This window comes from Paenibacillus sp. T2-29, assembly GCF_052921365.1.
Genome location: NZ_JBREVE010000015.1, coordinates 1 through 57,671 on the forward strand (window position 1 = coordinate 1; position 57,671 = coordinate 57,671).

29 protein-coding genes (1 of these 29 running past the window's edge) are annotated in these 57,671 nt (G+C 48.4%); 6 read left to right on the top strand and 23 right to left on the bottom strand.

Features of this window, described 5'->3' with window-relative positions:
• From ACU1JV_RS25855 to ACU1JV_RS25905, 11 genes are all read right to left on the bottom strand, one after another.
• Positions 1–24,639: non-ribosomal peptide synthase/polyketide synthase (locus ACU1JV_RS25855; protein ID WP_446724701.1), on the bottom strand; the 24,639-nt coding region annotated here is incomplete at its 3' end.
• Positions 24,640–24,690: 51 nt separating this feature from the next.
• Positions 24,691–26,556, bottom strand: a complete 1,866-nt coding sequence (locus tag ACU1JV_RS25860) for an ABC transporter ATP-binding protein (RefSeq protein ID WP_413986084.1) — start codon at positions 26,554–26,556, stop codon at positions 24,691–24,693.
• Positions 26,531–28,360 carry an ABC transporter ATP-binding protein gene (locus tag ACU1JV_RS25865; protein WP_058831521.1) on the bottom strand — a complete coding sequence of 610 codons (1,830 nt, stop codon included), beginning with the start codon at positions 28,358–28,360 and terminating at the stop codon, positions 26,531–26,533. Before ACU1JV_RS25865 ends, ACU1JV_RS25860 begins: the two co-directional genes overlap by 26 nt.
• A gap of 215 nt (positions 28,361–28,575) precedes the next feature.
• Positions 28,576–29,400, bottom strand: coding sequence for a thioesterase II family protein (locus tag ACU1JV_RS25870; RefSeq protein ID WP_413986082.1), 825 nt, complete (start codon positions 29,398–29,400; stop codon positions 28,576–28,578).
• A gap of 805 nt (positions 29,401–30,205) precedes the next feature.
• On the bottom strand, positions 30,206–31,183 hold the full coding sequence (gene glpX / locus ACU1JV_RS25875; RefSeq protein WP_014599716.1) for a class II fructose-bisphosphatase: 978 nt from the start codon (positions 31,181–31,183) through the stop codon (positions 30,206–30,208).
• A 145-nt stretch (positions 31,184–31,328) separates the two neighbouring features.
• Positions 31,329–32,132 (bottom strand): pyruvate, water dikinase regulatory protein, encoded by an 804-nt coding sequence (locus ACU1JV_RS25880; RefSeq protein ID WP_013370995.1) that lies wholly within the window; start codon positions 32,130–32,132, stop codon positions 31,329–31,331.
• Between the two features lie 13 nt (positions 32,133–32,145).
• Positions 32,146–32,841, bottom strand: a complete 696-nt coding sequence (locus tag ACU1JV_RS25885) for a helix-turn-helix transcriptional regulator (RefSeq protein WP_052452861.1) — start codon at positions 32,839–32,841, stop codon at positions 32,146–32,148.
• Positions 32,842–32,998: 157 nt separating this feature from the next.
• Positions 32,999–34,210 (bottom strand): ABC transporter permease, encoded by a 1,212-nt coding sequence (locus tag ACU1JV_RS25890; protein ID WP_040101424.1) that lies wholly within the window; start codon positions 34,208–34,210, stop codon positions 32,999–33,001.
• Positions 34,207–34,926: an ABC transporter ATP-binding protein gene (locus tag ACU1JV_RS25895; RefSeq protein WP_013370992.1), complete on the bottom strand. Its 720-nt coding sequence runs from the start codon at positions 34,924–34,926 to the stop codon at positions 34,207–34,209. The genes ACU1JV_RS25890 and ACU1JV_RS25895 overlap by 4 nt, the downstream gene beginning before the upstream one ends.
• A 6-nt stretch (positions 34,927–34,932) precedes the next feature.
• Entirely contained in the window at positions 34,933–36,393 is a 1,461-nt protein-coding gene (locus ACU1JV_RS25900; RefSeq protein WP_129549205.1) for an efflux RND transporter periplasmic adaptor subunit, read from the bottom strand.
• 13 nt (positions 36,394–36,406) lie between these two features.
• Positions 36,407–37,570, bottom strand: coding sequence for a TolC family protein (locus ACU1JV_RS25905; RefSeq protein WP_413986081.1), 1,164 nt, complete (start codon positions 37,568–37,570; stop codon positions 36,407–36,409).
• A 319-nt stretch (positions 37,571–37,889) separates the two neighbouring features.
• On the opposite strand from ACU1JV_RS25905, the gene ACU1JV_RS25910 reads away from it, so the two are divergent.
• Positions 37,890–38,078, top strand: a complete 189-nt coding sequence (locus ACU1JV_RS25910; protein WP_013370989.1) for a hypothetical protein — start codon at positions 37,890–37,892, stop codon at positions 38,076–38,078.
• Between the two features lie 143 nt (positions 38,079–38,221).
• On the opposite strand, the gene ACU1JV_RS25915 is transcribed toward ACU1JV_RS25910, so the two are convergent.
• Positions 38,222–38,545, bottom strand: coding sequence for an MGMT family protein (locus ACU1JV_RS25915; RefSeq protein WP_013370988.1), 324 nt, complete (start codon positions 38,543–38,545; stop codon positions 38,222–38,224).
• 116 nt (positions 38,546–38,661) lie between these two features.
• Positions 38,662–39,822 carry a rhamnogalacturonan acetylesterase gene (locus ACU1JV_RS25920; RefSeq protein WP_413986080.1) on the bottom strand — a complete coding sequence of 387 codons (1,161 nt, stop codon included), beginning with the start codon at positions 39,820–39,822 and terminating at the stop codon, positions 38,662–38,664.
• Between the two features lie 333 nt (positions 39,823–40,155).
• On the opposite strand from ACU1JV_RS25920, the gene ACU1JV_RS25925 reads away from it, so the two are divergent.
• From ACU1JV_RS25925 to ACU1JV_RS25940, 4 genes are all read left to right on the top strand, one after another.
• Complete coding sequence (locus ACU1JV_RS25925; protein WP_016818467.1) at positions 40,156–40,581, top strand: CHRD domain-containing protein; 426 nt, start codon at positions 40,156–40,158, stop codon at positions 40,579–40,581.
• Between the two features lie 198 nt (positions 40,582–40,779).
• Positions 40,780–41,970, top strand: coding sequence for an acyltransferase (locus ACU1JV_RS25930; protein ID WP_346835656.1), 1,191 nt, complete (start codon positions 40,780–40,782; stop codon positions 41,968–41,970).
• Between the two features lie 111 nt (positions 41,971–42,081).
• Positions 42,082–42,783, top strand: a complete 702-nt coding sequence (locus ACU1JV_RS25935; protein ID WP_413986079.1) for a response regulator transcription factor — start codon at positions 42,082–42,084, stop codon at positions 42,781–42,783.
• 15 nt (positions 42,784–42,798) lie between these two features.
• Positions 42,799–43,905: a sensor histidine kinase gene (locus ACU1JV_RS25940; RefSeq protein ID WP_137078528.1), complete on the top strand. Its 1,107-nt coding sequence runs from the start codon at positions 42,799–42,801 to the stop codon at positions 43,903–43,905.
• Between the two features lie 15 nt (positions 43,906–43,920).
• On the opposite strand, the gene ACU1JV_RS25945 is transcribed toward ACU1JV_RS25940, so the two are convergent.
• The 10 genes from ACU1JV_RS25945 to ACU1JV_RS25990 form a co-directional block, all read right to left on the bottom strand.
• A complete protein-coding gene (locus ACU1JV_RS25945; protein WP_413986078.1) occupies positions 43,921–44,676 on the bottom strand; it encodes a LutC/YkgG family protein in 756 nt (251 codons plus the stop codon).
• Positions 44,669–46,189, bottom strand: a complete 1,521-nt coding sequence (locus tag ACU1JV_RS25950; RefSeq protein ID WP_413986077.1) for a LutB/LldF family L-lactate oxidation iron-sulfur protein — start codon at positions 46,187–46,189, stop codon at positions 44,669–44,671. Before ACU1JV_RS25950 ends, ACU1JV_RS25945 begins: the two co-directional genes overlap by 8 nt.
• Positions 46,186–46,914, bottom strand: a complete 729-nt coding sequence (locus ACU1JV_RS25955) for a (Fe-S)-binding protein (protein ID WP_413986076.1) — start codon at positions 46,912–46,914, stop codon at positions 46,186–46,188. The genes ACU1JV_RS25950 and ACU1JV_RS25955 overlap by 4 nt, the downstream gene beginning before the upstream one ends.
• Positions 46,915–47,084: 170 nt before the next feature.
• The gene (locus ACU1JV_RS25960; protein ID WP_013370978.1) at positions 47,085–47,843 is read right to left on the bottom strand and encodes a DeoR/GlpR family DNA-binding transcription regulator; all 759 of its coding nucleotides are present in this window, start codon (positions 47,841–47,843) and stop codon (positions 47,085–47,087) included.
• A 20-nt stretch (positions 47,844–47,863) separates the two neighbouring features.
• Positions 47,864–49,339 carry a rhamnulokinase gene (gene rhaB / locus ACU1JV_RS25965; protein ID WP_413986075.1) on the bottom strand — a complete coding sequence of 492 codons (1,476 nt, stop codon included), beginning with the start codon at positions 49,337–49,339 and terminating at the stop codon, positions 47,864–47,866.
• Positions 49,336–50,556 carry an L-rhamnose isomerase gene (rhaI, locus tag ACU1JV_RS25970; RefSeq protein ID WP_413986074.1) on the bottom strand — a complete coding sequence of 407 codons (1,221 nt, stop codon included), beginning with the start codon at positions 50,554–50,556 and terminating at the stop codon, positions 49,336–49,338. The genes rhaB and rhaI overlap by 4 nt, the downstream gene beginning before the upstream one ends.
• A 395-nt stretch (positions 50,557–50,951) precedes the next feature.
• A complete protein-coding gene (locus tag ACU1JV_RS25975; RefSeq protein ID WP_413986073.1) occupies positions 50,952–53,021 on the bottom strand; it encodes a bifunctional aldolase/short-chain dehydrogenase in 2,070 nt (689 codons plus the stop codon).
• Between the two features lie 306 nt (positions 53,022–53,327).
• Positions 53,328–53,969 carry an acetyltransferase gene (locus ACU1JV_RS25980; protein ID WP_346835648.1) on the bottom strand — a complete coding sequence of 214 codons (642 nt, stop codon included), beginning with the start codon at positions 53,967–53,969 and terminating at the stop codon, positions 53,328–53,330.
• Positions 53,966–55,105, bottom strand: a complete 1,140-nt coding sequence (locus tag ACU1JV_RS25985; protein WP_413986072.1) for a DegT/DnrJ/EryC1/StrS family aminotransferase — start codon at positions 55,103–55,105, stop codon at positions 53,966–53,968. Before ACU1JV_RS25985 ends, ACU1JV_RS25980 begins: the two co-directional genes overlap by 4 nt.
• Positions 55,106–55,138: 33 nt before the next feature.
• Positions 55,139–56,005, bottom strand: coding sequence for a glycosyltransferase family 2 protein (locus ACU1JV_RS25990; RefSeq protein ID WP_013370971.1), 867 nt, complete (start codon positions 56,003–56,005; stop codon positions 55,139–55,141).
• Between the two features lie 243 nt (positions 56,006–56,248).
• Here ACU1JV_RS25990 and ACU1JV_RS25995 point away from each other — a divergent pair, with 243 nt between their 5' ends.
• Positions 56,249–57,671, top strand: the 5' portion of a protein-coding gene (locus ACU1JV_RS25995) for a glycosyltransferase (RefSeq protein WP_413986071.1). Its footprint extends 107 nt past the window's final position; only the first 1,423 of its 1,530 coding nucleotides appear in the window; the start codon lies at positions 56,249–56,251; its stop codon lies off the right edge, out of view.

The following is a 57,671-nucleotide window of genomic DNA, read 5'->3' on the forward strand; positions in this document are numbered from 1 at the left end:
TTCCGGTGTCACCAATTCCAGCTCATTCACACGGATATGCGGATTGTTCACGATTTGCTCGATGACATGCAGTACATGTCCCTGCATCCGCTCGATCGTAGACCGATCGTACACATTCGCGTTGTATCTGAATATGATGCGGAAGGTTTCATCCGGCATCACAATCAAGTCCAGATCATAGTTCGTCTGCTCAACAACCTCTACATTCGTAATGTCAAATGCAGACGGACGAACTTCGCCTAGCTGCTCGACCTGCTCCTCTACCGGGTAATTCTCAAATACCATAATGTGATTAATCAGATGCTGCTTCTGCTCGGTCAGCGCCTGAATTTCATATAGCGGGAAGCTGTCATATACTCCCGAAGCCAGCGCTTGCTCCTGCGTGTTCCGCATGATGTCCACAAACGTGGCATTCCGTTCACTTTGAATCCGAACCGGAATCGTATTAATGAACAAACCGATCATATTTTCTACACCCGCAATATCCGTCGGACGTCCAGATACGACACTGCCGAATACAACATCTTCATTGTTATTATATTTCTGCAAAATAACGCCCCACACGCTCTGCATCAGCGTATTAATCGTGACCTGCTGCTGCTTTGCAATCCGGTACATGGCTTCGCTCCATGTTGGATCCAGCTCCACCGTTATTTTTTCGCAAACATATTCGCTGGTTGTACTTGCTGTAGTGGATACAGTGTTATCTCTGCTGTCTGCCACTTGATCTTTCGATGCAGTATCCGATCCAGGCAGCAACGTCTGCTGTTCAAAGCCTGCCAAATAGTTGCTCCAATACTCTTTTGCCGCACGTTCATCCTGACGCTCCAGCCATTCGATATATTGGCCATACGGTGTGATTGGAGCAAGCTCCGGCTGTTTCTGCTCCAGCAGCGCAAAGTACGTACCAAACACTTCCCCGGTAACGAGCGATAAGCACCAGCCGTCCATGATAATGTGATGGAAGCTCCAGACCCAGTGATACGTTTCTTCATCGGTCTGCAATACCTGTACGCGCATCAGTGCATCCGTACCAAGATCAAAGCCCCGATCCTGGTCCTCCTGCTTCAACGCCTGGATATATGCCTGTTGGTCTGCTTGCTGCATTCCGCGTACATCCTTGAAGGACAGATCGCTATCTTTGTGACGGAACACCAGTTGCAATGGCTCCTGACCGTGTCCGGTCTCAAACCGATGGAAATTCGTCCGCAGCGCTTCATGGCGCTGTGTCAGCAGATCCAGGCTCTTGCGGAAAATAGCAACATCAAAGCTGCCTTTTTGATCAAACGAGGCTTGCTGGAAGTATGCACCTGAGTCTGGCTCCATCAAGCTATGGAACAGCATCCCTTTCTGCATGGGAGAAAGAGCATACACATTTTCCAGTTCGCCCACAGAAGCCGTTTGCTCCGTCAATTGCTCCAGTTGTTCCAACGACAAGCCTTTGAACAAAACATCGCTTGGCGTTAGTTTGCTCCGCTCTTGGGAGGCACAATGCTTGATTACTTCCTGCAAGCTTTCCCGTAGCAGCCGGGCAAACTTCTCTACATTTTGCTGATGATATACTTGGCTGTCATAGCGAATTTCCAAGGTCAGCACGCCTGCTGTAATCATGCCGTTCACATTCAGCGGCTGCTCCAGCACGGTATAACCACTCATCGGCTCTCCGTCCGTATGCGAAGACAGCACGATGTCACTCTGTTCCAAATCCTGATCAAATTGTCCCAAATAGTTAAAGCTGATCTCAGGCTGCAGATTCAAGGAAGGATCGGCATTATCCGAAGACATATACTTCAAAATACCGTAGCCAATGCCCTTATGCGGCACATGACGCAGGTCCTCTTTGACCCGCTTGATGCGCTGCCCTACTTCCGCCTTTCCATCGACATCCAGCAGCACCGGATACTGACTTGTAAACCAGCCCACAGTACGTGTAATATCCACATCTGGAACAATAGCTTCCCGGCCATGCCCCTCCAGATTGACCAGCACACGCTTCTGCCCGCTCCAGTTGTACAATGCGCTGCCGAGTGCGGTTAACAGCAGATCATTGACCTCTGTGTTGTACGCACGATGTGATTCCTGAAGCAGCAGCCGGGTTTCCTGTTCGCTCCAAGCCACGGTCACCGTCTCACTATCTCTGACCCAAAAAGGCTGTCCTGCCGCTTTGTCTCGATCCTTAGGCAGCGATGCAACTTCCATGTGAGCAAGACGCTGCCAGTATTCGCGTTCGTTGTCAATGGCCGGACTGTTCGCATATTGAGACAACCGCTCTGCCCAAGTGGAGAACGAATCCGTTTTATACGGCAAGCGAATCGCTTCTCCCCGAACGGCCTGCTCATATCCTGTGGTAAAATCTTCAAACACAATCCGCCATGAAATGCCGTCTACGACCAGATGGTGAATCGCAATCAATAAGTGATCTCCATCTGTGCAGCGGAAAATTCCCAGCTTCACCAGCGGTCCTTCATCCAGACGAATGGAGCTTTGGATGGCATTGGCTTTCATCTCAATCGCCATCATCACATCTGCCGTATCTTCGACGCCTGTCAAATCTACAACGTCCAGACTGTACAGCTCGCCTTCGTTCACACCGCGATTCCACGCTTCATAGCCCTGTTCGGTCTGACGGAAGACCATACGCAGCGCATCATGATGCTCCGTCACCTGGGTCACCGTGCGATGCAATGCATCTATATCAAAGCCTTCTGCTCGATGCAGCATTACCGACTGGTTAAAATAGTGCGGCTCTGCCGACGATAGTCCAAAGAACCACTGCTGGATCGGGGTCAGCTTGACGCTGCCCGAAACCTCGCCCTGATCGGCCGTACGGCTGACTGGGTGTACATGACCACTCAGCAGCGAAATGGACGGATATTGGAACAAATCCTTCATGTCCAGCTTGTAGCCCGCTTGCAGCAAGCGGGAGGATACCTGGATTGCTTTGATCGAATCGCCGCCCAGATCAAAGAAATTATTCAAAATCCCGATGTTCTTCGTTCCTAATACAGACTGCCAAATCGAAGCCAACGTCTGCTCCAGCGCTGTGCGCGGCTCTACATAATCCGCTCCGCTTTGCAGACTGCCTTCCGGTGCCGGCAGGGCCTTACGGTCGATTTTACCGTTGGGTGTCAGCGGCATCTGCTCCAACTGAATGAAATACGAAGGCACCATGTAGTTTGGCAGCTCCTCACCCAGGAAGCTGCGCAGCTCCCCAGCGCTTACGTCTCTTTCAGCGACATAGTACGCCACCAGTTGGTTTTGCCCCTGCTCGTCCGCTTGGGCCAGTACGATGACCTCTTGCACGTCTTCCACTTTCAAGATTTGTGCCTCGACTTCGCCCAGTTCGATCCGGTAGCCCCGGATTTTCACCTGATGGTCGATCCGGCCCAAATATTCAATATTGCCGTCTGGCATCCATCTCGCCAAGTCCCCCGTACGGTACATTCGTTCATAGCCGGCTTCACCCGCCGCAAACGGGTTCGCTACAAATTTCTCCGCTGTCAGCTCTGGACGATCCAGATAACCACGCGCCAGACCCGGACCGGACACGCACAGTTCACCTGCTACGCCGACCGGCGCCAAATGTCCATGGATATCCACCATGTATACCCGGTGATTCGGCACAGGACGTCCGATGGAAATGAGTTGTCCTGCCCTTTCATCCTCGGATACCGGCCAGATGGATGTTGCCACCGAGTTTTCGGTTGGACCATAGCCATTGTAGTACGCCACCTGATCCTTCCACTTGTATACCAGTTCGGTGGAAGAGGCTGAACCCGCAGTGAACAGAATACGCAGGTGTGGCATCCGCCCCGGCTCCAGATACACCGCATAAGTCGGCGGCAAAGCAGCCACGGTAATCCGGTGATCCGCCATATATTGCTCAAACCGTTCGTAGTTCAAAATCGTCTCTGTTGTTGGCACGTATAACGTAGCCCCGCAGAACAGCGCCTGGAAGATTTCCCAGCAAGCTGCATCAAACGAATAGCTGGCGAACAGCAACGCATGATCCGACGTACTAATCTTGAGCGTCTGATCAAAATACGTTTTCAGATTGCACAGCCCGTGGTGCTCCAGCATCACGCCCTTCGGCTGTCCGGTTGTACCCGACGTATAGATTACATACGCCAGATCGTTCGGACCAGACAGCGGCTCCAGGTTGGAACCATCCTCGTGGTACACCTCCTGCGCTCCATCCAATACCAGTACTTGACCATCGATAACTGCTTTGTCCATCAGATGACTTTGTGTCAATAGCAGCTTCGCTCCCGAGTCATCCAGCATATAGCGGATACGTTCCTCCGGATAGGTTGGATCGATAGGAACATAGGCGCCTCCGGCTTTTAAAATCCCGAAGATGCCCACAAGCATGTCCACCGACCGCTCGGTCATCAGACCCACCAGCCGATCCTTCGTCACGCCTTGACTGCGCAAGGTACGAGCCAATCGATTGGCGCGTTCATTCAGCTCGCGATAAGTCAGCTGCTCTCCTTCAAAGAACAAGGCTGTCTGCTCCGGTGTCTGTGCAGTTTGCACTTCGAACAAGCCGTGAATCGTTTGTTTACTTGGATAGGCTACCGCTGTATTTCCCCATACCTCAACGATCTGCTTACGCTCCTGCATCGTAACCATGTCCAGTTCATGTACGCGAATGTTCGGATTGGCTATCACCTGTTCCAGCAACTGCACCAGATGACCTCGAATTTGCTCGACACTTTCCCGTTCAAAGGCCAAGGCATTATAGCCAAAGCTCATGTGAATGGTATTCCCCGGCAGCACTACCACGTTAAAGTCATAGTTGGTCTGCTCGACAGACTCGGCTCCTGTGATCGTGAAGCTGGACGCCTCACTACTACCTAATTGCTCTATCTGCTCCTCTACCGGATAGTTCTCAAAAATAAGAATATGATGAATCAAATCTTGCTTAAGCTCCGACAACCCCTGAATTTCATACAACGGATACGTATCATACACATGGGAAGCAATCGATTGCTCCTGGATGTGCTTCATCACGTCGGAGAATACGCTGTCCACCTGACTGTGGATACGCACCGGAATGGTATTGATAAACAGACCAATGATATGCTCCACATTCGGAATGTCTGCCGGACGTCCAGATACCACACTGCCAAACACGACATCATCGGTGCCATTATATTTTTGCAGCAAAAGGCCCCAAACGGTTTGCATCAACGTATTGATGGTGACCTGATAACGCTTGGCTACTCGCTGAATACCTGCCGTTAGCTCCGCGCCCAAATCAAAATCCAGACGCTCCGCCTGATACCCCGTCTTACCTTGGATTTTTGCCTGTGGCAAGCGGGACTGCTCCTCGTATCCTTCCAGAACCTTGCTCCAGTAGCTTGATGCGGCCTGACGGTCCTGCTGCTCCAGCCATTCGATATATTGACTGTACGGCGTTACAGGGGCCAGTTCGGGCTGTTTATGAGCCAGTATCGCAAAATAACTCGCAAACACTTCGTTGGTCACCAGCGACAAGCACCAGCCGTCCATCACAATATGATGGAAGCTCCATACAAAACGGTACGAATCCTCACCTGTGCGAAAAACAGCGACACGCATCAAAGCATCCTGCGCCAGATCAAAGCCTCTTTGCTTGTCTTGGCGCGTAAATTCGAGGATGTACTCGTTTTGCTTCTCTTCCTCCATATCCCGTAGGTCCTCAACATACAATTCACTGCGCTTATTCCGGTACACAACCTGAAGCGGTTCATCTTTCCAGCCGCTGTAGAAGTTCGTGCGTAGTACCGTATGCCGCTGTACCAAGACATCCAGACTGGCCGCAAAGGCAGCGATATTAAAATGTCCTCGCAGATCAAAGGAGGCCTGTTCAAAATATGCTCCCGATTGCGAATCCATCAGATTGTAAAAGAGCATGCCCTTCTGCATCGGCGTCAGTGCGTATACATTTTCCAGCTCACCAATACGTGCCGCCTGTTCCGCAATCTGTTCCAGTTCTCCAGTCGTCAGACCTTTGAAGGATACATCACTTGGCGTCAGTTCTAGATGCTCCTGAGCGACGCAATGCGCAATGACCTCTTGCAAAGCAGATTGCAGCAGGCTCGCCACCCGTTCCAGCGTTTCTTTACGATACTGCTTACGGCTGTAAGCGATCGTCAAGCGCAGCTTGCCTTCTGAGATCATCGCGTTCAAATCCAGCGTGTACAGTAACGGTGAATGGGCATCCTCTGTTTCTCCTGCACGGTAGGAGGACAACGTGATTCCACTGTTTTGCAGATCCTGATCGACCTGCCCCAAATAGTTAAAGCTGATTTCCGGCTCGGCTGCGATCGTGCCCACTTCATCTGCAGGCAACGCAGAGGACAGGTAACGCCAAGTGCCATAGGTCAGGCCTTTATGCGGAATCCGGCGCAATCCTTCCTTCGTTTCTTTAATCCGCTGAGCCAGCGTCAGGTTTGCACCTGTATCCAGCAGCACCGGATACAAGCTCGTAAACCAGCCGATCGTACGCGTAATATCCACCTCTGGCAGGATCGCTTCCCGGCCATGGCCCTCCAGATTCACCAGTACATGGCCTGCGCCTGTCCAGTTGTGCACCGCCAGTCCCAGCGCGGTCAGCAGCAAATCATTGACCTCGGTGTTATAGGCGCGATGGGCCTGCTTCAGCAGTTGCTGGGTTTCAGCTTCAGTCCACTCCACCGTTAGCACTTCGCTGTCTGCATTCACGGAGTCCTCGTAGGCAAAATCCTTAGGCAGTGGTGCAGCTTCAGCTTTGACCTGTTCCAGCTGTTTCCAATAGACTTCATCCGATGCAGCCTCAGGACGGTTAGCATAAGAGGATAACTCCCGTGCCCATGTTTGGAAGGAATCTGTTTTATATGGTAATCGTACAGGCTCGCCCTGGATCGCCTGCTCGTAGCCTGTCGAGAAATCTTCAAACAGAATCCGCCACGACACCCCGTCCACCACCAAGTGGTGAATGGCGATCAGCAGATGGTCGCCCTCCGCTGTGCGGAACCATCCGAGTTTCACCAAAGGTCCTGCGGACAGGTCCATGCTGCTTTGGATTTCCGTTGCCTTCGCTTCTAGCGCTTCCGCATCAGCGGGCTGTTCACGGTAGTCCACCGTTTCTAGCGTATACAGCGTGCCTTCCTCAACATGACGAGTCCAAGCTATATAACCAGCGGAAGTCTGATGGAATACCGTACGCAGCGCATCATGATGCTTCACGAGTTGATCCATGACTTGACGAATCGCCGTCTCCTCAAAGCCCTCCGCGCGATAGAGCATGACCGCTTGATTAAAGTGCTGTGGACGCTCGCGCTCCTGGGCAAAGAACCAATGCTGGATCGGAAGTAGCGCCGTTTCCCCGCTGACTTCTTCCTGATCTGCCATACGACGGACCTCGTGCATATGCGGTGCCAGGGCTTCAACGGTTGGATACTGGAACAAATCCTTCATGTCCAGCTTATAGCCAGCCTGGAACGCACGGGACGCGATTTGGATCGCCTTGATCGAATCACCGCCCAGGTCGAAGAAATTGTCCAGAATACCGACCGTCTGCAGCCCCAGTACCGACTCCCAGACCGCTACCAGAGCGCGTTCTTGCATAGTGCGCGGCTCTGCATAATCGGCCCCGGTTTGCAGGCCGCCCTCTGGTGCAGGTAAGGCCTTGCGATCGATTTTGCCATTCGGTGTCAGTGGCAGCTGTTCCAGTTGTACAAAGTACGATGGCACCATGTAGCCTGGCAGCTCCCGTCCCAGCTCACTTCTTAGCTCGCTGGCCTCGACTACTTGTCCCGCGACATAGTAGGCCACCATGTGGTTTTGGCCCATTTCGTCCATACGGGCCACGACCACGGCTTCGCGTACCGATTCCACCTGGAGCAGCTGCGATTCGACCTCGCCCAGCTCAATCCGATAACCCCTGATTTTCACCTGATGATCGATCCGGCCCAGATATTCAATGTTGCCGTCCGGCATCCATCTCGCCAAATCGCCGGTGCGGTACATCCATTCATAGCCTGCTTTGCCTCCGGCAAACGGGTTCTCTACAAATTTCTCGGCCGTTAGTTCTTCGCGTTTCCAATAACCACGGGCTAATCCTTGCCCTGCAATACATAATTCGCCCGGCACACCGATTGGCTGCAATCCCCCATCCGCGTTCATGATATATATTTGGGTATTCGCGATAGGACGTCCGATATTAATTTGATGAGCATGGGTCAGTTCCTGTACAGTCGACCAAACTGTCGTTTCTGTAGGTCCGTACATATTGTAAATGCGAGGACCGTTTATCTTTTGCAGATCTCCCAACAGCTTGGACGGTAGGGCTTCACCCCCGACCATAATTGCCTTCACGCTTTGCAGTGCTTGGGAACCTGTTTCATGACCCAGTAGCATTTGCACCCGCGATGGTGTCATTTGCAACATCTCAATATGATGATGAGTAATCAACTCACCAAGTGCCTGAGGATTCACCTGATGCTGGCGGTCGCCAAGCACAACCGTCATGCCACCCAGCAGAGGCAGGATGGTTTCCAAGACAAAAATATCGAATGAAATGGTCGTCAGTGACAAAATGGTTTGACTCGTTTCAAAGTCAATTGCTTCGCGCATACCTGTAATAAAGTTGAGTACTGAGCGATGCTGGAGCATAACCCCTTTCGGATTTCCAGTTGAACCAGAGGTATAGATGACGTAAGCCAAATGCTCTGGGCGGGCAATCGCCTCCAGGTTGCTGCTTTCTCCCTGATACAATTCTGCATCCTCAATAAATATTGCATTGGCGTTGCAATGGTGCTCTTCCAACAGATCACGACTGGTCAGAAGCACTGTGGCCTCGCTATCTTCCAGCATGTATTGAATACGAGATGACGGAAATTCGGGATCAATTGGCACATATGCACCGCCTGCTTTTAGAACGGCCAGCAGACCTACGATCATTTCCACTGAGCGATGCACCATCAGGCCGACCAGCTTATCAGGTCCTACACCCTGTGCTTGAAGTATGCGTGCCAATGAGTTGGCTCGTTCATTCAGCTCCCGATAAGTCAGACTCTGATTTCCAAACATTAATGCTACCTGATCCGGTGTCTGTGCCACCTGTTCCTCGAACACCGCACTTAACGTCTGATCCTGTGGATAAGCTGTTGCAGTATCGCCCCAAACCTGAATAATCTGCGCTTGTTCTTCCGATGTTATCAATTCCAACTCACTCACACGGATATTCGGATTCTCCACAATTTGCCTAATGACATGCTCGATATGACCCTTGATGCGCTGCATTTCGGACCGGTTATATACCAGTTCATTGTATTCCAGCAGGATCGTGATATCCTCGTCAGGCACGACAATCAGGTTAAAATCGTAGTTGGTTTGCTCTGCAATTGCCACATTGGCTATAGATAAGCCTGTATGTGCGTCTGCTTCGCCGGAATCAATCACCTGAGATATCTTTTGCCCGATCGGATAGTTTTCAAAGACCATAATATGATTAATCAGGTCTTGTTTTTGTTCAGTCAGCGCCTGAATATCGTAGAGCGGAAACGTGTTATATGGACTGGAGGTCAAAGCCTGTTCCTGTGTACGCTTTAATATTTCAGCAAATGTTGCATTCCGCTCACTGTAAATGCGTACCGGAATTGTATTAATGAACAAACCGATCATGCTCTCCACGCCTGCGACTTCTGCCGGACGCCCGGATACCACACTACCAAACACGACATCCTGATTATTATTGTATTTCTGTAAAATAACACCCCACGCACTCTGTAAAATCGTATTAATTGTTACTTTCTGTTGCTTTGCAATACGCTTCAATGCGGTACTCCGCTCTTTACCTAACCCAAAGGTCACCTTCTCCAAAACATAGCCTGTATCCGAACGCCCGTCACTTCCGTCTGCATCCTCATTCTGCACTGTTACAGAAGCCTGCGCTTTCTCACCAAGCAACAAGGTCTGTTGCTCATAACCCGCCAAATAGTCGCTCCAATAGCGAGCCGCTTCCTGCGCTTTCTGCTGTTCCAGCCATTCAATGTAACGGCTATATGGTCTAACAGGTGGTAGTTCCGGCTGCCTGTTCTTCATCAAAGACGAATACGCACTTAGCACTTCTTCCATGACAAGTGACAGACACCAGCCGTCCATCAGGATATGATGGAAGCTCCATACAAATCGGTATGAGCAATCCCCTGTACGGAAGACAGCTATACGCATCAGCGCATCCTTGCCTAAATCAAAGCCTCGAGCTTTGTCCTGAGTCACAAATTCAGCTACAGTGTGTTCACGCCCTCTGGCATCTTCATAACGGAAGCTCGCATTTTTATGACGATAGACAACCTGCAACGGTTGACCATGCCAGCCACTGTAGAAATTAGTACGGAAAATTGCATGACGGCTTACGAGCAGCTTCACGCTTTCCTCAAACATGCTCGGTTCAAACTCTCCTTCAAGATCAAACGTCAACTGTTCAAAATACACTTCGGTTTGTGTATTCATCAAACTATGGAACAGCATACCCTTTTGCATTGGCGTTAGCGGGTACACGTTTTCCAATTCTCCAACCGTCTTTGTCTGCTCCTTAATCGTATCTAATTGCTCTAGGGTCAGACCTTTAAACAGTACATCGCTTGGAGTCAATTCGGTCTGCTCCCTTGCAACACAGTGCTCGATAATTTCAAGCAGATTGGCTTTTAGCAGGTTAGCCAGCATTTGGATGGTGTCCTCACGGAAGACCTTGCTGTTATATCGAATAGCCAGTTTCAGGATACCGTTGGTTACACTCGCGTCCACAATGAAATCGTATTTCATCTCCAGCTGATCACTAACGACCGATCCAATCGAGTAAGGTGACATACGGATATCACTGTTTTGCAACTCCTGATCAAACTGTCCGTGATAGCTAAAACTTACCTGTGGCTCGGCAAAAGCTTGATGTTGACCGAGATTCAGTGCATCTGCTTGCTGATCCGTGGCTTGGCCGGATTCACTCAAATATCTCCAGATTCCGTAGCCAATTCCCTTATTCGGAATATCACGCAGACTCTCTTTGACCTGTTTGATGCGTCCCGATAAAGTAGAATCACTGCCGATGTTCAGCCATATTGGATATTGAACCGTAAAGCAACCTATCGTACGAGAAAGGTCCGTATCTGGTAAAATGCCCTCACGTTCATAACCTTCCAAATTGATCAGGCTACGTTCATGACCGGTCCATGTGTACAGCATCATGCTCAAAGCTGTCAGCAGCAGATCGTTCACTTCCGTGTTATATGCGCGGTGCGCTTGCTTCAATAGCCGTTCTGTCTCTTCTTCCGAAAGCTTAACGACCATTTTACCCGTGTCAGCCAAGATAAATTTGCCATCCTGTGCTTGATCCTCAGGCAAGCGTACCTGGTCAGCCAAAGCGGATGCGTTCAGATGCTCCCAATAGGCGCGTTCGCCTTCCAGTGCTGCACTATTCGCATAGGTGTACAGTCTTTGAGACCAGGAACGGAACGAGTCCGTTTTATCCGGTAACTGAAGCACTTCTTGATGGACGGCTTTCTCATAGACTGTGGCTAAATCCTCCAACAAAATGCGCCACGATACCCCGTCTGCCACCAAATAGTGGATGGCTATGAGCAAATGATCCCCATCCGCACAGTGGAACAAACCAGCTTTAAATAACGGGCCTTCATGCACATAAATACTGCTTTGAATTTCGCTGACTTTCGCCTCAATCGTCGCACTAAGCAAGGCTTCATCAGTGACATCTCTAAAGTTCAATACATCCAGATGATACAGTTCGCCCTCATGTACTCCACGGTTCCATGCTTCATAGCCTTGCTCCGTCTTTCTGAACACCATCCGTAGTGCATCATGGTGCTCAGTTAGCTTCATGAGCGCCTGACGTAGAGCGGATTCGTCAAAGCCCTGCTTCAGATGCAGCATAACCGCCTGGTTAAATGGATACGCATGCACTTGCCCTTGTTCTGCAAGCCAGTATTGGGTCGGCGTTAGCGCCACTTTCCCCGTGACCTCGCCTTGCTCGGTCGTTTGCTTGTCCGCTAACCGAAGATGCGGAGCCAGCTCCTTCACATTTGGAAATTTGAACAAGTCCTTCATATCCATCTTGTACCCGGCTTGAAGCAGTCGGGAAGAGAATTGAATCGCCTTGATGGAGTCGCCGCCCAGATCAAAGAAGTTGTCTAAAATACCGACCGTTTGTACGTTCAGAACGGACTGCCAGATTGCTACGAGTGCCCGTTCGGCTCCAGTGCGCGGCTCTACATACTCCGCTCCGCTTTGCAGACTGCCTTCGGGTACCGGCAGAGCCTTGCGGTCAATTTTGCCGTTTGGACTCAGTGGCATCTGCTCCAGCTGTACAAAGTAGGATGGTACCATGTAGCTTGGCAGTTCTCGGCCCAGCTCACTTCTCAGCTCACTGGCACTGAGTTCTTGCCCCGCAACATAGTAGGCCACCATTTGGTTTTGGCCCGTTTCATCCGCACGAGCCATGACCACGGCTTCTCGTACCGATTCCACCTGGAGCAGTTGCGTTTCCACCTCGCCCAGTTCGATTCGATAACCCCGGATTTTTACCTGATGGTCAATCCGTCCCAAATATTCGATGTTCCCGTCTGGCAACCATCTCGCCAAATCGCCTGTGCGGTACATCCGCTCATAGCCTGCTTCCCCACCAGCAAACGGATCGGCTACAAATTTCTCGGCCGTCAGCTCCGGCCGATTCAGGTAACCACGGGCTACGCCGACACCGCCGATGCACAGCTCACCCGCAACCCCAATCGGCTGCAATTGCTCTTTGCCTTCCTTCACGATGTACAGACGAATATTTTGAATCGGTTTCCCGATGGGAATAACCGTATATTCCTCATCCGGCTCGCAATCGAAGTACGATACGTCCACCGTCGCTTCCGTCGGGCCGTACAGGTTGATCAGCTTCGCTCCTGCTAGGCTCGACACGAGACGTTGGAACCTCGCCACATGCTGCGGTGGTAAGGCTTCACCACTGGCAAAGACATGGCGCAGCGTGCCCAGCTTCGCTTGCATCACTTCCCGTGGCTGTTGCTCCACGTACTCCAGGAACGCATGCAGCATAGCAGGTACAAAGTGCATCGTGGTCACGCCATCACGGGCAATCGTGTCAACGATGTCTTCCGGGTTCTTTTCCCCGCCGACTGACAGCAAGCTCACCTTCGAGCCAACCATTGACCACCAGAACAGCTCCCACACTGACACGTCGAAGGTAAAGGTGGTTTTTTGCAGAATTGTATCCTCCGCACTCAAGCCGTAGCGATCATGCATCCACAAAATCCGGTTCAGCACGGAGTGATGCTCCACCATTACACCTTTCGGTTTTCCAGTGGAACCGGAGGTGTAGATCACATAAGCGACATGATGTGGCCCCGACAACGGCTCCAAGTTGGAGCTATCTTCGTGGTAGATGTCGTTGCGTTCCAACACCAGCACCTGGCCGTCGAAACTCAGCGATGCTTGCTCGGCCAGGTGCGATGACGTCAGCATGAGTTTCGCTCCCGAATCCTCCAGCATAAAGCGGATGCGATCGGCCGGATATTCCGGATCGATTGGTACATAAGCTCCGCCAGCCTTGAGGATCGCATAGATGCCTACGATCATGTCCAGCGAACGCTGCGCCAGAATGCCTACCGGCTGATTCGATTCTACTCCTTCTGTGCGCAAGGTGCGTGCAAGACGGTTGGCTCTCTCGTTCAGTTCACGATAGGTTAAGGATTGATGCTCCCAAACGACAGCTACATGATCTGGTGTGCGTTCAGCCTGCTCCTCAAACAGCTTTTGGATCGTCTGATGGCTTGGATATGCTGAAGCCGTCGCATTAAACGCTCCTGTAATCTGCTGCTTTTCCGCTGCTGTGACTAATTCCAGCTCTTCAACCCGAACATGCGGGTTGAGCGAAATTTGCTCCAGTAGACGTGCTAAATGCCCATGCAGACGCTCAATACCTGCTTGATCAAAGCTGAGCGCGTTATACATAAAGCGAATCTTGATGCCTTCTCCCGGCATAACAGCTACGTTCAGATCGTAGTTGGTTTCCTCTGTAGCCACCACGTTCGAAATCGTAAATTTATCCTGTCCCTCGCTACCTAACTGTTCTACCTGCTGTCCCACCGGATAATTTTCAAATATCATAATATGATTGATTAAATCCTGTTTCTGCTCGGTCAGCGCCTGAATTTCATACAGCGGAAATGCATCGTAGGCATTGGAAGCCAGCGCCTGCTGCTGGGTTCGTTTCATCAGCTCGACAAAGGTTTCGCCTTGTTCAGACTGCACACGCACTGGAATGGTATTAATGAACAGCCCGATCATGTGCTCCACGCCTGGAATATCCCCTGGACGACCGGACACAACGCTACCGAACACGACATCCGTACTGTTGTTATATTTTTGCAACAGAACGCCCCATACGGTCTGAATCAGTGTGTTGATCGTGACCTGATTTTGCTTCGCCACCCGTTCGATCTGAGCAACCAGCTCTGGCTGGAAGTTACATTCCAGATCTTCAGCGACATACTCCCCGGATTGTAAAGATTTTGACTGTGTTTTTTGCTGTGGAAGCGTAATTTGCTGCTCGTAGTCCGCCAGATACCCACTCCAGTATTGCAAGGCTGCCTCACGGTCCTGACGCTCCAGCCATTCGATAAATCGGCTGAACGGCGTGACTGGCTCCAGTGCTGGCTCATGACCCGCGCGCAGTGCCAGATAGCTACCGAATACCTCCTGTGTCATAAAGGACAAGCACCAGCCATCCATCAAAATGTGATGGAAGCTCCAAACAAAGTGGTACGTTTCATCCCCGGTTTGCAAAATGGAAACACGAATGAGTGCATCCTCTGCCAGATGGAATCCTTTTGCTTTATCTTCGATGACAAAAGCTTCAACACGAGCTGCTCGTTCCTCTTTTTCCAGTCCGCGCAGGTCTTCATAATATAATTGTCCGCTACGGTTGCGGAAAACGACCTGTACAGGCTCGTCCTTCCATGAACTGATAAAGTTCGTCCGCAATGCCTCATGACGCTGCACGAGCAGATCAAAACTTTTACCGAAAGTAACCACATCAAAACGCCCGTTCAACTCAAAGGTGGCCTGCTCAAAATAAGCCGCCGAATTCTCATCCATCAAGCTGTAAAAGAGCATCCCCTTTTGCATCGGCGTCAAGGCATACACATTTTCCAGCTCGCCCAGATCTCGCGTATCTTCCACCAATTGCTCCAGCTCATCCAGCGTTACATGGTTTAACAGGACATCACTTGGGGTTAGCATCGTTCTTTCTTGGGCAACACAGTGATGAATCACCTCACGCAAGCCGGATGCCAACAGCTCTCCAAGCCGTTCAATCGTTTCATGACGGAATTGTGTTGTGCCGTAGCGAATCGTGAATATCAACTCGCCATCTTCGATTACTCCATTGATATCCAGCGCAAAATCCATAGTCGCGTTCGTGCTGACAGGCACACCGATAGAATAGGTGGAAGGCTCCAGATCATTGCTTTTATAATCCTGATCGAATTGGCCCAAATAGTTAAAACTGATCTCAGGCTGAGCCTGTAACTGTACGCCTGCTTTCTCCAGCATATTCATATCCGACAGGTATCGTAAAATACCATAGCCGATGCCTTTTTGCGGAATATGGCGCAGCCCTTCCTTGATCCTTTTGATCAGACGAGCGGTATGTCCCCCTTGTCCCAAACTTCCATCCAGTACAACCGGGAACTGGCTCGTAAACCAGCCGACCGTGCGCGTAATATCCACATCCGGTACAATGGCTTCCCGTCCATGGCCCTCCAGATTGACCAGCACCCGTTCGGAACCAGACCAGTCATAGACTGCTTTTCCGAGCGCAGCCAGCAACAGGTCATTCATTTCCGTGTTGTACGCGCGATGAGCTTGTTTGAGCAGCTGCTCGGTTTCCTGCTTCGTCCAGCGGACCGTCACAACCTCACTGTCTCCAAGCAGCGCATTGTCATTTGCAAAATCCTTCGGCAAAGGCTTCGCAAGGCTAGCTTCTGCTTGTTCGATATGCTGCCAGTAAGCAAGCTCCCGCTCCATCGTCGCACTGCTGGCATAGGCTGACAGCTGTTTGGCCCATACCTGGAATGAATCTGTTTTATGCGGCAGTCGGATCGCTGTGCCGGTTTGACCTGCAACAGCCTGCTCATAACCGGATGCCAAATCTTCCAGTAAAATACGCCACGATACACCGTCCACAACCAAATGATGAATGACGATTAATAAATGGTCGCCCTCAGCGCAGTGGAACAGACCAAGCTTCACAAGTGGACCCTCACTCAAATGAATGCTCGCTTGAATTTCACTCGCCTTGGCTTCAACAGCGGTGGATTCGTCTTCCACTGCGCTGAAATCTACAATGTCCAGCGTGTATAGCTCGCCTTCTGCTACACTGCGGTTCCAAGCAACATAGCCCTGCTCCGTCTCACGGAATACCGTGCGCAATGCGTCATGATGCTGGACCATACGGTCCATCGTACGGCGCAGCGCGTCGACGTCAAAGCGCCCAGCTCGGTACAGCATCATCGCCTGGTTGCTGTGGTGCAGGTCAGCCGGCTGCTGCTCGAAGAACCATCGCTGAATAGGTGTCAGTTCCACCGGGCCTACTGCCTCTTCCTGACTGGCCATCTTGCCATCTGTACGAAGCAAAGGACTGAGTGCCGCTACGGTCGGATTACTGAAGAGATCCTTCATGTTCAATCGATAACCTGCTTGCAGCAATCGGGACGAGACTTGCAAGGCTTTGATCGAATCGCCACCCAGCTCGAAGAAGTTATCCTGCGTGCCTACGGCTTCCACGCCCAGTACCCCAGCCCATACCGCAGCCAGTACTTGCTCCACCTGGGTACGCGGGGCCACATAGGCTGCTCCCGTATAGATGCTGCCTTCCGGCTCCGGCAAGGCCTTGCGGTCGATTTTGCCGTTGCTGGTCAGCGGGATTGCCTCCATCCGCATCAGACGTGCAGGCACCATGTGTGCTGGCAGTCCGGCTTCCAGCTCGGTCTGTACTTCCTCCATCCGCAGCTCGGCTTCTCCCGTGATGTATCCACACAAATACTTGTGTCCACGCTCGTCCGTCCGGTCGATGACTACGGCTTGGCGCACACCTGGTACCCGCTGGATCGCCGTTTCAATCTCGCCCAGCTCAATCCGGTATCCCCGGATTTTGACCTGGTAGTCCATCCGGCCGATAAAGTCCACATTACCGTCCGGCATCCACCGCGCCAAATCGCCTGTGCGATACAAACGTTCCCCCGGTACGTAAGGGTTCGCTACGAATTTCTCGGCGGTCAGGTCCGCACGGTTCAGGTACCCCCGTGCCACGCCAGCACCGCCAATGCACAGCTCACCCAGTACACCGATCGGCACCGGATTCAGCTGGCTGTCCACGATGTAGAAGCGTGCGTTCAGCCACGCTTGACCAATCGGCACATGGCCGCTGCTTGGCAGCTTCGACAGCTCTTCGTCGTAGAAGCTGGAGTCAATCGCCGCTTCCGTGACGCCGTAGCTGTTGATGATGCGGATATCTGCGCCAAACCGTTCTTGCAGCACCCGGTAGTCCGTCACGCTGCAGCTATCCGAGCTGGTGATCAGCAGTTCCATGCTGCTCATGTCCAGCCCCTGTTCATGCACATGCTGCATAAACGGTACGATCAAGGCCGGAGTCGATTCGAACACCGTGATTTGGTAATCGCGAATCCATCCGTACAGACGGCTTGGATCAATGCGATCATCTTTCGGACAGACGACCATCGTCCCCCCGTTATAAAGCGTCCGTGCAATATCGCCGACGAACACGTCGAAGGAAAAGCTGGCCAGTTGCAGCAGTCGTACTGGGAACTGGTTCAGACGGTAATCCCGGCGATACGCCGCAGCCGTATTCACCAAGCTGCGATGTTCGATCATGACGCCCTTCGGACGTCCGGTTGTACCCGACGTGTAGATTACATACGCCAGATCGTGCGGTTCATTGATCGGTTCGATATCCGTGACACCCCCGGTGTACAGCGACTCATCGTCCAATGCCAATACAGTACGCAGACGCAGCCCTGTTGCCGGTTCGGATGCTTCTTCGTTGTCAGACTTCGAATCCAATTTCAAGCTTACGCCTTCACTCAGGCTGTCTCTTTCCATCGTTTCAGCGCCAGCTGCTGTTTCCAGTTCGCCCTCCGTCTGCTCTCCATCCAAGTTGAGCCATGCTTGTGCACGCTCCTGCAAACCGGTTTGGGTCAGCAGCACCGTCGCACCACTGTCCTCGAGCATAAAGTGAATCCGTTCGGACGGATAATCCGCATCCAGCGGCACATATGCGCCTCCTGCTTTCCAGACCGCCAATACGCCGACCAGCATGTCCACCGAGCGTTCGCTCAAAATACCCACAATGGACTCGCGTCCAATGCCCTCATTCCGCAATCTGCGAGCAAGCTGGTTTCCACGCTCGTTCAGCTCGCGGTACGTAAACTGCCGTTCCTCGTATACAACGGCCACGTGATCCGGCACAAGCTGTGCCTGTTCTTCCACATAGGCGTGGAACAACAAATTAGATTCTTTTTCATCAGTCCACGCAGCTACGCCTACTGATCCAAAACCATCGATGATTTTTGCTTTTTCCGCAGCAGTCACCAATTCAAGCTCATCTACCCGTGCATCTGGTCTGTGAATCGCTTCTTCAATCATATGCAGCAAATGCTCACGGATTTGCTCTACAGCTGCACGTTCCAACACCTTCGCGTTGTACTCCAAATGCACATGGATTTCATCACCCGGCACAACCGTAATGCTGAAATCATAGTTCGTTTGCTCTGACATGGAAGCATTGGCAATCGTAAAGCCATTCGCGCCACGGCTACCCATCTGCTCCATGCGCTGTTCTACCGGGTAGTTTTCAAACACGATAATATGGTTTACCAAGTCCTGTTTCTGCTCGGTCAGGGCCTGAATGTCATACAACGGATAGGTTTCGTAGGCACGGGAAGCCAGTGCCTGCTCCTGGATCTGCTTCATCAGCCCAGCAAATGTCATATCTTTCTCACTGTGAATCCGTACAGGAACCGTATTAATGAACAACCCAATCATTTTGTCTATGCCCGGAATATCTGCTGATCTACCAGATACGACACTGCCAAATACCACATCCCGGCTGTTGTTATACCGCTGTAGCACAACGCCCCACGCTGCTTGCAAAAGTGTGTTGACCGTCACTTGCTTCTGCTTAACCAGCTTGTTCATCCGCTCCGTCACTTCACGGCCCAGTGTAAACGAAAGCTTGTCCGCTTCATATGCTTTAGCGTGACCGTCCAGCTGTTTGACCTGCGGCAATACCGTCTGCTGCTCAAAGCCCGCAAAATAATCGCGCCAGAACCGTTCAGCCTCCGTCTTGTCCTGCCGATCCAGCCATTCAATGTATTCGCTGTATGGTGTTACCGGGACAAGCTCCGGCTTGCGGTCTTCGAGGATGGCAAAGTACGTATTAAATGCTTCCCCTACAACCAGGAACAAGCACCAACCGTCCATCAAAATATGATGGAAGCTCCACACAAAGCGGTACGACTCCTCGCCTGTACGTAAAATAGACACCCGCATCAGCTCGCCTGAGCTGAAATGAAAGCCTTCGGCTTTGTCGCGCTCAGCAAAATCAGCAATGTATGCGTCCTGCTCTTCTTGTCCCATCAAGCGTATATCTTCAAAACGGAACCCGGCAGGTTTGTGGCGATACACTGCCTGTAAAGGCTGCTCATTCCAGCCGCTATAAAAATTCGTTCTGAATATTTGATGGCGATCCACCAGTTGATTGAGGCTTTCGGCAAAAGCCTCCACTTGAAAGCTGCCTTGTAGATCAAATGTCGCCTGCTCAAAATACGCCCCGGATTGCGGCTCCATGAAGCCGTGGAACAGAATGCCTTTTTGCATAGGTGTTAACGAATAAATGTTTTCCAGTTCCCCCGCAGCAGCCGTCTGCTCTACAATATGATTCAGCTCTCCGGCCGTCAGTCCTCGGAAGGACAAGTCGCTTGGGGTCAGCTCCGGCAACTCTTTGGCCACACAGTGATCCAACACCTTACGCAAGCTCTCCTGCAGCAGATCAGCCAGCTTTTTGATTGATTTTTTCATGAACATTTTGTTGCTGTAGCTGATCGTCAGCTCCAGGGTACCGTCCGTGATCATGCCGTTAATATCCAGCGCATATCGCTTGGTCAACGTGTCACACATGGAAGCTCCGATGGAATAAGGAGACATGCGGAAAGCATTATTTTTCAGATCCTGATCAAATTGTCCGAGATAGTTAAAGCTGATTTCCGGCTCGGCAACAAAAGCGGCTTCTCCTGCTCTGTCAGCAAGATATCTCAAAATCCCGTATCCAATCCCTTTATGCGGCAGACGGCGTAGTCCTTCCTTGACGTTCTTGACACGCTGTCCCACATTCCGGTCCTCGCCCATATCCAGGACAACTGGGAATTGACTGGTAAACCAACCGACTGTGCGCGTAATATCAATATCTGGCAAAATGGCTTCCCGTCCGTGACCCTCCAGATTTACAAGCACCTGACGGATGCCTGCCCACTCCTGAATGGCAATGCCCAAAGCTGTCAGCAGCAGGTCGTTTGCTTCTGTATTGTAGGCCCGATGAGCTTGTTTCAAGAATTGTTCCGTTTCTTCGACCGTCCACGCTACGGTCAGTGTTCGATCATCACGAAGCTGTGGCTTGGCCTGAGATTTACGAGTGTAATCCTTAGGCAATGCCTCTTGAGCAGCACCAGTTCGCTCCATCTGCTCCCAATACGCACGTTCCTTCTCCAACGCGGCGCTGTTCGCATAAGCTGCCAGTTGATCTGCCCACAGGCGGAAGGAATCCGTCTTATTCGGCAAGCGGACAGACTCGTCCCGTAAAGCCTGCTCATAGCCGGATGCCAGATCCTCCAGCAAAATACGCCATGACACGCCGTCGACCACCAAATGGTGGATCGCCACCAGCAAATGGTCTCCATCGGTGCAACGGAACAGACCCAGCTTCACCAGAGGACCTTCATCTAGACGGATGCTGCTTTGGATTTCGCTGGCTTTGTTCTCCAGCAAATGAGCAAAGTCAGACTCCGTGGTATAATCCATCACTTCGAGGCTATACAGCTCTCCTTCTTGCACGCCACGGTTCCATGCTTCATAACCACCGTCTGCATTCTGGCGGAATACGATGCGCAAAGCATCATGATGCTCGACAATGCGTTGCAATGTCTGATGAAGCGCCGTTTCGTCCAAACGATCCTCACGGTGTAGCATCAGAGCCTGGTTGTAGTGTTCAGGATGGGATGGCTGCTGTTCAATAAACCAATGCTGAATCGGTGTCAATGCCACGTTTCCTCTGACTTCTCCTTGATCGGACACGCGGGTCACCCGCTGCACTCGTCCATTCAGCTCAGCAATCGTTGGATACTGGAACAGCTCCCTCATTTCCAGCTTGTAACCATTTTGCAGCAGTCTTGAAGACACCTGGATGGCCTTAATCGAGTCGCCACCCAAATGAAAAAAGTTATCCAGAACACCAATCTGTTCGATACCCAGTACAGATTGCCATACCGATACTAATGTCCGCTCTACCTCATTACGAGCGGCTACATAATCCTCGCCGGAATCCACGCTTCCCTCCGGCTGCGGCAATGCACGCCGATCCACTTTGCCATTCGGTGTCAACGGCAATTGTTCCAGCTGTACAAAATACGACGGCACCATGTAACCCGGCAATTCCTGACTCAAGTCGCTTCGCAGCTCACTTGCTGTGATATCCGCAAGGGTGACCACATATGCGCAGAGCTGTTTTTGTCCCTGCTCATCCTCACGTGCAATGACGACAGCTTCTTGCACTGCCTCCAGCTTCAATAGCTGCGCTTCCACCTCGCCTAGCTCAATCCGGTAGCCACGGATTTTCACTTGTGCGTCGATCCGTCCTTTGTATTCCAGCGTTCCGTCCTCATTCCAGCGCACCAAATCGCCTGTACGGTAGCAGCGCTCACCGCTGCGGAAAGGACTGTCTATGAACTTTTCAGCCGTTAAATCAGGACGATTCCGGTAGCCACGTGCCACCCCGTCGCCGCCGACGATTAGCTCACCCCATGCCCCTACAGGCTGAAGCTGCATGGAACGGTCTACAACATACGCTGTGGAGTTGTAGATCGGACGCCCGATCGGCACCGCTTCCGATTGCACGCCAGCAATTGCATGAGTTGTAGAAAAAGTTGTATTTTCCGTTGGGCCATAGCCATTGATAATCCGTAGGGACGGATGAGCCTCCAGCACCCGGTTAATGTGCGGTACGGATAACACATCACCGCCGACCAGCAGTTCTTGTACCCCCTCGAACAACTCCAGATCCTGCTGGGATAGCTGGTTAAAGAGTGGCGCAGTTAGCCACATTGTCGTAATACCATGGCTGCGGACAGCTTCCTTGAGCTTCGGAGCGTCCAAAATAACATCCTGACTTACCAGTACAAGCTGTCCTCCATTCAACAGCGCACCCCAAATTTCGAAGGTGGACGCGTCAAAGACAACGGCACCAGTTTGCAGAATGCGCGTGTCAGCACCCAATTGCGCATAGTTTGTATTTTTCACCAAACGCACAACATTGCGATGTTCTACCATTACCCCTTTGGGCTGGCCTGTTGTCCCTGAGGTGTACATAAGATAGGCTAGTCGATTACCAAATGTTTGTGCCTGTACTCCAGCAGTGCTATCTGTGACAGGCGAAGATGATTGTTTTAAATTCTCATTTTTCCTATTCATATAATAGGTATAATCCGCATGATAAGCTTCGTCTTGTTCCCCATACCCATTATTTACGCCTTGGTTATTCTCTGCTCCGTACACAGCGGCATCACTCAGATCCAGCACAATTCCGGTGTAATCCTCCGGCTGCTGTTCCGCATGCTGGACCAGCAGCAACTCCGCTCCCGAATCTTCCAGCAGGTAGCGCACACGTTCAGCCGGATAATCAGGGTCAATTGGCACATATGCGCCGCCTGCTTTGAGAATCGCAAGCATACCGACGATCATATCTGCGGAACGCTCTGCAACGATACCTACAGTTCGCTCGGCAGTTACACCGTGCCCGCGCAGCGTGTGAGCCAGTCGATTGGCTTTTACATTCAATTCGCCATAAGTTAAATGGGCATTGCCAGACACAACTGCTGTCTGATTCGGTGTACGTGCCGCCTGTTCCTCAAACAGCTCATGAATGCCTGCTTCGTGTGGATATTCCACTGCTGTAGCATTGAATACGTCGACGATTTCCGCCCGTTCTTCCTCACTGATCAGCGACAATTCCTGTATTCGCTTGTGTGGACCCTGTACCATATGCTCCGCCACACTCAAAAATTGTCGAATAATTCGAGCAATTTCCTGCTCACTAAACAGCTCGGTACGATAATCCAGGTATAATACGAGTCTATCGTCATCCAGCATTTCAACCATGTGAATATCGAAGTCATTCACTGTATCTCCGCAGAAATCGTTATCCACCTGCTGAATCGCTTCATCAAAACGAGAGAAACTCAATGTACGGTACTGAATGGATGCCCCAAACAGACGCTGGATGTCCATACTGCTTTGCTGTTCACGTAAATCTTGAATAATTTTGTTGTACGGGTAACGCTGATGCCGCAAAATGGACGCCTGCTCCTTCCCTACACCCTGTAAGAAGGCCAGCAGTTCGGATTCCGGTTCGACCAGCAGACGCGTAGCCACGGTGCTGACGAACATGCCGATGGTATCCTTTTCTTTCTTAGACGTACGGTTGGCATAGAGTGTTCCTACAGTTAAGTCCTGCTCACCCGTCACTTTATGCAAATAAATATACAGAGCGGCTAGGAAGAACGTGAAAATACTGATTTTATGTTCCTCGCAAAAAGCCGTAACACCACGATACAATCCATGTTCCAGTATAAAACTCTCCCGGCGTGCAGCTGTGCTCAGTGTCAGCGGGTTATATGATTTTAAACCTGTGGTCTCTGGCAAATCAGCAAACTTTTCCGTCCAATACGTCTTGTCCTTTTGATAGCGATCAGATTGCTCATAGCTTTGCTCTACCTGAATAAAATCCAGATAAGGATTGCCTTTGGTTGATGCATCCTGTCCTGTACCGTGCACAATATCCATATAATGTCCAGTGATTTCATTAATGGCCTGATTCATGGACACGCCGTCCGAAATAATATGATGCATTTTAAAATTAAACCAGGTTTCTTCTGCCCCTAACTGCAAAATAACAAATCGGTACAGCTGCGAATTCAACAATGAGAACGGCTGTGGATTATGGCGCTTTAACCATTCACTCGCTTCTTCCAGGGTTACTTGAAGCGTTTCAATACTTTCCGCTGTAAACGGCTCTACATATTGATATGGGATTCCATCCTGAGCAGTGATTTTGATACGGAAAGAATCGTTTTGGGCAATCACCCGGTTCATTGCTTGCTGCAATGCATCTATACGAACAGTTCCTCTGATTTTTACAGTAGCAATAATGGTTGAAGTGTTCCGATGAGGATACAAAAGCTCCGTGTACCAAATACGTTGCTGTGGCTGGCTTAAGGAAAACAATTGAACATCTTGCTGTGTCATCCGTCTCTCTCCTCGCAAAATAGATATTTGGTAAAAAGAAAATTCGCATATTTATGCGGTTTGTTCCTCGGGATGCTTTCGAAACTGAAGCTCGTACAGCTCCGCATAATGACCTCCCTCAGCAAGGAGCTGGTCATGAGTTCCCTGTTCTTTGAGCTCGCCATCGGCAAGGACACAGATCGTATCCGCCCGTTCAATCGTAGACAATCGATGGGCAATAACTAATGTGGTGCGATCCTTCATCAGCTCATCTAAGCCCTGCTGAACTTCGTATTCCGACTCTGCATCCAGGGCTGAGGTCGCTTCATCCAGCAGCAAAATCGGTGCATTTTTGAGCAGAGCACGGGCAATCGCAATCCGCTGTCTTTGTCCGCCGGACAAATTGGTTCCGCGTTCACCGACAATCGTGTCATAACCCTCCGGAAGCTCAGCTATGAAGCCGCTGGCATAGGCTGTTTTGGCCGCAACCTTTACTTCCTCATCGGTGGCATCCGGTGAGCCAAAACGGATATTATCCGCTACTGTACCATGGAACAGTGTAGCCTCCTGTGGTACATAGGCCATCAATTCCCTAACCTCATCCAACCGAAATTCTTCTGCCAAGCGGCCGCGAACTCGCAGAACTCCTTCATCCGGTGGGTAAAATCCCAGTAACAGCTTCATCACTGTGCTTTTTCCACCCCCACTCGGACCGACAATCGCGGTTACCTGCCCTTCTGGCACAACCAAGTTCAATCCTCGCAGCGTTGGACGGTCTGGCTGATAGCCAAAGGTAATGTTATGCAGTTCCAGCGCAGCCGCAGTCTGTTCAATGGCGAGGTCTGAACCCACAGTCTCGACACCGCCATAAGATTCCTTAGGTTCACGGGCGGATGAAGCTGATACCTCCAGATCGATAAGCCCGGTTACTGATCCCTTCTGCTTCGCCGCAGGGAACTGTTCCTCTTCCTTCGACTCATTCAAGATTTCGCGGATACGCGCCAAGCCTGCCAAAGAGTTTTGTAACAGGGATACAGCCGCCCCCAGTTCCAAAAACACCGTTGAAATACCCGTTTGCAGCTGCACAATCTGTCCCAAAACTCCAAGTTCCATTTGCTTCTGCGAAACCAGGATCAATCCGGCAACAAGCACACCGCCCAATGTAATAAATTCAATGACAAAATTGCACATATCCTGCAAGCCCATATGACGTCCCTGTCGGATACTAATGCGATTTATGTCTTCGCTTGCATCGTTGCAAAGTCCGCCTACCTTTGCCCTGAGCCCAAACAATTTCACCGTCTGTAATCCGGAAAGCAAATCACTCAATCGTTCTGTAAATCTGCTCATCCGTCCCTGTAGTTCTTCGCTCGTGTGTCGCATTTTCTTCGCGAAATGAGCATTTATCCAGGCTGAAGCCAAACCAAGTAAAACCGCCATAGCCCCAAATCGCCAATCCAGCACCATCAGAATGACTAATGAGCCTAAGAAAAGCGAAGTTTCCAGTATAATCGAGCGAATATGAACGGTATAAGCCTGCTCCAGCGCTTGCACATCGTTCGTCATGCGGGATACAAGATTACCCGAATGATATTTTTCGGCTTTTTCATACGATAGCTTGACAACATGGCCGAATAGCTTCATTCGTACATCGGCAATCGCAAGCTTGACACAGCGTTTATACATATAGCTGCACACAGGGGAAATAAGACTTAATGCCAAAAATGTCCCGCTGACCAGATAGACCGCTCGATATAGCTCCTGTACATCGCCATTAACCGCAAAATTCAGCAGATTATGCACCACAAAAGAAAGCAAAATTGTGATGCTGGCATTGGTTAGACTGTTGCCAACCAACCCCGTAAAATACCATTTTCGATGCGGCTTCATCAGGGACATCAATTGCTTAAATTCATAAAACCCCTGCTTGAAGGTCACGACGCTCACTCCTTTCCTCAGGCAGTGAATACCCGTCTTCCTCCGTTTGCTGTCCTTCAAAATTTTGCAAATACAGCTTTCGGTACACACCATCACGGCCTAGTAATTCCTCATGTGTACCTGATTCCACAATGCTCCCCTGATCAAGTACGATAATGCGGTTCGCCTGGCGTACAGTTGACAGTCGATGAGCTATGACCAGTACCGTCCGGTCTTGCATGGCTGCATTCATTGCAATCTGTACCTGAGCCTCCGACTGGCTATCAAGTGCTGAAGTCGGCTCGTCCAGTAAAAGCAGCGGAGCATTTTTCAGCAATGCTCTTGCTATAGAAATACGCTGTCTTTGTCCCCCGGACAATCCGCCTCCCCGCTCGCTCAACAGAGTTTCATATCCCTCTGGTAGCTGAACAATAAAGTCATGCGCATGTGCCGCTTTCGCCGCCTCGACAATTTCTTTCCGAGTCGCCTCCAGACGGCCATATCCGATATTTTCTGCAATGGTGGCCGGAAAAAGCGACGGTTCCTGAGATACCATCGAGATATGGCTACGTAGGCTTGTTAGGTTCCAATCTGTCAAATTCTTGCCAAACAATTGAACGGTTCCAGCATGTTCTCCAGGTTCATTAAATCCGCATAGCAGCTTGAAAATTGTGCTTTTACCGCCACCGCTTGCCCCAACAATCGCTACCGTTTCACCTTGTCCTACCTGAAAGCTAATATCCTTCAGCACCGTGTTCCCTTCGTTGTAGCCAAAGGTCAAATGCTCAAAGCTGACTACAGCAATGTCGTCCTTGCTTTCTGCATCGTCTTCCTTGAGATTTTGGCTTATTGTAGTGATTTTCCCGTCTTGCCGTTCATCCGGCCAATCCAGCACCTCAAACAAATGCTTCGCAGCTCCCTCTGCTTCCTTCATTTGTGAAATGATTGTCGGCAGCATGGCGACAGGCTGCAAGATGAACGAAATCAGATATAAAAAAAGGACAATGCCTCCAGCATTCAGCTCACCTTGTTGAATCAGATATCCCCCGCACACTATGACCAAAATAATTGGTGTTGCCAGCATCATCACACCTACTGGGGTGATGAACGCATAGCGTTTTTCCAGCCGCAGCCCACGCCGGATGACCTCCTCCGTAATCACCAAATACTTCTTCAACAGCACAGCCTGCATATTGAATGCCTTGACGATAGGAAGTCCTCCGATTGCATCCTGTCCCACCGCATTCAAATGAGCAATTTTCTCCTGAAGCTCCTTGGAGTATTTCTCAATTGGCTTGCTCATCAGTGAGGTGATAATCATTCCCACAGGCATAAGCGCAAGACTTGCCAAAACCAGTTTCCAGCTTGTCAGTAAAAGCAACGTTAATGATGCTGTAAACACAAGTGGCAAATAAAACAGATTAGCAAATTGCTGGATAAAAAAGTTCTGCAATAGCGCCGTATTGTTTGTTAGACGGGATACCAGATCTCCGGTGAACTTCCTCTCCACGCTAGAAACAGGTAAATCATAAAACTTATGTACGAGATCACCTCTCAAGTCACGCAGTGCACTAACACTAAATCGTGCTGAAGCGTACCTCATCACAAACTTACAAGGCATTCCAATGACCGTCATACCAACAACTAGATAGATCATGTTCTGGGTGGAGGAGAATGTGCCCTGTGCCATTTGCTCTATGGCCTTACCCAAAATAATGTCAATAGCTGCTAAACACAAAGAAGAAATTACGGTTATAAAAACCCAAAGGTTATACGGTTTTATATAACGTGTAAGTCTCCTAAAAGCAGAATTTGCTCGAAACAAGGGCATCCCTCTTTTTCATTGCCCACACTTTATGCAGTGCGAACTATTTAGATTGGCGATGGACGTCGTTGAAGTAAACTCTGTGTCTGAAATGAATGAGTGCCTGTACAGTAAAGTTGGATTTTAATCTATGTTGGGAAATGCATCATGGTGGGTTGTTTTATCGGTTATTGCTGAGATGGTGATAGCAAAGTGCATCGTGATGTGTGGGACAGTCAACTCTGCCTGAATCGTGGTTGTGGAGTGCTTGTGTTGCAAGCTGTATGAGCTGCCGCAGTGTGGGCCATCGGCGAGGATGCGGAAAGAATGTCCTCGACTGCACTCATAACCTCTTGCTCTTGTTCATGGATGAAAAAGTGATTGCCTTCGAACATCCGGACATCCATAGGTGACATCGTATGCTGCTGCCAGGCACGTAGTGAGTCTGTGCTAACCTCAAAATCCTTCGTTCCCCCTAGAACCGTCATCGGGCATGCCAGTGGATTTCCCGGCTGATAAACATAAGTTTCACATACCTTAAAATCTGCACGCAGACGAGGCATAATAATTTGCATCAATTCTGCATTTTGCAGCACCTCTTCGGGGGTGCCCTGCATCAAACGGAGCTCTTCGGTGAAAGAATCATCTGCTAAATCATGGAGTCGTTTTTTGGAGTATGGAATATGAGGGGCGGATTTGCCAGATACGATGATATGCACAGGTAGTTTTCCTGTTTTGCTGTACAACTGCCGTGCTGTTTCAAATGCAATCAGTGCCCCCATGCTATGTCCAAAAAAGGCAAAAGGCTTATTCATGTATGGAGCCATAGCGGGAACCAGCGATTGAACGATGTCTTGAAGGGTTTCCATTGGAGCTTCAATGGAGCGGGCCTCACGTCCTGGGAGTTGTATTGGCAACACAGTAATATCAGGTGCGAGCCTGGACTTCCAAGAGTTAAATATGTAAGCACCGCCGCCGGCGTAGGGGAAGCAAAATAGTTGGAGCTTCGCAGTTGGTTGGACCTCTGTTTTCGCAAACCAAGATTGTGATCGAGTCGTCATATGAATTCCTCCATCCTCTATGAAGTAATAATTTTACAATAAATCCTTATATATCTTTTTTTCTTCCAACACTTTCTAGCTTTTTTAAATATACAAACTTTAAAACGGCTTGACATGGGACAAAAGTGCTAAATTACTAGACTTCATAAAAATAAACCAAAATCCATATTATGCTATTTGTTTCCAGACTACAAAAGCAACAATTTTACTTTTTCGCTCATTATCTGCCCATCATGATCTGCAAATTTGGCTTAAAACATAATTTCACATTTTCACGAACATTGTAAAACTAAAATCATTATGATTTACAATTACGCCTAAACCCCTTATCCTATAACAATTTTATCTTTACATGCCATTAACATAAATGTAACAAATTCAACCTGATATCATCCGACAAATTCCGACTTTTTCCGCACCTCCCTTCAACCTCCTATATAATGGAACTGATTTAAAACAACCACACACAAACCTAAATTAATAACTCTTTAAATTTTTAATAAACAGGGTTTTTATATAGTTCCAAAAAACTATATTATGCATAATTTTTTTTGACTCTTCGTCTAAAAAAATTAGTTCGAATTGATTTTTTCTCTTCCAAAGCTATGTTTTTTCTTTTCAAGCCCTAATCGAAACGTTTCAATTTCACTTCAAAAGTGCCTGTTTTTTTGAAATTTATATCCTTGCTTTTACTCTTTTATCCCCAAAAAACAGTAACAGCAAGTCTCCCTTTAGTCAGAGACTTGCTGTTTTATAAATTTATTATGATTGAATTCACCAGTGAAGGAAGTCTTGACTTCAAATTTCAAGAGGATGCCGCGGCTGCAAGCGTACCGGAAGAATCAGCTGTATGATGAATACTTCGCACGAAACGAATCGTTTTTGTATCTGAATGCATTACAACTGAATGGGTTTCAGCTCTGTGACCAGGCAGAGAACGAACCCCCTGCAACCACTCACCAGGCGTAACGCCTGTAGCGACAAACATCACGCCTTGGCGTCCGACCATGTCCTCCATCGACAGCAACGCCCCTGGATCAGTAATACCCATGCGTTTGCAACGTGCAATCTCTTCTTCTCCATGAGGAAGCAGACGGCCTTGTATTTCTCCGCCCATGCATTTCAGCGCGGCCGCGGCCAATACACCCTCAGGAGCACCGCCAGAGCCGATATGCAAATCTACACCGCTATCCAGGCAGGTTTCAATTGCGCCCATCACATCCCCATGACCAAGCAGCTTGATCCGAACGCCGCTTTCCCGCAGAAGCTGGATAATCCCGGCATGCCGTGAACGATCCAGAATCGACACCGTAAGATCGGACAAGGATTTCCCCAGTATGCGCGCTGCTTTTGACAATGTAGTCGGAATCGTGTCTTCTAGTGACAGCTTTCCAGCCAATGCCGGACCAACAGCTAATTTTTGCATGTACATATCCGGAGCGTGTAGTAGACTACCACGAGGTGCAGCAGCAATGACCGACAGTGCGTTATTCAAACCGTTCGCCACCGTTTCAGTCCCTTCGAGAGGATCAACAGCAATATCCATGGCCGGCCCTCTGCGATTGCCTACTCTCTCCCCGATATACAGCATGGGAGCCTCATCCATTTCGCCTTCACCAATCACGACCGTGCCGTCCATGGATACCGCATTAAAATGAGTACGAATGGCTACTGTTGCCGCCTCGTCCGCACTATTCTTATCTCCACGCCCTGTCCATTGTGCCGATTGCAGTGCCGCTGCCTCTGTTACCCGAACGAATTCCAATGCCATTTGACTCTCCATACCTATCCCTCCACCTCTCCTAAAAATAATTGTTACCCACAGGCAAATAATATTTCACGGCAGCTTTGCTGCCATCTTATATTTACACTCCTGTATCCCGTGATTCATATTTTCTTTATAAACGCTGCTTCTAAGTTGCTTCGCTTTATAGCATTCTAACAATCAAGCCCGCTGTCTCTTCAATTGCTTTATCTGTAACATCAATGACTGGACAATTCAGCTCTTTAAACAAAGACTGCGCATACGCGATTTCCTCTTCTACCCTCGTCGCTGTAGCATACTGCACATTATTCGGAAGCCCCATTACCTTCAGTCGTTCACTGCGTATTTTCAACAATAGCTCCGGCTGGATCGTCAATCCGAACACTCGGCCACGCTGAACATCCTTCAACTGAACAGGTGGTGTCAGCTCCGGTACAACCGGTATGTTGACTGTTTTATAACCTTTATGTGCGAGAAACATGGATAAAGGAGTTTTGGAAATACGAGACACCCCAAGCAATACTATATCTGCTTTGAGAATAGCGCTCACATCTTTGCCATCATCGTATTGAACCGCAAAATCCAGTGCCTCTACACGCCGAAAATAGTTGTCGTCCAGTCGGTGCAGTAGGCCAGGCTTCTCTTTGGGATCGTTATGAAACGTATCGGCAAACGCCTGCATCATCGGTCCCATAATATCGACAGCCCGCACATTCAGCCGAACAGCCTCCTCTTTCATCGCCTCTCTCAATTCTGGCTGTACCAGCGTATAAGCTACAAAGCCTTTACGCTCGGCAACTTCCTCCATTACCCGACTCAGCTCGTCTTCATCCCTCACATTCATAAATCTTTTGATCTCTGTGTCTGGCAACTCAAATTGGCGCATGGTCGCCTGCACGACAGCTTCTGCCGTCTCACCAATCGAGTCTGAACAGATCGCTATAAAATGACTGCTCGCCTGAACCATTCGATTCCTCCCATTAATCCTCTGCTACCATATCGAGCAACATTTTAATAATATTTGTCTTTGTAATACGTCCCACGACTTTCCAGTGTTCTCCTGGTTTGTCAGAATCCGAAGGGACGACGACAGGCAGACTGTCGATTTGACGGGCAATAATTTTGCGTGCTGCCTCTAGTACGGTATCCTCTGGGGAAACAGTGACCACATTCGCCTGTCGGGTCATCACAAGACTGACAGGAATGGTTGCTGCATTGGGATTGCCTAACGTGACCTTGAGTAAATCCTTGCGGGAAGCCACCCCTGCCAAATCTCCATCTTCATCGGTGACGATCAAATTGCTCACATTTTCCAAAAACAGAGCTACGACAGCTTCCTGAATTGTGGTTGTTTCACGTACGATGACTGGAACCCCGTGAAGATCACCGACCTTCATTTGCAAAAGCCGGAATTTTTCCTCCCGGTTCGGCGTACCCCGCTTTCCAACAAAATAACCGACCTTGGGCTTAGCATCTATGTAATTCAAAATGCCCAATTTGGATAGGTCGGTCCGAATGGTCGCCTTACTGAGATTAAGCATTTCCGCAATCTGGTCACCCGTAATCGGGGCATGCTTTTGTACGATGTTTAAAATTTCTACTTGTCTTGCCGTAAGGTCGATGATGAACGCCCCTCCTTTTTTGCTTGCGATCTGATATTGAATATAATACGTCATATATAATAATAAATCAACCTAAAAAAGCATATAAAACATCACATATATAAAATTAAAGTGGTTATTCATGTTTTTTTATCATTTAAAACACTTATTCCATACAAAAAACGGGCGCTTTATCCCCCCCTCTTTCGAGTAAGGCAAAGCACCCGCTTTCTTATTCGTATCTTAAAGCATCAATCGGACGCAGCTTCGAGGCTTTGCGCGCCGGATATACTCCGAACAGCACTCCGACTCCCATGCAGCACAGAAAAGAGTACAGTACTGGCTCTATCGAATACACAATCGGCATTTGGACGAATTTCTCAAGCAGCTTTGCACCCCCAAGACCCACCATAACGCCGACCAGTCCACCCATTAGACTGAGAAAAACAGCCTCAGCCACAAACTGCAGCATAATATCACTGCGTTGCGCACCAATCGCTTTGCGAATTCCGATCTCCCTCGTACGCTCCGTGACAGACACCAGCATAATATTCATAATGCCAACACCACCAACGCCGAGCGCAATTGCAGCCACGCCGATCAGTAGCATATTCATAACCCGGTCAACCCCGGACACTGTTTTTAGGATTTCCGTCTGGGTCATAATTTGAAAATCATCGCCCTCTGATGGCTTTAGCTCATGTCTGACACGCAGCACCTGCCGAATTTGAGCACTTGCCTGATCAATCTTCTCCTCCGTTGTTGCAGAGGCATTCACCTGCTGAATGCTCATATTACCTAGTCGTTCCATCCCCGTTGTGATTGGCACATAGACCTGCTGTCCGCTATTATTCATATTTGAATTGGAATTAGCCAGCACACCAACCACCTTAAAGGGCAGTTGTTTGATCATAATGATCTCACCTACCGCTTTGGAAGCATCCGGGCCAAAAATATTACGGGCCGCATCACTCCCCAATACAGCCACATTCAATCGTTTATCCACTTCATAGTGGGTAAACGATCTGCCCTGAGCGAGCGACAACTTTCTCACATGAACAAATCCCAGCGAGGTCCCCTCGATTTGCCCGCTGACCTTATTGCGACTCCATGTAATATCTGCATTGGTCATCGCACTTGGCGCCACCTCGGCTACTGCTTTTTGCTGCTCTAGTGCCTCAATATCCTCCAAAGATATTCCTTTCGTCTGGTTGAACGACATGGAACTTGACCCATCATATGGAGCATAAGGATAGATCATCAGCAGATTATTTCCCATACTATTGATCTGCGATGTAATTGTAGCGGTTGATCCTTTACCGATGGCTACAATCGCAATCACAGCGGCTACTCCGATAATAATACCCACCATGGTCAGCAAGGATCGCAGCATATTGGTTCGCAAACTATTGAGCGACACACGAATAATTTCCTGAAACTTCATGCCTTCACTTCCTCTGCCGCCATTCTTCGTTCCTCAACAGGCTGATCCTTTTCAATCCGCCCATCTCGAAAATGAATCAGACGCTTGGCGTATTCAGCAACCTCTTGATCATGAGTAACCAGTACAACCGTTTTCCCCTGATCGTTCAGACGCTGAAAAATCCCCATGATTTCCACACTTGTTTTGGAGTCCAAAGCTCCTGTCGGTTCATCCGCTAAGAGAATAACCGGATTGTTCACAAGTGCCCGCGCAATGGATACCCGTTGCTGCTGACCGCCTGACAATTCATTTGGCCTGTTGTTCATCCGATCGCCTAGACCTACGCTTGTGAGGGCATCCATAGCCCGCAAACGACGCTCCTTGGCAGAAACCCCCGCATAGATCATAGGCAGTTCCACGTTTTCCAGAGCTGTGGATCGTGGAAGTAAATGGAATTTCTGAAATACAAATCCGATTTTCTGATTACGTATAATAGCCAGTTCATCCTCGCGGGCATCTAAGATCGAATATCCGTCCAAATAAAATTGTCCTGACGTAGGTAAATCCAGACAGCCGATAACATTCATCATCGTGGACTTGCCTGATCCAGACGGTCCCATAATCGCAACAAAATCACCGTCAGCAATATCAAGTTGAACTTCACGCAGAGCATGAATTTCCTGATCTCCGACATGGTACACTTTTTTCAAACCCTCAATCTGAATAACATATCTCATGCCCGTTTAAAAGCCTCCCTGCATGCCGCCCATTGCGGAAGGATCTGGCGGAGGTTCAGGGGCAGGCACAATAATCGTGTCACCCTCCTTAACACCGGACTTAATCTCTACACGGTCTGGCGTGTAAAATCCAAGTTCTACGGGTTTGAATGTGCGTGCCCCCGGATTCGCAGCGTTATTAGCGGATACATACACGCCGTCCTGTCCTCCTTCGGATCTCAGGGCAGTCGCAGGAACGAACAGTACATTTTTGTGTACTCCCAAAATAACGGCCACATTCATAATCATGCCTGTTTTAAGCTTGCCTTTCGGGTCGTGAACAGACAGTTCCATCAGATACGTCGTCATCCCTTCATCTGTAGAAGCTTCCGGTGAGACGAATTGCACTTTCCCTGGAAACGATTCACCCGGATATGCATTGGTTGACAACACAGCGGAAAGCCCCTTTTTTACCTTGACAATGTCATTCTGACTTACCTTCACAACTACCTTAAGATCGTTGGAATCCGAGTTATTCATGACAATAAATGGAGCCGTCGGACTGGTTCCCACATCCCCGTTTACCTTCAAGATCACTCCGTCCCACGGTGCCGTGACCTGAAGCTTGTTCAGTTCATTTTTTTTCTGCTCTAGCTCAGTCGCCAGTCTTCGCACCTCTATCCGTGAGGACTGAATACTCGATGCATCAGCCGGAACCTGAGTCTTGCGAAGCTCAGCCAATGCGGCACGGTAGCCGATTTCAGCCTCTGAAATGGTACGACGTTTTTGCGATATAATCTTGCGGAACTGTAAATCTAGATTATCATAGTCCGTTTGTGCTTTATCCAATGCTTGCTCTGCCTGCTCCAATTCACTGTTGGATACAGCCCCGGCATCATGTAAAAACTTTTGGTCTTCATATGCCTTCCGCGCTTGCTCCAACTGCTTTTGGGAAGCCTTCTTCTGACTTTCGGCCTCTTCCAGCTCAAATGATTCCTGCGCTGTATCGACAGCCATTTTGGCCCGAAGTACATTTGTTTTCTGAATTTCAATATCCTCCGCCTTCGGACCCTTCTCCAATTCAGCCAACTTGGCTTTGGATATCTCTAAAGAATCAGACGCACTTTGAATTTGCATTTTAATTTCTGAACTGTCCAGAAGCGCCAGCACTTGCCCTTTTTTGACCTTGTCCCCGGCTTTCACGTTCACCGCAGCCAGCTTGTTATCGCCTGCACTTGTGAAGTTCAGCTTCACTTCCTTGGATGCTTGCACGGTACCGGACGTGTCCAGCTTCTCGCTCACATCGCCGCGCTCTACTTTAAACGTCTCGTCCTGAACTACAGGTGCTGCCTGCTCTTTCGGCATATTCAGATATACTGCTGCTCCGCCTCCGCCTACAACCAGTAAAACAATCGCAGTCCAGATCCACTTTTTTCTCCGTTTTCTCCGTAGCTTGATTAAAGCATCATTTAAAACCGTTTCTGCCAACGCCTTTTCCTCCCTATGTGCTCCATGGCTTGTTCAACGTATACTCATTTTGATCCAACTCGATCGCCAGCTCTTCCATTTGTCGTTCAATCTGGTTCACTTTCAACTGGTTGTTTTTCAATTCCATCTCGATAACCAGACCTCTGGCCCACTTTTTGCGTGATAATTCCAAGGCTTCTTTTGCCGTGCGCAAACTTTCCTCCAACTGTATGTATTTCTTTTGGTTTTCCTTAACCGTGGCATACAAATTGCGGAGTGATTCGGCAAAATCCTTTTGACCTTTGGCAAGCTCCTCTTTAGCTGTATCGACATCCATTTTAGCTAGATCGTAAGCACCGGCGCCGTTGTTAAAATCAAAATATCTTACATTAAGTTCCGAAGTTTTGATACTATCCTCCAGCTTCCACAAATTTGGATTCATGTCTGTCAGCTGTTGTATATGTAATTCGATATCCAGCTTCTTCGGTTCTTTGTACACAGGTCGATCCACCATTTCATAGGCTGTCCCGTTAGGCTGTCCCATGAGGAAGTTGAGTGCATCTCTGGATTTTTGCAATGCAATTTTTCCCTGTTCGACCGCTTGTTCCGCCTGGACCCTGGCCTGTGTGCTCTCGTTTTTCGCATATTCAGATAGCTTGCCACGCGCAAATTTGGCAAGGGCAATCTTTTCCTCCGCTTGGGCGATTTCCAGCGCCTCCAGATCATTTTTCACCTGATTCTCTGCTACAAACACACTTTGGTAGCTTTTCATTACATTAAAATAAATCTGGTCTTTGGCATATTGCGCCTGCTTTTTGCTAGCTAGATAGGATAGTGTCGAAGAACTGTAATTCCTCCAGGACGTTTCATTATCAACATACTCATTGTCTATATAATCGATAGGTGAATTGCCCAGCTCCTTTTCTGCATTTTTCAGTTCAAGTCTGCGACGCTCTACATCCCGCTCTGCGGTACGCGTATTGTAGCTGTTCGTCTGTGCCCATTCCACTGCCTGCTTGAGCGTTAATGGAGGTAGAGCCTGTCCCGTTACGGATGATGTCTTCGCCGTAGCCGCAGCAGATGAATTAACTGACACATTTGCTGAAATGCTTCCTGATGAACTGTCAGCCTGTGCAGTGGTAACCAAGCCTGTAGAAAAGGACAATACAAGCAGCACGGCAGCCGCTTTTTGCTTCATAAGTGAATCTCTCCCCTTTCGGTGCATCTTTCGAATCTTTTCCATTCTTTTCGACATAAATTTCCACGAATTCCTCGCATTCTAATTGTACTTTCAGGTTTATGTTGGTACAAGGTGTCAAAACAATACATTTTTGTAACCTTTACTGTCAGATTACTCGTTGTAAACTACTTTACGTCCCACCAGACATAGATTTAAGCTGTTTTTACCTGAACTTTACCTAAATTTCAGCTAATTTTAAGGAAACCAACAGCATCTATTAAGGTTTGGAACATATAATAGAGAAAGAATAACAGCCGCTCACTAGGAGGGTTAATAGATGATAAAAGAATCTCGCATGACAACTACTAACGAACCATCTGATTTGTGGATGACTCGCTTTTTACGCGAATCAGAACAAAAAAAGAAACAACTCATTCGGGAAGCCCGAAAAAATAATGATATACCGCTGATGAACAGTATTTCTTTTCACCTTGCCCAGCGTGACCAGCAGCATCTGATTGGATAAGCTTACTGGGAAATCTAGTGCTATATATGAACGCCATTCTTCATTAATCTACATGATACGCCAGTTTAAAAAGAGACGGGACAAATCAAAACTATGATTTGTCCCGTCTCTTTTTGGCGAGGATTTAGACTAGTGTTCCTCGCCTATTCTTCCGTCTCCGTCTGCGGATGATAAAGATATTGATCCAGCGGGATACGTCCGTTTGCATTAAACTGTATGCCCTCCTCTTCCAAGTACAGGCGCTGCAGGGAGGCGGACTCATCCTCCTGCAAAGCAATCTCTCCCAAGCGGTTGACTACTCTATGCCATGGAAGTCGATGTTTTTGGCTCAGTGTATGCAAAATTCGCACCACCTGTCTAGCACCTCTTGGGCTTCCGGCCTCTGCCGCAATTTGACCGTAAGTCATTACTTTTCCCTCAGGGATCAGCAATATAATCTGAAGCACACGGGCAGTGAAAGGCTGCATGTTCTAATTCCTCCGAATTACTATTGCTTTTTTCCATTATTATAGCACCCTGAACATAAGCCAAAAACCCCTGTTCCTACAAATGTAAGAAACAGAGGTAAAACCAGCATTGAAATTTAGAATCCACTCAGACCCTGTCTTTTTAAATCGTGTGCTACTAATCGCGCCAGTTGCCTTGCTCCTGCAAAGTTTGGATGTAGTGTATCACCGTTCATATACAAAGCCAGCGTAGCTTCTTTGCCAATAGAAGTGAAATAAGCTGAACTGAGCACATTCAGATCGACTAAAGGCGTTTGTTCCTCTTGAGCCAGCGCCAAAATAGCGCTTCTATACCATCTGTTTTCTGCGTTGTGTACATTGTTAGCATTAAAGTCAGTGGCTCGTCCTTGCGGTGTTGACAGAATTACCGTCGCCCCCTTAGCCTTCACCTGCCGGATCATATCTCGCATCCAATCCTTAAACTCCGCTTCGCTTTCGTTATGCTTTGGATTGGTGTCATTAATGCCTAATTGGAGAATAAAATAATCCCCTGGCTTGATATATTGAACGATAGCCTCCAACTGACCGTCCTGATGGAATCCTCTAGCAATTTGGCCCCCTGACGCCATATTGCGAATTTGAAAAGTATTCGTGTTTACAAACTCTGGCAGCAGTTGACCCCATCCTGCCTGCACGCTGCTATCTAGCGGATAATAGTTACATACCGTAGAATCCCCACCGATATAAATCGTGCGATTCGTAGCTGGATTGCTAGACAATTGCTTGATTTCCATTGCACTAAGTGTGAAGACCGCGCCCTCTTTGCCTTCAGTAATCAGTAGATTTAACTGTCCGTCTGTCACTGGAATTTGAAAGCGATCCTTGGCCCCATTCCCCGTCATATTTATGACCTGATACACCCCTTCGGCCGCAACACTCGAACGGGAAGTATTACCTAAAGTAACCGACACCTCATATAAACCTGAAGGAAGATCGACGTCAAAAGTATTCTCGCTTTTCGTACCTGTAGTCAGGAATTGTGCCGCATCACTTGCCACCCCAGTTCCTGATGCACTGACATTACGCATATTCTCAGGGGTACGAAAGCCATAGCCACGTGCTGAGTCATAGGACAGCGAAGCGCTCACTCCGGTATAACCCGTTTCGACCGTACCTCCGCCAAAATCAAACTTGTACTCGCCATTGGATGCATGTGCCGGAGTAGCTATACCCACCCCTGGCGCACCACATAAAAAAGCTGCTAAAAGCATACCAGTCAATCCTTTTTTCCACTTCATTCTTCATTCCTCCTCCAGATTTTTAATTGTAAGAAGCAAAGAATATTCAATGTAAGCGCATACATAAAATTCTACCAATGGTTGCACGGTTGTACCTATGTAATTCTTATGCAAATAAAAAGTTGACGTAGCCGAATAAACAACAGGATCCGTTTTCTGCGTACCTCTTACAATAGTAATTGTAGCCCAACTAAATCAAGTGGAATTTGAAGAGATATAGTTCCTTTGAGCAGAACCCGTAAACACACACAACTTCTGATGAATAGGCAAATGTACAGCCCTTTCTCTGGTTCTGTGAATACACTAAACCAACACTGGGAAAGGAGGGACGTAATGTCTAATAAGTTTAGAGCCACGTTGAGGGGGGCTAATGAAGTGCCTCCTGTCAGAACAAATGCGACAGGAACTGCGGAATTTCGTTACCGTCCAGCGAGCCAGCAATTAAGCTTTGAACTGACGGTCCGCAATATTTCACGAGTAACTGAAGCGCACATTCATCTGGGACGAAGAGGTGAAAACGGACCTGTTGTCGCTACCCTGTTTGGCCCTTCGAAGTTTGGGATTACCGTAAGAAGAGGCGTCGTTACCGGCGTGCTGCGTGCAATTGATCTTACTGGTCCGCTCAGAGGCAGAACCATTAATGATTTGGTATGCCAAATCAGAGAGGGCAACGCCTACGTCAATGTCCACACGATCCGTCATCCGAACGGTGCCATTCGTGGACAAATCAGACGCGCACCTATCAAACGTTGCAAATAACGAATGGACATGAGTACTAAAAGAACTTCCATGCTGCTCATTTTGAGCCTATGGAAGTTCTTTTTCTTAATTCTTAACAAAAGTTAAGAAGTTCATAAGCGATTCTTAAGCCACTCCCTTTCAGATTGTTAAGAACTTTATCTTTTAATAGAAAGAGTTCAACAAGATACTGTTCACTACTGAAAGGAAATGAAGCTTATGAAGCCTACGACCAAAGAGAAAATTCCCGAATTACAGTTGGTCAGAGCCATGGCGATTTTAGCCGTCTTAATGGTACATGCCACTTCTTATGCAACGGTTCAACTTACACATTCCAGCCTTTATGTTGTATATAATGCGCTCAATGTGTTGATGAAGTATGGTACCCCTGTATTTATCGCGCTTAGCAGCATGGTACTGTTCTACAACTATAAGGATCGTCCAATGGGACGACAGCTTTTGAGCCGCTTTTATAAGCAGAGATTGTTGTATATTCTCGTACCTTATGTCATGTTCTCTCTCTTTTATTTCATCCTGTCCCTTATGGCTGGCAGTAACGAACCATGGAGTATAACTACACTAGCGGAAAGTTTTGCTCTGAAGCTGGTCACAGGCAAAGCCTACACCCATTTATATTATATTTTTATCATGATGCAATTCTATCTTGCATTTCCATGCGTATTGTGGCTGTTTCAGCATTATCGGCAATTTCCGCAATGGTCTATTGTCATTGGGCTGCTGGTACAGTGGGCATTTATAATTAGCAATAAATTTCTCTTTCAGGTTCAAAATAAAGGCAGCTGGGCGCTGTCCTATGTGGCCTGTTACATGATGGGCGCTGCTCTCGGTTACTATTATCCCCAGCTCCGAACTTGGTTTCTGATGCGTAAAGGGGAACGAAGCTTTGTCAGCGTGCTGACCTGGATTGCAATTTGGGCTTTATGGCTGATTTCAGCCATCATTCATGTCTATATGTGGTATGAAAATAGAATGTACGGAACTTCATACAATTCGCTGGTTTTTGAACTTATGTATAATATGTACAGCCTGTCTAGTACGCTGGTATGGTTACAGATTTCCTTTCTCATGTATAGGAGACAACATTCCATTGTCATTCGCAAGCTGGAACGTCTGGGTACCCTGTCCTTTGGGGTGTATCTCATCCATCCGTTTTTCCTGCTCCTGTATCGGCAGTTTTCACCACACATCGGTTCGCCGCAGCTTATTCATGTGTGGTACGCTGGAGGTTTTTTCTGTGCACTTCTTTGCTCTTGGCTCGTCGTGTCGTTCATCGCCCGCTTCCTGCCATGTGCGTGGATTTTGTTCGGTCAGCTACCGGGTACAGGAAAAAGGAACTTCAAGCAAGAAGAGCGTATGTCTTCGCCCGAAACGTTACTATTCAAAGGCTGATGATACCCGGCAAACGACCTGAGAAGAGTGTCCATAGCCTCCACCGCCAAAAAGGTATATAATACGCCCATATTGTATACTGCTGGAAAGAACAGAAAGGGTGCGCGGGCCATGCATAACGGAACCATTTTATTAGTAGACGATGAACCTGAAATAATTAAGCTCATGCAAATATATTTAGAAAATGAAGGATATCGCTTGCTCATGGCACGGGACGGACTGGAAGCGCTGGAGCAGGTTAATCGGGAACAGATAGATGTGATGGTGCTGGATGTGATGATGCCCAACATGGACGGGATTGAAGCCTGCATGAAAATCAGGGAAACCGAACATTTTCCGATCATTATGTTGTCTGCGAAGGGACAAGATATGGACAAAATTACAGGGCTTAGCGTTGGGGCCGATGATTATGTCACCAAGCCGTTCAGCCCGCTAGAGCTAGTGGCACGCATCAAATCCCAGCTACGTAGAGTACGGAAGTATACCCATTCCTCTTCTGTATTGGAGCATGAAATGGTACTGGATGAACTCTCCATTAACACTGTTACGCATGAAGTCACTCTCGCTGGAGAATGCGTAAAGCTGACTCCGCGTGAATTCGCCATTGTTGAGCTTTTGGCTCGACACCGGGGGCAAGTGCTGAGCATGGAGCAGATTTATGAGAAGGTCTGGAAGGAGCAATATCTGGAATCCAACAACACGCTAATGGTTCATGTGCGTAAAATTCGCGAGAAAATTGAGACTGATCCGAGAAAGCCCAAATACCTGAAAACAGTGTGGGGCATCGGCTATAAAATGGAAAAATTCGATTAATGGAGGACTTGCGTCTTGAAGGCAAAACGATATGATACGCTGGGATGGAAGCTGGCAGCTCTTAGCCTTGCTGCCTTCACTTTAACTGGACTGATTTTAATGGTGTTTTATTATGGAGCGTCTTTGCTGTTATGGCTGAATCCCTCCCGTTCATTTTTCGGCACCCGGCTGATCCGCTGGACCGTAAATCATATTGGTTCCTCACTGATCATGCTGGTGAGCGGGCTGCCTTTATATATTTATTTCTTTTTCCTTTTTACCAAAAATACGATTGGCTATCTACGCGAGATTACGAAAGGGATGCAGAAATTCGCGGACGGAAATCTATCCTATTCGATTCCGGTATCTTCAGCGGATGAGCTGGCAACCTTGGCGAAAAATATGAATACCATGGCAGACAAGCTCCGTCTCTCACTAGAAGAAGAACGGGCTTCCGCCAAGGCCAAAAACGACCTGATCACTGGCGTATCCCACGATCTTCGCACCCCGCTAACATCTGTGATTGGCTTTTTGGAGTATATTGAAACCGACCGCTACCGGGACGAAATTGAGCTGCGCTACTATGTAAACATTGCTTATGAAAAATCGCTGACGCTGAAAAAGCTGATCGACGAATTGTTTGAGTACACGCGTGTGAGCGGTGGTAGCCTGCCTCTGGAGCTGAAGCCTGTAGACCTCGGCAAATTGCTCACTCAACTTGCTGAGGAATTTGTACCCTCACTGGAACAGGCGGACATGTCTTATCGTGTCCGAATCGTTGAGCCTGTGCGGATATTGGCCGACACGGACGAGCTGGTACGCCTGTATGAAAATTTATTTTCCAACGCGATTCGATATGGAAAGGATGGCAAACGTTTCGATATCACCATCGGACGTGAAGGCGATGAAGCGATAGTGATCTGCACCAACTACGGTGCCCCGATTCCACAGGAAGATGTCCCGCATCTGTTTGAACGGTTTTATCGAGTGGACAAATCACGCTCCAAGGAAACCGGAGGCACCGGGCTGGGTCTTGCCATTACCAAAAGCATTACTGAGCTGCACAATGGCCGCATTTCGGTTAGGAGCAGTCGCAGACAAACGGATTTTGAAACCCGTTTTCCGCTCTATCGCGCCCGTTAGACGGGCAGTGTAACGCTAACCAATCAACAACGTATAAACGATACCCGGTCCGTGTACGCCGATCGTCAAGTCATTTTCAATATCGGACGAGCGGCTCGGTCCAGTAATAAAATGAATGCCTGCGGGCAATTGCTCGCGCCCTGCTTCGTCAAAGCGGCTTAAAATCTCGCCCAGTCGTGTTCGCAGACGCTCCACGGGCAGGAGAATGATCAGCACGGTCGGCAGCAGACTGACCGAGCGCCCCTTCTCCGGCGAGGATAGCACTGCTACCGAGCCGGTATAGGCGGCGGCCTCATCGGCTATGACCATGCCGATATCGGCCTCCGCGGCGCGTGCCTTCCAGTCTTCGGCTGGATCGGTGTTCCACACCGACAGTCGGATTTCCGGCAGCACTGCTTCCAACTGGAGCGCATCCAGGTCCGGCTCATTCTGCCGGACGATATAGACCGCTCCCAGTTCGCGCGCCTTGTGCGCGATCCAGTCTGCCGTCTCCTTCAGATCCGGCAGACGCACGACATGTCCGCCAACACTTGTAAAGTTGGCGGTGAACTCCTCGATGCGCTGCTCCGCACTCCATTCGAATTCGTGCCAAAACGCTGGTGCGCCGCGAAACGGCTGCATCGGTGGCTCCGTCTGCCGCGGACGCTTGAGGCGCGCCGCAATGCCCTCCATAAAGCGTGCCTGCTTGACACGGGATTCTGATTGCATTTGATGAAGCCACGCCTCATGCTCCGCTTTTGCTTGCGCAGAAGGATTACGCTGTTCATTCATGCTGCATCCCTCCTTTTCTTCTATCCGCCAAGATCGTCTCCATTCGGCTGAGAATGTCCGGATGCATGACCTTGCGTTCCTGCTCCAGCTCATGCGCCAGTGTGTTCCAGTGCTGACGGAAGGATTTTTTTGCCAGACTAGGGGCCACACGGTACGTATTCCAGCCTTTTAAGGGGCCAAGCTTAAGAGTAATTTCTCCCTTACGAACGACCGCTTTCTGTGCGATCTGTCCGAGTCGGATCGCCGCAGCGAATCGCTTTGAGCTGGAAACTACTGACGCAAAACCTTTCATCGCTGCCGTCTCTAGATTATCCCCTTTTCCCGCCTCCACCTTGCGTCTACGCAAATAAACCAGCATATCATGCAGTGGTATTTTGACCGGACAGGCTTCATAACACGCCCCACACAAGCTGGACGCACTCGCTATATCGTTCCACTCTTCGATGTTGCCGTGAAGGGCAGGCGTAAGCACTGCACCAATAGGACCACTGTATGTCCCGCCATACGCGTGTCCCCCAATGTGTCGGTACACCGGACAAGCGTTCAGACAAGCACCGCAGCGAATACAATTTAACAGCTCCTGAAATTCGGGATTGCCTAGCTGAAGCGAACGCCCGTTATCTACGATGATAATGTGCATTTCCTCCGGTCCATCGGCATCCTGGCTGCGCCGGGGTCCTGAAATCCCCGACATATACATAGTCAGCTTTTGTCCGGTAGCGGAGCGTGGCAGCAATGTAGCCATCACCTCCAAATCTGTCCAGGATGGAATAATTCGCTCCATACCCATCAGTGTGATTTGCGTTTTGGGCAGAGTGGAAACCATACGAGCGTTGCCTTCATTTTCGAACAGGACCATGGAACCCGTCTCAGCAATGGCAAAATTGCAGCCTGTCATGCCAATATCCGCATCTAGAAACTTTTCACGCAGCTTTTTGCGGACAAAGCCCGCCAAAATCGTCGTATCTGCGGACAACTCCTCCCCCGCTTCTTTGGACAGCAGCTCGGCAATCTGATAACGGTTTTTGTGAATCGCAGGGATTACGATATGAGATGGCGCCTCTCCTGCCAGTTGAATAATGTACTCACCGAGATCACTTTCAATCGTCTCGATATCCGCACCTTCCAGCGCCTGATTCAAATGCAGCTCCTCCGACACCATCGACTTGGATTTGACGACAGAACGTGCTTGATTATGCGCAGCAATGTCCAGTGTAATGCGTACAGCATCCACAGCTGTGTCGGCAAAATGGATATGCACCCCGTTGGCACGGGCATTTTCTACAAATAGATTTAAGTAATAGTCCAGATGGGCAATGGTATGAAGCCGAATTTGGCGCCCCCGCTCACGCCATTCCTCCCAATTTCCATGCTGCACAGAAGCTACCCGTTTACCGTTGCGCAGTCGCTCGGTAGTGAAACGAACTGCATTCCGTAGAAAATCGTCATTTAGAGCCAGCTCTGCACGTTCTTTGACCTTTTGCTTCATAGAATGGGTATGTACAGCGGTCATGCGTGCTTCACCCCTTCATACAGCAGCTCTGCCAGATGCATTACCCGAACTGGCTCTTCCCGATATCTGAGATTTCCAGCGATGTTCATCAAGCAGGCCATGTCCAGTCCGACCAGCACCTCAGCTTCCGTCTCCCTGATATGGTCCACTTTTTCAGTCACCATCGCTCCCGAAATATCGGGCATTTTTACCGCAAAAGTACCACCAAACCCACAGCAGTCCTCAGCAAAAGGAAGCGGCACTAATTGCAAACCCTTTACGCTGCCAAGCAGCTTCATCGGTTCCTCTTTTACGCCGAGCAAACGTGTTCCATGACAAGACGGGTGGTAGGTTACCGTATGAGGAAAAGACGCGCCCACATCGGTCACGCCAAGCACCTGTACCATAAATTGTGTAAACTCATACGTCTTTTGCTCCAGCCTCCGTGCCGAATCCAGCCACTCAGGCTCACCCTTAAACAACTCCGGGTAATGATGAATCATAAATGTGCAAGAACCGGAAGGAGCTACGACAAAATCACTGTCATTAAACGCTTTCAAAATCGTTTTTGCAGCAGCCCTTGTTTCATCCCAATAGCCGCTGTTGTAGGACGGCTGCCCGCAGCATGTCTGCACCTTGGGAAATTCCAGCTCGACACCATATCTGGCAAGCAAGCGGGCCATCGCTTCCCCTACCTTGGGATAAATGGCATCACTCAGGCAGGTAATAAATAAAGATACCTTCATACGACACACCCCTTCCGTCCGTTTTCCAAAGGAAAACTTTCATCATAAGCATAGCTTGCAGCGGAATTCTTGCCTGAATAAAGGTTTTACATTATCCAAATAATCCCGCTGCAACAGCGATCGTAAGATCAAATGAACCGTAGAGCGACCTCACCCCGGAAACTACATGCTTACACAATCGTAACCGGGATGGACAGCTCTGCGAGCTGACTGCGAATCGGGTCCGACAACCGCGAATCTGTGATAATTTCGGACACTTGCGACAAGTTCACCACATGTGTAAACGCCTGCTGCCCGAATTTGCTCGCATCTGCCAGTAAAATCACGCGATCTGCAATGCTGACCATTTTCTGCTTCAAACGAGCTTGCAGCTCATTCGATTCACTAATGCCACGATCCAGATGAACTCCTTGACTGGAAAAAAACAGCTTATCTACATAATAGGTTTCTAATGAACGCTCTGCGAGCGGGCCTACGAACGATAGTGAACGTTGAAGCAGCTGACCTCCCGTCGAAATAACCTCGATTTTTTCCTTACCTGCCAGCTCTGTAGCTACCCGAATCGAATTCGTCAGTATCGTTAAAGGAATATCCGGCAGACTAGACGCCATATACCAGGCAGTCGTACTGGCATCCAGCAAAATGCGATCATGTGGCTGAATCTGCTTGACCGCTTCCTCAGCAATCCGACGCTTTTCCTCTGCGTTCATAATTTCCCGTACCGCATAGGGCGTTTCAGGCTGCTCGTTTTTGACACTAACCGCTCCCCCATGTGAACGGCGCAGTCGTCCCGCCTGCTCCAGACGATCCAGATCGCGGCGAATCGTTTCTTCCGTTACTTTACATAGCTCACTCAATTCGGACACCCGTATGCTTCCTCTTTCATTCACGAGCTGCACAATCATCTCATATCTTTCTGCGACCAGCATGACAATCTCACTCCACATCTTTAATGTACAAAAAGTCCTGTCACCCGCCGGAACTGCCCGTAGGCATCCTCCCACGCTTCTGACTCGGCAGGTTCATATTCCTCTACGGTAATCGAATCCGCAATCACCCGGCGTGCTTCCCATATATCGGCGAACTTTCCCTGTGTCATCCATTGTACCGCAAGATTGCCGATTGCGCTCGCTTCTGCGGGGCCCGCCCATACGGGTTTTTGAATCGAGTTGGCCGTCCATTGGCACAGCAAGCGATTTTGAATCCCACCGCCGACCATATGCAAGCCATTAAAACGCTGTCCTGACACTCGTTCTGTAAGCTCCAAAATGTAACGATACTTTAACGCCAGACTTTCCAGAATACAGCGTGTAATTTCGCCCGGCGTTTCCGGCAATGGCTGCCCGGTATTGCGGCAGTATTGGCGTATGCGTGTTTTCATATCTCCGGCATGCAAAAACAGTTCATCATCCGGGTCAATCAAACAAGTGAACGCTGGAGCCTGTTCTGCCATATGAACCAATTCAGGAAAGGAATAGGAGTTTCCCTGCCGCTCCCACTCTCTGCGCGCCTCCTGTAGTATCCACAGTCCCATGATATTTTTTAGCAACCTGTAAGTCCGGCCCACGCCGCCTTCATTTGTAAAATTAAATCGAAGCGTATCATCATTGATTACTGGCTGTGCGGTCTCCGTTCCCATCAGGGACCATGTTCCGCAGCTCAAGTACGCAAAGGACTGCTCCAGCGCAGGCACGGCCGCCACTGCTGATCCTGTGTCATGCTCTGCTACTGCAATCACAGGAATCGCTCCAATGCCCAGATCCGTCATGACCGATGAACGGATTGTACCTGCAACACTTCCCGGCTCCAGTACCTCTCCAAACCAAGAGCGGGGAATGTTGATTCCGGACAAAAGCTCATCATCCCATTTTTGCTGTAACGGATGATACAATTGCGTGCTGGTTGCATTCGAAAACTCATGATACATTTCACCTGTCAGAAAATACCGCAGCAAATCAGGGATCATCAGGAAATGTTCCGCCTGCTCTAGCAAGGGTGATCTTGCATTTCGCATAGCAGCCAGCTGATAAATCGTATTAAACGTCAAAAACTGAATGCCTGTACGCTGGAAAATAAACTCTTTTACCAGTTGTTCCTGTACTTTTTCCATTACTCCATGGGTCTGCCAATCCCGATAATGATAAGGGTTGCCCAGCAATTCTCCGGTTTCTCCAATCAGTCCAAAATCGACCGCCCAGGAGTCAATCGCCAGGCTGGATGGATTCATTCCCATATGCTTGGCTTTGAGCAATCCTTGCTGAACCTCGTGATAGAGACGCAATATATCCCAGTGCAGACGCTCCCCAACCTTGACCGGATCATTGGAAAAGCGGTGGATTTCTTCCACCACGATACGTGAATCTGTCAATTTTCCGAGCAGAACCCTGCCGCTGCTTGCCCCCAAATCATAAGCGAGGATGCTCACCAGCCCGCACCACCCTTGCCTCTTTGCAAAATCTGCGTACCATACTCAGACGCCAAGTAGGCTTTCATTGGATCTGCAGGTAATCCTTGCTCTTCACGGATCGCTTTAAGCAACGGGGCCACATCAAACTCAAATGCTTGGCGTACCGCATCCTCCGCACCCAGCACATCCTGACGGCTCGACGCTTCCTCCACCTCTGCATGATTAATCAAGAGTGCCTTCGCATATTGAGTCTGCACATTCAGTACCGAGCGAATCATGGCCGGAATTTTGGGTTCGATATTGTGCGACTGGTCGATCAAATAAGCAATTTTATCAACGGTATGGCGGATATCTGCATCAACATCCTGAGCTGCGTTCAAAATTTGGTAAAAGATTAAAAACAGCTCATACGGATTGGCAGAACCCACGATCAAATCATCATCCGCATATTTATAACTGTTAAAATGAAAGCCGCCCAGTCGTTTCTCATCCATTAAAAACGCAACAATATGCTCCACGTTGGCCCCCGGCAGATGATGCCCTGTATCCACCAGCACCTGTGCCTGCGGCCCTAACTTGGTCGCGTAATGGTACGCCATGCCCCAATCGGCAATATCCGTATGGTAAAAGGCCGGCTCAAACGCCTTGTATTCAATCAGCATGCGCATGTCTGGCGTGAGCGCCTTATACATTTCGCTGAGTGCCTCCAGCATCCAATTTTTGCGTTTGCGAATGTCCCCCTGACCGGGATAATTCGTTCCGTCTGCGAACCATAAGCTAAAATCGTTGGAGCCCGTTTCCTTTGCAATATCCACGCATTCCAGCAAATGGTTGATAGCCTTGCGGCGGATTGCCGGGTCTACATTCGTAACACTACCGAGCATGTAGTCCTCGTCTTGAAACAGATTGGGATTTACGGCCCCAATCTGCAGGCCAAGACTTTCGGCATGACTGCGAAGCTTACCGTAATTGTCTACTTTATCCCACGGGATGTGAATGGCAACGGACGGACACAAGCCTGTCAAGGCATGAACCTGTGCGGCATCCTCCAGCTTTTCGAACGGATCACGCGGCACGCCCGTTTTCTGAAAGACTTTAAAACGTGTACCTGAGTCGCCATATCCCCAGGACGGTGTTTCTATGCTTAGCGCTTTCAGCTTGGTCTTTACTTGCTCCAGGTCAATACCCCGTTGTTGTTGCTGCTCCTCAAATAAGGCGTACGCTTTGTCACTCATCGTGGTTCCTCCTTGAAAAGTAAGTGAGTTATGGGGGGGAGGCCGCTTCGCGTCTGGATCATTCTTCCGATCGCTGTTATCCCCAGATTTTTTTTATCTTATAGAACATATTAAAGGTGAAAATCCGGGGATAAAGGCGAACGCTACGCTTCTTCAGAACGTTTCCATCCGCTCCGCTGCTGACCACCCATAAAGTCACTTTTATTTTAAAGTGTTAGCGTGTATATAAAGGCATTCGCGCGTAAATAAGTTAACACAACTTATTTACGTGTTTGAAATTAATTAAAAACCTCTTCGTACTATGGGCTTGTGGCCTGGATTATTGCAGTAAATTAGTACATTAAATTAGTTCGCTATGATCCTAAGTGTTCTATTGGACTGCCTTCATTGGCTTCCTAGCGCGTAAAGGCTGCGGGTACACCGCCGTCGATGGTCATCATACAGCCTGTCGTTTTTTCCGCCTTGGATGAGGCGAAAAAGGCTATGCCCTCCGCGATATCCTGCGGATAGATATTGACCAGCAGCGTCGTTCGCTTGCGGTAATGCTCCTCCAGTTGGTCTGGATCAATACCATAGGCGGCGGCGCGCTCATTGCGCCAATTGGAGTTCCAGATCGCCGAGCCTTGCAAAATTGCATCTGGCAAAATGGTGTTTACGCGGATACCGTATTCCCCGCCTTCTGCGGCAATACAACGGGCCAGATGCGCCTCCAGCGCCTTGACCGAGCTGTAGGCCGTTACATTTTTACCTGCATAGACCGAGTTTTTGGAGCCGACGAACACCATGCTGCCGCCAAGCGTCTGTTCCTTCATCAGCTTGAACGCTTCGCGTGCGACCAGAAAATAGCCTGTTCCCAGCACGTTCACGTTTAAATTCCATTCCTTTAATGATGTTTCATCAAATGGACTGGATGTAGCAAGACCTGCATTGTTTACGATAACATCTACACCACCATAGGTTAGCGCCGTTTCGGCATAGGCAGCCTGAATCTGATCTTCCTGCGTCACATCCATTTTTACGGCGATGGCACGGTTTTCACCGTAACTGCTGTTTATGTCTGCGGCTATTTTTTGCGCACCTTCCAGATTGAGGTCTGCCAATACGACATGCGCACCTTCATCTACCAAACGCCGTGCAGTTGCACTGCCGATTCCGCCTGCACCGCCTGTAATGAACGCAATTTTGCGTGAAAATTCCGCTTCTGCTGGCGCCAGTGACAGCTTGTAAAGCTCCAGCGGCCAGTATTCCACGTTGTAAGATTCATTTTCACTGAGCGAAACAAACTCCCCTAACGCCGTTGCTCCTCGCATGACAGCAATAGCACGATGATACAAGGCACCACTTACCTGTGCATTACTCCAGCTTTTGCCTGTGTTGATCATCCCTACACCCGGAATCAAGATTACACGCGGCGCTGCTTCAAATCTCACGTCTCCTTCATGTCGATTACGCTCGAAATAAGCTTGGTACTGCTCTTTATAGGCTGCTATACCCTCGGCAAGCTTAACTTTCAGCCCCTCAACATTCTCTATATCCGGTGTCCAATCTACATAGAGCGGTTTCATTTTGGTATGAACCAGATGATCCGGGCATGCTGCTCCAACCTGGGATAAAGCACTAGAATCCAGGCCGTTCACAAACTCCAACACATCCTCCGCGTCATCAAAGGTGAGGATCATCTTTTTCTCATCACTGACTGCACCCCGGACGGATGGCATGACCTGGGACACTATGCTGCGGCGCTCCTCTGAAGTAAGCGCTTTATATTTTGCGCCTCCAAACCCCTGCTTTTCCTCTTGGTGAGCTTTAATATAGCTTTCTGCTTCTTGGATGATTTCGATCGTTTTGGCATAAGCCGCTTCGGATGTGTCTCCCCACGTAACCAGGCCATGCTTTTCCATCAATACCAACTCAGCTTGTGGATGATCGAGTACCCCTTGGGCAATCATTTTCGACAGCTTAAAGCCGGGACGGATATAGGGTACCCATACAAAACGATCACCGAAAATTTCCTTAGCGATTTCCTTGCCGTTATGCGCACAGCATAAGCTGATAATCGCGTCCGGATGTGTATGATCGACATGCTTAAAAGGCAAAAAAGCATGCAATAGCGTCTCAATCGAGGCACGCGGATGCTTGGCATCAATCATACAATTCGCCAGATAAGCAACCATATCCTCGTCAGATATATCTTCCCGCTCAAACAAAGGACGGATATCCTCCATACGAAGTCCTGTGAAGTTATGCGCTTTCATTGTTGCAAGATCGGAACCGCTACCCTTAACGTACATCACTTCCACTTCACGCCCGCGGAAATCCTCTATCGTTGTTTTGGCCGAAGTATTGCCGCCTCCCCAGTTGCACACGCTCCTATCTGTGCCAATCAGGTTAGAACGGTATACGAGTTGTTCCAGCGTGCTTTTCTGCTCAGATGCTTGTGAAGAATTCCATAGACTTTGTACCATAGGAAAAAGACCTCCAAGTTCTGTTTTGGTTTTGAATTGTTTTATTAAGGTGGATATTTTTTTGTTTATGGAGACTATAACACTTTTGTTTTAATTTGAAAATATAAAATACAAAAATAATCAAAAATAAATTTTAATTTTATCCATATGTAACACGAATATATCGTCTAGCTTAAAATATAATAAGGCCGTGCCGGGGTCAGGTCATAAGAACCTTTTCCGGTACAGCCTTTTGACAGGTAAATCACTTTATTGCCAAGCATATTGCTGCAAATTTGATTACGCTCTATTTTAAAGGAAGGAAGATCAGAACATATCAAGTTGTTTTTTAACGACTGCTGGTACACCTGCAGCCATGGAAAATTCAGGTATATCCTCTTTAACAAAGGCCCCACCACCGATCATAGACCAACAACCAATGTGACGTTTCTCCCGTACCGAGGCACCAATGCCGATATAGGCACCCTCATCTATGGTTACATTGCCTGCCAGATTCACACCCGGGGCTATGGTTACATAATCGCCAATAACCGCATCATGACTCACGTTAACACTCCGATTGATAATTACATGCTGTCCGATCTTAATATTGTCCGACAGGACAGCCCCTTCAAAGACCATGCTTCCTTCTCCAATGGTGTTTCTTCGAGACAAACGAATACGGGGATGTATTAGCGGAGCTGCGATACGAAATCCCAATTGAATTGTATTATTAACGAATCGCTTCTTTAATGCCGGGTCACCCACCCCCGCACAGATCAGCTCCACCTCATATTTTAACGCTTCAATGTCATTCAACGTCCCCAGTACAGGAGCGCCATTTACGATCTGCCCTTTCATCTCAGGTCGTTCGTCCAAAAAACCTGCCACTTTCACTCCTAGCTCTTCACATAACCAGTTGATTTCCCTTGCATGTCCGCCTGATCCCCAAATCACGATTTTCCTCATCCGGTTGTCTCTTTTCCCAGGCTTCCTAGAACGTTTACAATTCTTCGAACAATAATCTCGTCCAGTTCTTCCCACAAGGGCAGGCTGACAATATGTTTGGCAATATGTTCGGTAACACGAAGAGTAGACCGCGTATAGCTTTGGAACTGCTTCTGCTGATGGCACGCCGGAGAAAAATAGGTTCTGGCTTCTATTGAATTAGAGGCTAATAACTTAACGACCTCTTGATTCGTGTGTGAATCCGGACTAAGGAGAGGGATAAATTGATGGACAACTGATCCTTGCGTTTTTTGTATAGACCATCCTCGTTCTAATAAGTCTGCTTGAAGCAGTTCTTGAAGATAATATTCGTAGATCGTCCTTCTGTTCTCCCGTACAGTCTTAAAATGATCGAGGGTGGCTAAAGCGATAGCAGCGGTATACTCGGATATCTTACTGTTAAGACCTTGGGTGACAGACTCCCTGCTGCTGGAGAAACCGAAATTCCCTGCCTGACGAATTCGCTTAATGAGATCTTGGTCCAGACTGTATACCAATCCACCCTCTCCGATACCAAAAGATTTGGTGGCATGAAAGCTGAATACTACGGCCCCTCCAAAACCTTTGCCAAAATGGGTGGCTTCCTCGGGCGTTATCGTTCCAAAGCTGGCAGCAGCATCAATGACTACCGGAATTCCCTGCTCCTGCAGCTTATTATATACGGATAAATCAATGGCTGTACCGAAAGTGGCATATGGAACGATTACCGCAATCTCATCTCCCAGCAGCTTGACTGTCTGCTCTAACTGCTCCCTATTCATTTGCCAATTCTCCGGTTCAATGTCAAGGAAGTAGGGTTCTAACCCACACCACTCAGCAGCAAGTGGGGTGGCCGCAAAAGTAAAACTTGGCATAACTGCATATTTGCCCTGTGGTCGCTTGCTTTGGGCGATCGCCAAAATCAAGCCAATAGTAGCGTTATGAACGGTCACAGCCGAACCGATTCCATCAAACATTTGCGCAATGACCCGCTCTTCAAACAGGTTATTTAAGGGACCATAATTGGAGTAAATCCGGGTCTCTTCTATTTTCTTAAAATTGGAAATAAATCGTTCCTTTTTTACTAAATTAGGTCGTAAAAAGGGAATATCGAACATGAGCCAGCCTCCTTCGCATATGGGATGAGCAGACTAGGATTCCAATGTTTTTAATATCATTTCAATTCGCTCGATATCTGCAACAAATTGTGGACGACCCCTTATACGTTCCTGATAAGCATGAAGTGCAGTTTTAAACAAATCATCAGTATCAAGAAATCCATCGTCTCTTGAGGCAATCATAATATCTAACCATTCCGTGAACGCATTTTGACCAAGCGTCTGATTATTTTGATTGGGATGTATTCGGAAATAGCTTAGTGCTTCAGGAATATAAACTGCTTTTCCTTTGGATAGTAAGTTCAACCAGGAAGCTAAATCATTAAGAAGAGAATACTGTTTTCCTTTATAAACCCCAAACCGTTCGATAAGATCTGCTTTTTTGAAAAACACTGTTGTAGGTTCCCCAATCACATTTAAACAACGAGTTAATGCAACGTTTGCCAACATTCTTCCGTCCATGATCCTTGTTTCCTCGTACAGCCTTTCCGTTGCATAGAGCGGTGGGAGAATAGTCCCTGATTCATCCATGGTTTGCCGATACGAGGTAACCAGTGTGATGTTTTCGAAATTTTCAAAAAAATAGATCATCCTTGCTATTTTTTCTTTTTGAAACATGTCGTCATCCATCAAATAATTGATATATTCGCCTGACGCCAAATCAAAACATTTATGCCAATTTTCGAGAAAAAGATTTTTATCATTTTTATAATATTTAATTTGGGGAAAAGAATCTAAATAAGAATCAAGCATTTCTTGTACTTCATTCGTTGTACTGTCATCACAGATAATGATTTCGATGTTCGGATAAGTTTGTTCCAATACACTGTCGATGGCGATTTTTAGTGTATGCGGCCGATTATATGCAGGTATAACTACACTTACTAATGGGCATTGCACGCTTACTCCACCTTTCCTTTATGCTTAGGTGTCTACGCCGGAGGTTTCAAACGATTTAATTTGCTATGTTCACATGGGCTGGCATTTTCCTCACATCCCCGAACACATACACATACATATACATATATATTGCTGAAAAATAAAATGATGCCGGGAAAATGGATGTTTCAATAAAAACAATACTAACATCTGAATCGGCACCTCCCTCTCGTTGGTGTTCGAAACTGGTAAAGGGGAATGATCATGTCATTGAATTTCACTCCGCTACTGACAGCTCATTTATTTGTATCGAAGAAGGTTTTAAAGGATCATGTAAAAGAATTGATAGATAGATTGGAAGAGAATCACATTACAATAAACTTGTATGAGGCTGATCAACCACTTATAGACAATAGCCTCCAAAAACCTCGGGTTTACGTCTCGCTCGGAGAAGAGTGGGGAGAATTTTCAGCACTAAAAGCGTTACCTGGTCACGAAAAAAAACGCTGGTTACACTTCCAATCACCAGACGAAATTCAACCTATGCATTTATTTTTCTGCTGGCTTAGGGCAACAGATCCTCTTCCGGAGAATAGAACGATTCCTCCAACACATTTCTCTTCAAACACACCTTTAATATCCGTGTTTACTGCCAGTTACAGATCAAAAGAAAAAATTCAACGACCTTATCAATCTTTATTAAAGCAGACCTACAAGAACTGGGAATGGGTAATCGTGGATGATTCCGGTGATGAAGATGAGACATACAAGGAGTATTTACTACCTTTAGAGGATCACCGTGTGCGAAGATACCGCCAAGATTCCCGCAATGGTTATATAGGGGCTATCAAAAGGTTTGCAGCCGGTCTATGTACAGGGGAAATTTTAGTAGAAGTTGATCATGATGATGAGCTAACTCCTGACTGCCTAGAGAAAATCGTCAAAGCATTTCAACAAAATCCTGACTGTGGCTTTGTTTATGGGGATTGTGCTGAGGTGTATGCAGGGAGCAATCATGCGCATTGGTACGGCTGGGATTGTGGCTTTGGTTACAGTATTCATTATCGAGTCTGGCTGCATGATATGAACAGATGGCAAAATGTACAAAAACATACGACCATTAATGGCAAAACCATTCGTCATCTGGTCGGTTTACCCAATCATCCACGTGCGTGGACGAGGGACTGTTATCATCTGATCGGAGGCCATCGCAATGAACTACTGGTAGCAGATGATTACGATATGCTGGTCCGGACGTTTCTTTGCACTAAATTTGTAAACATCCCCGATTTGATATATATCCAATATCGTAACGAACAAGGAAATAACACTACATTCCTCAGAAATAAGCAGATTCAGATTCTTGTAGGGGAACTATATAGATCTAATTTTCAAAGGATTCAAATGAGATTGAAAGAATTCGATTTACCACAGCTATTGCCTTATCGTCGTATATGGGAGACTTCTACAGATGATCCTGCCCGGAAATCTGCTCACGTTATTCAAGAAGATACCTCAAGATTCTCGATATTGTTCCCTATCCCCCATTCCTGCCCTGAAATAGAGCATACGCAATTAAATAAGACACTCCAAAAGGGCATTGAAAACAACTTTAGGGAGATCGAAATTGTGGTTGTAGGTCGAATTCCATCAGAAATCGAAACCTATGCCTCCAAAGCTCCCAGGG

Bases quoted from the DNA above. Each gene is read 5' to 3' on its own strand.
- ACU1JV_RS25955 (WP_413986076.1), bottom strand. From the start codon at position 46,914: ATGAAGGTATCTTTATTTATTACCTGCCTGAGTGATGCCATTTATCCC.
- ACU1JV_RS25885 (WP_052452861.1), bottom strand. From the start codon at position 32,841: ATGACGTATTATATTCAATATCAGATCGCAAGCAAAAAAGGAGGGGCG.
- ACU1JV_RS25960 (WP_013370978.1), bottom strand. From the start codon at position 47,843: ATGCTGGTCGCAGAAAGATATGAGATGATTGTGCAGCTCGTGAATGAA.
- ACU1JV_RS25910 (WP_013370989.1), top strand. From the start codon at position 37,890: ATGATAAAAGAATCTCGCATGACAACTACTAACGAACCATCTGATTTG.
- ACU1JV_RS25980 (WP_346835648.1), bottom strand. From the start codon at position 53,969: ATGAGGAAAATCGTGATTTGGGGATCAGGCGGACATGCAAGGGAAATC.
- ACU1JV_RS25925 (WP_016818467.1), top strand. From the start codon at position 40,156: ATGTCTAATAAGTTTAGAGCCACGTTGAGGGGGGCTAATGAAGTGCCT.
- ACU1JV_RS25890 (WP_040101424.1), bottom strand. From the start codon at position 34,210: ATGAAGTTTCAGGAAATTATTCGTGTGTCGCTCAATAGTTTGCGAACC.
- ACU1JV_RS25935 (WP_413986079.1), top strand. From the start codon at position 42,082: ATGCATAACGGAACCATTTTATTAGTAGACGATGAACCTGAAATAATT.
- ACU1JV_RS25905 (WP_413986081.1), bottom strand. From the start codon at position 37,570: ATGAAGCAAAAAGCGGCTGCCGTGCTGCTTGTATTGTCCTTTTCTACA.
- ACU1JV_RS25985 (WP_413986072.1), bottom strand. From the start codon at position 55,105: ATGTTCGATATTCCCTTTTTACGACCTAATTTAGTAAAAAAGGAACGA.
- rhaI (WP_413986074.1), bottom strand. From the start codon at position 50,556: ATGAGTGACAAAGCGTACGCCTTATTTGAGGAGCAGCAACAACAACGG.
- ACU1JV_RS25950 (WP_413986077.1), bottom strand. From the start codon at position 46,189: ATGACCGCTGTACATACCCATTCTATGAAGCAAAAGGTCAAAGAACGT.
- ACU1JV_RS25895 (WP_013370992.1), bottom strand. From the start codon at position 34,926: ATGAGATATGTTATTCAGATTGAGGGTTTGAAAAAAGTGTACCATGTC.
- ACU1JV_RS25915 (WP_013370988.1), bottom strand. From the start codon at position 38,545: ATGCAGCCTTTCACTGCCCGTGTGCTTCAGATTATATTGCTGATCCCT.
- ACU1JV_RS25920 (WP_413986080.1), bottom strand. From the start codon at position 39,822: ATGAAGTGGAAAAAAGGATTGACTGGTATGCTTTTAGCAGCTTTTTTA.
- glpX (WP_014599716.1), bottom strand. From the start codon at position 31,183: ATGGAGAGTCAAATGGCATTGGAATTCGTTCGGGTAACAGAGGCAGCG.
- ACU1JV_RS25945 (WP_413986078.1), bottom strand. From the start codon at position 44,676: ATGAATGAACAGCGTAATCCTTCTGCGCAAGCAAAAGCGGAGCATGAG.
- ACU1JV_RS25975 (WP_413986073.1), bottom strand. From the start codon at position 53,021: ATGGTACAAAGTCTATGGAATTCTTCACAAGCATCTGAGCAGAAAAGC.
- ACU1JV_RS25880 (WP_013370995.1), bottom strand. From the start codon at position 32,132: ATGGTTCAGGCGAGCAGTCATTTTATAGCGATCTGTTCAGACTCGATT.
- ACU1JV_RS25930 (WP_346835656.1), top strand. From the start codon at position 40,780: ATGAAGCCTACGACCAAAGAGAAAATTCCCGAATTACAGTTGGTCAGA.
- ACU1JV_RS25870 (WP_413986082.1), bottom strand. From the start codon at position 29,400: ATGACGACTCGATCACAATCTTGGTTTGCGAAAACAGAGGTCCAACCA.